We start from the raw sequence: 44315 nt of genomic DNA, 5'->3' as shown, positions 1-44315 counted from the left end.
GTCATGGGTCGGGCTTCTGAATCGGGCACACCAGTGGTACGAAGCGGTCCTGCTGCGGGTCGAACCCCCACAACGCGCCCTCATGGATGTCGAAATACCAGCCATCGAGCAGGAGCGAGCCCTGTTCGACACGCTCGCGCAGCCAAGGGTAGGACAGCAGGTTGTTGATGGAAACCAGAATAGCCGCCTTTTCGCATTGGCGCAGACGCTCTTCCTCGCTCACGTCGTCGTAGCTCGACTCGACGAAACGCCGCGCCGGCTCGGCGATATCCAGCCAGCGCTTCAGGGCGCTGGCCTCATCGGCAGAACGCTGCATCAGCGCCCGGATGCCGCCACAACTGGCGTGTCCGAACACGATGATGCGTTCCACCTTGAGCGACAATACCGCAAATTCGAGTGCCGCCGCCACACTGGCGTGCGTCAGCGTCTCGTCGCAAGGCGGCACCAGGTTGGCAACGTTGCGTACGATGAACAGCTCGCCCGGTTCGGAGCCGGTCAGGGTGGCGGGGTGCACGCGCGAATCGCAGCAACCGATCACCAGCGTGCTGGGACGCTGGCCGTGGCGCAATTCGTCAAAGAGGTCCAATTCGCCAAAGTAGCGGGACTGGAAACGGCGGAATCCTTGCAGCAGGGGTTCAACCGAACGCACGTCACCCCCCGGTCATCGACATGAAGCGCAGGATCTTGGTCGGTTTTTCGCGGAACTCGTGCTTTTCCGGCTTGAGCTCGATGGCGGCACGGATGGCGTCTTCCAGGCCGGCATCGCTGATACCGGCACGCAACAGGGGGCGCAACTCGAAACGCTCTTCCTGCCCCAGGCACATGTAGAGCGTGCCATCCACCGACAGGCGCAGGCGGTTGCAGGTAGCACAGAAGTGCTGCGAAATCGGTGTGATGACGCCGAGCGAGAACGCGTTGTCGCGGGTCTTCCAGTAACGGGCCGGGCCGCCGCCCAGCGTTTCGGCCTGCGGCACCAGGTCGAAGGTGCGGCGCAGATTTTCCAGCACCGGCTGCAAGTCGAGGTAGTGCGCCGACTGCCCGGTTTCCCCCATCGGCATGGCTTCGATCAAGCGCAGCACGAACCCTTGCTCGATACAGAACGCCGCCATGCTTTCGATTTCGGATTCGTTGACGTCCTTCATCGCCACCATGTTGATCTTGATCGGGGCGAAGCCGACGGCCTTGGCGGCCTTCAGACCTTCCATGATCTGCGGCAGACTGTCGCGACCGGTGATCTCGTGCATGCATTCGCGCTTGAGCGAATCGAGGCTGATGTTGAGGCGGTTCACGCCGCCCTGGAACAGCGCTTCGGCATGACGCGAAAGCTGCGTGGCATTGGTGGTGAGCGAGAGGTCGTCGAGACCGTCGAGTGCGGACAGGCGCCCCGCCAGTTGCGGCAGATTGCGGCGCAGCAGCGGCTCACCGCCGGTCAGGCGGACGCGCCGCGTCCCCAAGCGCACGAAGGCGGCGACCACGCGCTCGATCTCGTCGAACGTGAGCCAGTTTTCCGGCTCCTCGAAATCCTTGAAGCCCTTGGGAATACAGTAGGTACAGCGCAAATCACAGCGGTCGGTCACCGAGAGCCGCAGGTACTCGATGGTACGGCCGAAACGGTCGGTCAGCATATCAACTCCAGCGGGGCATGTTCCCCGAACTTAAGCTCTTCATTGTTCAGTATATAGAAGGCAAAAGACGCGCACATTCCCACAAACGACCACCCCGAGCTATGCCGAAGTAACTAGGCCGGGTTCACCCCCCCCTGGCGGAGGGGCGCACACGGCCGGGAGACGACGGCTAGCCGGCGTGCTTGAAGCGGTCGACCATGGCGACCAGGTCGCCGGCGGTCTGGTTGAGCTGGGTGGCCAGCTCCGCCGCCTGGTGCACGATGGTCGAGTTGTCTTCGGCCAACGCAGCGATGCGCGCGATGTTCTGCGCCACTTCGGCGCTGGCGGCGGTCTGCTGCTGCATGGCGGCGGCGGTTTCCTCGCACTTGAGCGCCGAATCGCTGGCCTGACGGTGGATGCCGTCGAGATCGGCCACGGTGAGGCCGACCCGCTCCAGCCCGACGTTCATCTGACTGCGGGCGGAGTCCATCAGCCCGGCTGCGGCAAAGGTCTCCTGGCGGATACCGTCGACCAGTGTGGTGATTTCCAGCGTCTGCTGGCTGGTGCGTTCGGCCAGCTTGCGTACTTCGTCGGCCACCACGGCAAAACCACGGCCGGTCTCGCCGGCACGGGCCGCCTCGATGGCGGCGTTGAGTGCCAGGAGATTGGTCTGATCGGCGATGTCGCGAATTGCCGTGATGATGGCGCTGATGTGCTGCGACTTCTCGCGCAACTGCCCGATCGACTCGCCGGCCCGGCCCAGCGCCGACGAAGTGTCGCGCATCACGCCGGTGGTTTCCCCCATGCGGGCGCGGCCGGCGTCCAGGCTGTCCTGCATGACGAACACGGTCTGCTGCGACTCGTGGGTATTGTCCTTGACCATGGCGATGCCGCTGGCCATTTCCTCGACTGCCGCGGCGATCTCGGTGGAGGACGCGGTCTGGGTCTCGGCGGCACGCGCGGCCCGGGCGGAGACCGCCTGCAACGCATCGGCGGCGCCGACCAGCTGGTGGGCATTGTGCTTGACCTGCGTCAGCGTCGCCGCGAACGCGTCGACCAGATGATCGAACGCCTGGCCCATGCGCGCCATTTCGTCGCTACCGGGAACCTTGGCACGCGCCGACAGATCCAGATCCTGGCTCATCCCGGTCATGACGCGCTCCAGACGCCGCACCGGGTTGCAGATGCCACGGTAGATCGACAACGCCAGCGTCGCCAGCAGCAGCAGCGCCAGCACGGTTCCGCCGATGGTGAGCACCAGGTCGCTACGGGCGCTGGCGCGGGCGGCGGCGAGGCGGGTCGCCATGTCGGCGAGCAGGCTGTCCTGTAGGGTTTTGAGACCGGCCATGCGGCGTGTGGAATCGGCGAACCAGCGTTCCGGCGCCACGCCGGCCGGCCCGCCGAGCGGCTGGCTGCGCAGCGCCTGGCGCAGCGCCAGCACAGCCTGTCCGTCGGCGCTGTGCGCCTGCGCATCGGCCTGCTGCAGGAAGCGCTCCGACCCTAGTTGGCGCGCCTGCGCGGCGCACGCTTCCTGCTTGGCGGCGAGGGCATCGAACTGGCTCATGCTGGTCTGATCGAAGCTCCCCCGGACCAGCACACCGTTGACGAAGCCACGCTCGCGGCCGGCGAACTCCTTCTCGCACAGGACGTTGAGCAGCACCGTGGTCTCACGCAACGCTTCCGGCTCCTGACCGGATTTGGCCAGTTGCGCGATCAGCCCGGTCAGCGCCTCGATGCGCTCGGAAAACGCCGCAAACAGGGCCGGTGCGGCCACGCTGCGCGCGTCGACCGCCGGGCGCTGTTGCAGCAGCGCCTCGATGCTGGCCACCTGCGCCGTGCCCTGCCCGGCTGCGTCGAGCTCGGCGAGGCCGGCCTTGAAGGCGGCGAACGCCGTGCCGGTCTGGCCGCGTGCCTCGTTCAGCGCCGGCGGTACACTTCCCTGGGCGTGCAGGTAGCCGTTGCTCAAGCCGCGCTCCACCTGCAGGGCATGGATCAGCCCGCTGGCCAGCCCCGCCATCTGCACCTGCCGTTGCGACAGCTCCAGTTGCCGCACCCCGTGCCAGCGTTCCATGGAGATCACCGATGCCAGGCCGATCGTCACGAGGGCGAAGGGCACCAGCAACAGCAGCAGCTTGGTGGCAAGAGAAAAGCGGGACAGCATCGACATCGACTCCAGTTAAATACTCGTGAGCAAGCAATAAGCACACCATGCGCAATACGCCTGCAACATGGTCATGAAATGCTCAGCTGCCACACTCGTGATCGTGGGCACGCGGGGTGGAAAACGACAGGAAACGGCGGCCCCGGAACGTGTCGGCGAGGCGGTGCACAGCAGCAGCCGAGGGCGGCAGCCCCCATGCGCATGGTAACGATTACGACGACATGACACACTCATCCGAAAGAACTAATTGCGCCGCGCCATGGTCTTTCATGATTTGCATGGAGTTCTGACAACCCGTTCGCAAATGGCCGGGCACCCGCCTCGCGCCAGGGCAAGATCCTGGCAGCGACCGCCCTGCTGTGGTGCATTGCGGCACCCGATCCGAAATGTGCGCCCGCTTGCCGACGGGTTTCCCCGGGCATCCGCCCCTCTTTCAAGCAGGCCAACTTAGGCCATCCTATCCACTCGCCGGCGCTTGCCGGCCGGAGAACTTGCCTATGGATACCTTGCTGCGTGCGCTGGCCGATGGTCAAGCGCACTCCCCGACTTCGCTGCTGGCCGGTCTGATCGACTTGGTCCGGCCCGCCCACCCTTCCGACAGCGCCCAGGCAATCAAGAACGTGCGGGCGCTGAGCTACCTACTGGAGCAGCACCCGGATTACCGCGCCAACCTGCGCCGCTGCCTGCTGCAACAGCTGAGCAGCACGCGCCAGATCCAGCTCTATACCGACGTCGGCATCCTGTCGAACGCAGGTTTCTTTTCGTCGATGAAGACGCGTATCGGTGAGAGGCTGCTGCCGCCGCCGCAGAACCCGGATTACCTGAAAGACGTGTTCAGCAGCCTGTTCCGTGACAAGCGCGATTACCAGTGGGTGCAGCAATTGCCGCAGGAAGTGTGCGGCGACGTGTGGCGCGCGCTGCACTGGGAGGAAGAAACCGACACCGAGGCGCGCGCGCATACCCGCTGGCAGCTGCTGGAAGCCGTGCAGGTGCTCTCCTCGCGCATTGTGGCGATCGGTCTGGAACCGGAGCTGGTGCGCGTGCATCCGGACATCGAGCGCTTCGAATCGCCGTTCCTGCACTTGAACGCCGAGGTGTTCCGCTTCGTCGAAAGCCAACAACACGCCGCGACCGACGACAGCGAGACCGGCGAGGATGAGAAACACATCCTGGTGCTGCTGGAACAGTGCGAGGGCATCGTCCTGCGCATCCGCAAGAACGCCGCGCGCTACGGTATTTCGGTCAGCCTGACCTACCATCTGCAGCGACTGCAACAACACATCCACCGCCTGCGCCAGGTATTGACACTGCTGACCCCGGGCTACGACCCGGTGACCGACCCGACGCTGTTCCAGTTCCTCGGCGAGCTGGTACGCGCCGACAACCGCCACCACAAGCTGTCCGACCTGTTCACCTCGAACATCGAGCTATTGGCGCTGCAGGTGACCGAACACGCCGGCCAGCGCGGCGAGCACTACATCGCCGAGAGCCGCAGCGAGTGGCTGGGCATGGCCAAGGCGGCGATGGGAGCCGGGCTGCTGGTGGGCTTCATGGCGCTGATCAAGCTGACGCTGGCGCAGGCGCACCTGCCCCTATTGCTGGAAGGGATGGCCTTCGGCCTGAACTATGCCTTCGGCTTCATGCTGATCCAGCTGCTGCATTTCACCGTTGCCACCAAGCAGCCGGCGATGACGGCCGCACGCCTGGCCGCCGCGATCCACACCCCGAACGGCGGCAAGGCACAGTTGAGCGAGCTGACGGAACTGGTGGTCAGCGTGCTGCGCACCCAGTTCATCGCCATCGTCGGCAACGTGGTGATGGCGCTGCCGGTGGCCTGGGCGATCGCCGAGGGCTGGAAACATCTGTTCGGCTCCCAGGCGGTGAGTGTGGCCAAGGCGCAGCACCTGTTGCACGAGATCGACCCGCTGGCCAGCCTGTCGCTGTTTCACGCCGCCATTGCCGGGGTGTACCTGTTCTTGGCGGGCCTGATCGCCGGCTACTATGACAACCTGGCGATCTACCAGCGCATTCCGGAGCGGCTAGCCGCGCTGCCGTGGCTCAACCGCCTGATCGGCGAGCATCGCACACGACGCCTGGCGCAATACGTGGAACACAACCTGGGGGCGCTGGCCGGCAACTTCTATTTCGGCCTTTTCCTGGGGCTGACCGGCACCATCGGCCTGCTGCTGGGGCTGCCGATCGACATCCGTCACATCACCTTCGCTTCGGCCAACCTGGCCTTCGCGGCGGTCGGGCTCGACTACGCCATCAGTTGGCAGACGCTGACGTGGTCGGTGTTGGGTATCGGCCTGATCGGGCTGCTCAACCTGTTGGTGAGCTTCAACCTGGCACTGTGGGTGGCGTTGCGTTCACGCAAGTTGACGCTGCGCGACGCGCTGCCGCTGCTGCCGGCGGTGGGGCGCCACTTCCTGCACCGGCCGCTGGACTTTTTCTGGCCGCCACGCCGTCCGGCGACGGAGGACGAGGCCATGGTCGAGACGCTGGAAGCAGGCCCGCGTTGACCGGCCATCCAGCATAGAAAAAGCGCTGCCCGCGGGCAGCGCTTTTTAGTGTTGCGAAGATGAGCCGGCTCAGGCGCGCGGGCGCACCAGCTGCCAGGCACGGCCGAGGTAGCCCACGGCGGCGAAACCGCTCCACACGTGCACCAGACGGGTGAACGGGAAGATCAGGAACAGGCTCATGCCCATGAACAGGTGCATCTTGAACACGATCGAGGCACCGGCGATGTAGCTGGCCGCGTCGCCCCGCAGGGTGATGATGTGCTGCGCCCAGGTCATCAGCAGGACCATTTCGTGGCCGTCCAGATGGCCGGCGGAGACGAAGATGGTGGACAGGCCCAACAGCAGCGTCAGCAGGATCCACACCATCACCAGCTTGTCGCGCCAGGTGCTGTTGACGGCCAGGCGGTCGTTGCCGAAGCGGCGCTGCAGCAGGATCAGCACGCCGATCAGGCACAGCGTGCCCATGATGCCGCCGGCGGTCATGGCGAACACCTGCTTGAAGGAGTGGGCGACGCCCAGCGCGTCCCACACTGCCACCGGAGTCAGGAGACCGACCATGTGGCCGAAGAACAGGCCGATGATGCCGATGTGGAACAGGATGTTGCCCAGGCGCAGGCTACCGCGATGCAGCAGCTGGCTCGACTCGCTCTTCCAGCTGTACTGCTCGCGGTCGAAGCGCACCAGACTTCCCAGCAGGAAGATCGATAGGGCGATGTACGGGTATACCCCGAACAGGAATTGATGCAAGGTATTCATGACTTTCCTCCATTCCGCTTCGGCCAACCTTGTCGGCCGGCCGAAAGCGGCAGGTGATAATCAGGCACGCGGCCGTTGCGGATAGAAGTTGACCGGAGCGATCTCGGGACGCAGCGTCGGCTTGAGCAGGGGCTCGATGCCGTCCACGCCGGGACCGAAGGTTTCCAGCGCCTCGTCCATATCGCGCACCGGCGGCACCGTGAGCGGCTCCGGCGCTACCGGGGACAGCCACACCACCGCATCGAGCACGCCGGCGTAAACGCTGTTGTGCTCGCGCAGGCGGCCTGCAACGTGGGCCACCACGTGCACGGCGTCGGACAACAGCCTGCCCGCTTCCTCGGCATCGGTCTGAGACAGGAACTCCAGGAACAGCGGCAGGTAATCCGGCAGTTCGCTGGTCATCATCTCGAAACCGTGGCCCTTGTACTCCTCCATCAGGTCGACCATGGCCTGGCCACGCGCCCTGTCCTCGCCGTGAATATGCTCGAACAGATGCAGCGAGTGCGACGGGTTGCGGTCGAACACCAGCACGTAGTTCTCCTGCAGCGCGATCAGCTCGCCCGCTTCCAGCTCGGCCAGGAGCGGAGCCACCTGCGGCTCCAGCCCGGCGTCAGCCAACAGCGTCCGAATATCCGGCAAGGCTTCGAGCAGTTCCGGCTCGGGGTAGCTCAGCAGCGCCGACAGCGCCTTGAAGTGTTTCATCATGCTCTCCTTCACTGGCCGGCGTTAGCCTTGCGGTCGCGACGCAGGTCGTGGAACACGATCGGCGTGGCCTTCTTCTTGCCGAACAGGCTGTGGTCGGTCGCCCCGCTGGAGCAGCCGTTGCCGAAGCTGAAGCCGCAGCTGGCCTTGTCGTCGAAGGTGTTCTCGACCATTTCCTTGTGGGTGGTCGGGATCACGAAACGATCTTCGTAGTTGGCGATGGCCATCACGCGGTACATCTCTTCCACCTGCAGCGGCTTGAGATGCGTGCCCTTCAGGGTGGCGGCGTCGCTGACCTTTTCCACGCTCTTCTTGCGCATGTAGCGGCGCATGGCGACCATGGTTTCCAGCGCCTTGACCACCGGCTCTTCCTTGCCTGCGGTGAGCAGGTTGGCGAGGTAGCGGATCGGGATGCGCAGATCCTTGACGTCCGGGATGATGCCGTTCTCGCCGATCAGGCCGTTTTCCAGCGCGGACTGGATCGGCGACAGCGGCGGGATGTACCACACCATCGGCAGCGTGCGGTATTCCGGGTGCAGCGGGAAGGCAACCTTCCACTCCATCGCCATCTTGTACACCGGCGACTTCTGCGCGGCGGTCAGCCAGGCATCCGGGATGCCCTGCTTCTTGGCTTCGGCGATGATCTCCGGCGCGTTCGGGTCGAGGAACACGCCCAGCTGCGCTTCGTACAGGCTCTTCGGATCTTCCACGCTGGCGGCGGCTTCGATCTTGTCGGCGTCGTACAGCAGCACGCCGAGGTAACGGATACGGCCGACGCAGGTCTCGGAGCACACCGTCGGCTGACCGGCTTCGATACGCGGGTAGCAGAAGATGCACTTCTCGGCCTTGCCGGTGGTCCAGTTGTAGTAAATCTTCTTGTACGGGCAGCCCGACACGCACATGCGCCAGCCGCGGCACTTGTCCTGGTCGATCAGCACGATGCCGTCGTCTTCACGCTTGTAGATGGAGCCGGACGGGCAGGAGGCGACGCAGGCCGGGTTGAGGCAGTGTTCGCACAGGCGCGGCAGGTACATCATGAAGGTGTTCTCGAAAGCCGAGTACATTTCCTTCTGGATGCCTTCGAACAGCGCGTCCTTGGAGCGCTTGCTGAATTCGCCGCCGAGGTCGTCTTCCCAGTTCGGACCCCATTCGATCTTGTCCATCTTCTTGCCGGTCACCACCGATACCGGCCGTGCGGTCGGCGGGGTGATCATTTCCGGCGCGTTCTGCAGGTGCTCGTAGTCGTAGGTGAACGGCTCGTAGTACTCGTCGATGGACGGCAGGTTGGGGTTGGCGAAGATGTTGGACAGGATCTTCAGCCGGCTGCCCTGGCGCGGTTCCAGCTTGCCGTCGGAACGGCGTACCCAGCCGCCCTTCCACTTGTCCTGGTTTTCCCATTCCTTGGGATAACCGACGCCGGGCTTGGTTTCGACGTTGTTGAACCAGGCGTACTCCACCCCGTCGCGGCTGGTCCACACGTTCTTGCAGGTCACCGAACAGGTGTGGCAGCCGATACACTTGTCGAGGTTGAGCACCATGCCGATTTGGGCTCGGATTTTCATGTTGATTCTCCAGTTTGGCGGAAGCCCTTACTTGGCACCGCTGTGTTTGCCTTGCCCGCTCAGGGGCGTTCCGCCGAACTTCAATGGAATTAGGGAGTACAGGGGCGTTTCGCCGTCATCCGACGAAACGCCCTTCGGGCTCGCGCCCTACTCAGCCGACGGCCGATCCATCCAGTCCACGTTCTTCATCTTGCGCACGATCACGAATTCATCGCGGTTGGAACCGACCGTGCCGTAGTAGTTGAAGCCGTAGGAGAGCTGGGCGTAGCCACCGATCATGTGGGTCGGCTTGGTCACCGCACGCGTCACCGAGTTGTGGATACCGCCGCGCTTGCCGGAGGTTTCGGCACCCGGCACGTTCACGATCTTCTCCTGGGCGTGGTACATCAGGCTCATGCCGTTGGGCACGCGCTGCGATACCACGGCACGGGCGGTCAGGGTGCCGTTGACGTTGAACACCTCGATCCAGTCGTTGTCGACGATGCCGGCCGCCTTGGCGTCGTCCTCGGAGATCCACACGTGCGGACCGCCACGCGACAAGGTCAGCATGCGCAGGTTGTCAGAGTAGGTACTGTGGATGCCCCACTTCTGGTGCGGGGTGATCCAGTTCAGCACGATCTCCTTGTTGCCGTTCGGCTTGGCCCCGAGCATGGCGCCGGTGGTCTTCAGGTTGATGTGCGGGCGGTAGCTCGAGAAGCCTTCGCCGAAGGCACGCATCCACTGGTGATCCTGATAGAACTGCTGACGACCGGTGATCGTTCTCCAAGGAATCAGCTCGTGCACGTTGGTGTAGCCGGCGTTGTAGCTGACCTCTTCGCTTTCCAGGCCGGACCAGGTCGGCGAGGAGATGATCTTCCTCGGCTGTGCCTGCACGTCGCGGAAGCGGATCTTGTCGTGCTCGCGCGGGATCGCCAGGTGGGTGTGGTCACGCCCGGTGATCTTGGACAACGCTTCCCAGGCCTTGACCGCAACGTGGCCGTTGGTTTCCGGTGCCAGCGTCAGGATCATCTCGGCGGCGTCAATCGCGGTCTCGAGCTTGGGCTGGCCCTTGGACACGCCCTCCTCGGTGACGACGTGGTTGAGGTGGCGCAGCTCTTCGATTTCGTGGCCGGTCTTCCAGCCGATGCCCTTGCCGCCGTTGCCGGCTTTTTCCAGCAAGGGGCCGATCGAGGTGAACTTCTTGTAGATGTCGCCGTAGTTGCGCTCGACCACGGTCATGGTCGGCATGGTCTTGCCCGGAATCGGCTCGCACTCGCCCTTCTTCCAGTCGCGCGGGTCGAACGGCTGGCCCAGTTCGCTCGGGGTGTCGTGCATCAGCGGGGTGAGCACCAGGTCCTTGCGGGTGCCGAGGTAGTCGCCGGCCAGTTCCGAGAACTTCTTGGCGATGCCCTTGTAGATTTCCCAGTCGGACTTGCTCTGCCACAGCGGCTGCACGGCTTCGGACAGCGGGTGGATGAACGGGTGCATGTCGGACGTGTTGAGGTCGTCCTTCTCGTACCAGGTGGCGGTCGGCAGCACGATGTCGGCGTACAGGCAGGTGGTCGACATGCGGAAGTCCAGCACCACCAGCAGATCGAGCTTGCCTTCGGCGGCCGGGCGTACCTTGACTTCCTTCGGCTTGATACCGGTCTGCTCGTCGTCCATCAGCGCGTTCTGCGTGCCGAGCAGGTACTTCAGGAAGTACTCGTGGCCCTTGCCGGACGAACCCAGGATGTTGGAGCGCCACACGAACATGTTGCGCGGGAAGTTGGCCGGATTGTCCGGGTCGTCGCAGGACATGTCGAGCTGGCCGTTGCGCAGGCTGTCGACGGCGTGCTGCACGGCGTCCTTGCCCAGCGATTCGGCTTCGGCGGTGACGTCGAGCGGGTTCTTGGCGAGCTGCGGTGCGGACGGCAGCCAGCCCAGGCGTTCGGCCTTGGCGTTGAAGTCGATCAGCGACATCTCGGCCATCTTGCCGTCGGCGGTCGGAGCCAGGATTTCGCTGGCGCCGAGTTTTTCATGGCGCCACTGGCTGGTATGGGCGTAGAAGAACGAGGTGCCGTTCATCTGGCGCGACGGGCGCACCCAGTCGCTGGCAAAGGCGAGCGGGGCCCAGCCGGTTTGCGGGCGCAGCTTTTCCTGGCCGACGTAGTGGCACCAGCCACCACCGCTCTGGCCGACACAGCCGCACATCATCAGCATGTTGATGATGCCGCGGTAGGTCATGTCCATGTGGTACCAGTGGTTCAGCGCGGCACCGACGATGACCATGGACTTGCCCTGGGTCTTGTCGGCGTTCTCGGCGAACTCGCGCGCCACCTGGATCACCATTTCCGGCTTCACGCCGGTGTGCTTCTGCTGCCAGGCCGGGGTATACGGCACGTCGTCCATGTAGGAGGTGGCCACGTTGCCGCCGCCCAGGCCGCGATCGACGCCATAGTGCGCCATCATCAGGTCGAACACGGTGGCGACCAGCGCCTCGCTGCCGTCGGCCAGCTGCACCTTCTTGGCCGGCACGTTGCGCATCAGCAGGTCGTCGTGCTCGGCGCCGAAGTACGGGAAGCCGACGCTGACCACTTCGTCGCGGTCGTCCAGCAGCGACAGGCGCTGCTTGATCTCGCGGCCGCTGTGGCCATCTTTCTCTTCCAGGCTCCACTTGCCGGATTCACCCCAGCGGAAGCCGATGGAACCGGTCGGGGCGACGATGTTGCCGGTGTTGTCGTCGTAGACCAGGGTCTTCCATTCCGGGTTGTTGTCTTCGCCCAGGTGGTCGACCAGGTTGGAGGCACGCAGGAAGTAGTCCGGCTCGTAACCCTTGGCGCCGTTCTTGAGCAGCACCAGCATCGGCATGTCGGTGTACTGGCGAACATAGTCGTTGAAGTAGGCCGACTTGCCGGTCTTGTGGTACTCGTTGAGGATGACGTGGCCCATGGCCATCGCCAGCGCGGCGTCGGTGCCCTGCTTCGGTGCCAGCCAGATGTCGCCGAACTTGGCCATTTCGCCGAAGTCGGACGATACCGCCACGGTCTTGGTGCCCTTGTAGCGCACTTCGGTGTAGAAGTGGGCGTCCGGGGTACGCGTCATCGGGATGTTGGAACCCCATACCATCAGGTAGGTGGAGTTGTACCAGTCGGCCGATTCGGCGACGTCGGTCTGCTCACCCCAGATCTGCGGGCTGGACGGCGGCAGGTCGCAATACCAGTCGTAGAACGACAGCGGCACGCCACCGATCAGGCTGAGGTAGCGGCTGCCGGAGGCGTAGCTGATCATCGACATGGCCGGAATCGGCGAGAAGCCTACCACGCGGTCCGGTCCGTAGTTCTTCACGGTGAACGCGTTGGCGGCGGCGATGATCTCGTTGACTTCATCCCAGTTGGAACGCACGAAACCACCCAGGCCACGCTTGGACTTGTATTCCTTGGCGGTTTCGGCGGTCTGGCTGATCTTTGCCCAGGCCTCGATCGGACCCAGGGTCTTGCGTGCCTCGCGCCACAGGCGCATCAGGCGGCCACGCACCATCGGGTACTTCACGCGCTGCGCGGAATAGACGTACCAGCTGTACGAGGCGCCGCGCGGACAGCCGCGCGGTTCGTGGTTGGGTAGGTCCGGGCGGGTGCGCGGATAGTCGGTCTGCTGGGTTTCCCAGGTGATCAGACCGTTCTTGACGTAGACCTTCCAGCTGCACGAGCCGGTACAGTTGACACCATGGGTGGAGCGGACGATCTTGTCGTGCTGCCAGCGCTGGCGATACGCGTCCTCCCACTTGCGATCCTCGTTCACGACGGCGCCGTGGCCGTCGGAGAAGGTGCTGCGGACCTTGCCGAGAAAATTCAGGCGGTCGAGAAAATGGCTCATCATGCCTCCAAACATTGGCCGCGCAAGAGAGGCGCGGCTGACCCGTTGTCACATTGCAAAGCTTAGGGAAACCCGGTCCAGCACGACATTCGCCAAAGGTTGGCCGAAGCCTGCGCATTGGCACTACCCCCTCCCCCTGCCGCCCGGCCATCCCGGCTACTCCCAAAGAACTACCCCGCCCAAATCCATCGCCGCCGGCGCAAAAAAAATCCCCGCACGGGGCGGGGCAAAGAGTCGACATAAAGGGAAGCGGACGGGGGCCGTCGACGGCACCCCTGGCAACGAGACCCAAGCCTCGTCAGTGTGCCGTTCTCAGCACGGTACTTCGGCGTTCTTGCGTGCGTAGTACCAGCCGTTGATCACCAGGCAGCTGAGATAGAAGGCGATGAAGGCGTACAGCGCGGCCTCGACGCCACCGGTCAGCGCAATCGAGGTACCGTAGCTCTTCGGAATGAAGAAGCCGCCGTAGGCACCGACCGCACCGGAGAAGCCCAGCACCGCAGCAGCCTCCTTGGTGGCGTTGGCCACGGCCTGCTTCTGTGCCGCCTCGCTGCTGCCGGCCATGCGCTTGTGCAGGGTCAGGAAGATGGTCGGCACCTGCATGAAGGTGGAACCGTTGCCGATGCCGGTCAGCGCGAACAGGCACAGGAACATCGAGAAGAAGCCCTGGAAGCTGCCGCCCTGGCCGCCGTGCGGCAGGAACTGCAGCACGCCGAACACGGCGGCGATCATCAGCGCGAATACCGCCTGGGTCACCTTGGCGCCACCGATCTTGTCGGCCAGCCAGCCACCCACCGGGCGTGCCAGGGCACCAATCAGCGGGCCGAGGAAGGCGTACTTGGTCGGGTCGATATCCGGAAACTGGCCTTTCACCAGCAGCGGGAAGCCAGCGGCAAAGCCGATGAAGGAACCGAAGGTGCCGATGTAGAGCCAGCACATCAGCCAGTTGTGCTTGCGCTTGAAGATCACCGCCTGGTCGGCGAACGAGGCCTTGGCCGAAGCAATGTCATTCATGCCGAACCATGCTGCCAGCGTCGACAGCACGATGAACGGCACCCAGATGAAGCCGGCGTTCTGCAGCCACATCAGCTTGGTCTGGCTACCCTTGATCCAGGTCTGCGGCTCGCCGCCGAAGGCGCCGAACACGCCGGCGGTGATCACCAGCGGCACCACGAACTGCACCAGCGACACGCCGAGGTTGCCGAGGCCGGCGTTGAGGCCGAGCGCGGTACCCTTCTCCGCTTTCGGGAAGAAGAAGCTGATGTTGGCCATCGACGAGCTGAAGTTGCCGCCACCGAAGCCGCACAGCAGCGCCAGGAAGGCCATGGTGCCGTAGCTGGTGGAGGTATCCTGCACCGCGAAGCCGATGCCTACCGCCGGCAGCAGCAGCGTGGCGGTGGAAAACGCGGTCCACTTGCGGCCACCGAAGATTGGCACCATGAAGGAGTAGAAGATGCGCAGCGTGGCGCCGGACAGGGCCGGCAGCGCGGCGAGCCAGAACAGCTGGTTCTGTGTGTAGTTGAAGCCGATGTTCGGCATGTTCAACACCGCCACGCTCCACACCTGCCAGATCACGAAGGCCAGCGTCAGCGCCGGGATCGAAATCCACAGGTTGCGCCGGGCCACCGCCTTGCCCTCATCCTGCCAGAACGCCGAGTTTTCCGGCTCCCAGCGTGTCAGTACGTAAGACGTCATGGTAAGAGTCCTCCAGGGAGAGGGCTCCAGGGGGAGCCCTCCTTCATTAAAATTCGATATCAGGATTTAACGGTGGCCAGCTCGCCCGCCTCTTCGGCGCGACGGACCGCCTTGAACGACCAGTGCATCCAGATCAGGCTAACGCAGACGGTGCCGTAGAGCAGCATGAAGGAGCTGGAGCGCACGCCGGTCAGATCGACCAGGGCGCCGAACAGGATCGGCAGCAAGAAGCCGCCCAGACCGCCCGCCAGGCCCACCACGCCGGACACCGCGCCGATGTTGTCGGGGAACTCTTCGGAGATGAACTTGAACACCGAGGCCTTGCCCACCGCCATGGCCACGCCGACCACGAACAGCAGTACGGTGAACAGCGTCGGGGTCAGACGGACATCGAACGACACCGGGCCCTTGATAGTATTGACCACCATCTGGGTCGGCGGATACGAGAGCAGGAAGAACACCACCCAGCACACCCACATCACGCCCCAGGTCACCTTGAACGGCCCCCACTTGTCGCTGAGCCAGCCGCCGAAGGCGCGCAGCACTCCGCCCGGCAGCGAGAAACAGGCGGCCAGGAAGGCTGCGTGCTTCATGTCGAAGCCGTATTCGCCGACGTAGTAATGGATCATCCACAGCGCCAGGGCAACGTAGCCACCGAACACCACCGAGTAGTACTGACAGTAGCGCAGCACCGCCGGGTTCTTCATCAGGGCGAGCTGCTGCTTGAGCGATACCTTGGACGACACCACGTGCTTGGGATCGTGATAGCTGAACAGCCAGAAGCTCAGCGCCACCACCAGCATGATCACGGCGTACACCGTCGGCACCATCTTCCAGCCCCAGGCGGCGACAATCGACGGCGCCACCAGCTTGGTCAGGGCCGAACCAGCGTTACCGGCGCCGAACACGCCCATCGCCAGCCCCTGCTGCTCTTTCTTGAACCAGCGCGCCACGTAGGGCGTGCCGACCGAGAACGACCCACCGGCCAGGCCGACGAACAGGCCGATCACCAGGAACTGCCAGTACTGGGTGGCGAACTGCATGGCGTAGATTGGGATAATGGTGGCGATCATCAGTGAAAACAACACGATGCGGCCGCCGAAACGGTCGGTCCAGATACCCAGCGGCACGCGGATCAGCGAGCCGGTCAACACTGGCGTGGCAGCCAGGATGCCAAATTCGGTTTCATTCAGGCCGAGCTGCTGCTTCAGCGGTATCCCCAGTACCGCAAACATCATCCAGATCATGAAACAGACGGTGAACGACACCGTACTGGAAACGAGTACCGCGTATTGTTTGTAACTGTGCGACGCCATGGCTGGCCCCCTCGTTGTGAGCTGATTTCTCGCTATGAAAGGTACGCTTTGCGCCAGCGGATTCCCATTCACCTAACGTGGGCATATGCCGAGGGAAAAGAGCTAGCCGGGTATACCCTTAAGGCCGGCAGGGTCTAGTACTTTAGGAGGAGACGCGGGCGGAAGACAGCGACGGCCAATCCGCGCCGGACGGCGCGGGCATGGCCAGACCGGCGACAAGTCGCGGCGAGGGGATGCCGGGCCGGCCTTCGGCCAACCCAGCAACAGACGGAGCGCTAGCTCGCCACGCTGCCGAAATCGGCCAGGCGGTTCATATCGATCAGCGTGATCTCGCGGCCGTTGACCGCCACCAGGCCGGCGTCGGAGAGCTGGTGCAGCACGCGCGAGAAGGTTTCCGGCGTCAGGTTGAGGCGCGAGGCGATCAGGTTCTTGTTCACTGGCAGCGTCACCACGCGGTTGGGCTGACCGGGGTGGTCCTCGCCCTGCAGCAGGTAGCCGATCACGCGCTGCAGCGCGTTTTCCACCGAGTAGCGCTCGACGTCGCGCACCAGGCCGTGCAGGCGCAGGCTGAGGCCGGCCAGCAGACGATGGGCGAAGGCGGCATCGCGGGCGATGGCGGCAAAGATCGAGCGCGCCTCCACCTGCAGCAGCAGGCCGTCCTCGAGAAACTGCGCCATCACCGGGCACGGCCTGCCAAGGAACATCACCGCCTCGGCGAAACTCTGCCCCGGATGGATGATCTCGATCACCTTCTCGGCGCCCTGCGCCGACGAGATCGACAGCTTGATCCGGCCGTAGACGACCAGGTACATGCCCTCGCACGGGTCGCCCTTCTGGAAGATGATCTGGCCTTTCTGACCGCGCACCTCGTGGGTGCACGGCACCAGCGCCGAGAGCTGGCCGTCCGATAACTCTTGAAACAGCGGCTGGTGCCGCAAGAACGAACGGATATCGATCTGACTCATGGTCTGCTATTCCTGTGCGACGGGGTGGTGGTGTGGGAAGCGCAGGTAAAGCGCCAAGCAGCGCCCACCATACCGGCTCCGCCAGCACGGCACCATGAACCGGAAGTACACCCCTGATCATCCAAACGGCTTAGGAGGCCGAGAGCCCGGAAGCCGTTTGAAGACGCTTCGATAATGGCGGGGACAGGCGGACGAGCGCACTTCCCTTGCCTGATTCCCAGAACCGCAGGAGGAGTGAAGCGCAGCGCCCCCCATCAGCGATGGGTTGCGGCAGAAGCGCCTTCACCCATTCTACGCACTACATATATCCGAGCTTGCGAAAGAAATCGTTGCGAGCGGCCCCAGGCTGGTTCGAGAAGCACAGCCGTACAAAGGGTACGGCGCGCATCGCAGGGCCGGGATGGGGGTGCACAGCAGATTTATTCGCAAGCTTAATGGCTGGTGCCCTCGGAGCGGGTCACCTTGTTGAACACGTTGTACTTGCCGATCGGCTTGGCCATCGGCAACGACTTCACTTCGCGGAAGGTGGCGGCGTCGAGCACCAGCAGCTCGCCCGGGTTCTCCATCACGCTCACCAGCGCGTAACGGCCATCGCGGGTGAATTCGACGTGGGCGGTGGTTTTGCCCGGGCGCGGCGTCATGGTCTTCACCACTTCCAGGGTGCGTTTGTCGATGATCGCCAGCGTGTCCTTCTTCGCCCCCATCATGGCGTCGACCCAGGCGTACGGGGTGTTTTCGTGACTGCGCAGGAAGAAGCCCGGCCCCAGCGTCGGGATGTCCTTGACGCGTTGCCAGCTGTCGAGATCGATCACCGTCACCCGGCCGCTGCTGAGATTGGGGGTGGCCATGTAGCGGTGGCCGCCCTCTTCGAAGGCGATGCCGGAGCCCAGATGCGGCATGCCGTCGAGCGGCAGCTCGGCCACCTTGCGCCGGATGTCGAGGTTGATCACCTGCGCCCGGCCTTCGCGCGAGGCGCCGATGACGTGGCGGTAGGCCGGGTCGAAGAAGAAATCGTCCAGCACCAGGTCGAGCGGCGTCACGCGCGGGTTGAGAAAGCCGTCGACGCTCAGCGCCTCGCCCATCTTGTAATCGTGCACGTGGCCGGGGTAGACCCTGGCCGCCTTCGGATCGTAGGAAATTTCCCACAGCTCCGGCACGTCCTTCAGCGCCACGATGAAGCTATGGCGCGGGGCGGCGTCGTACACCGCCGAGACGCGCGAGGTCTTGCCGGCGGCGTCCTGCACGGCAATGGTCTTGACTGGCTTGAGACCGTTGGCGTCGAGCAACACCAGCGTTTCCGGCAGGGTGTTGCCGGCCAGCACCCAGCGCCCGTCGCTGGACACCGCGACGTTGCGGGTATTGAGCCCGACGCGGATCTCGGCGACGTTTTGCAGCGTGTAGAGGTCATACTGCGTCACCCAGCCGTCGCGGCTGGCGAAATAGACGAAGCGGCCGTCCGGCGAGAACTTGGGGCCGCCGTGCAGCGCGAAACGGCTCTGGAAACGGGCGATCGGGCTGAGCGTGTCGCCATCCAGCACCGAGACGTGATGGTCGCCCGCTTCCACCACCACGAACAGGTTCTGCGGGTCGGCCCGGTGCACCGGCTTCGCCGGCAGGCGTGCCGGATCGGCATAGACCACGCGCGAGGCGGCCGTGTCGGCCTCGCTCCAGCGCGCCGGCTGTTCCGGCGCCGTCTTCAGGTAGCCCGCCAGCGCCTGGATGTCGGCGTCGGCCAGGCGCTCGGCGAAGGCCGGCATCTGGGTGGCGCTGCGGCCGTGGCGGATGGTGTCGAGAATATCGGCCGGCTTGAGGCGCTCCAGGCTCTGCGGCAGCAGCGCCGGCGCCATGGCCCCCATGCGGTTGTCGCCATGGCAACTCTGGCAGTGCTGCTGGTAGAGCGCGGCAGGGTTGGCCGAAGCCGGCTGGAGCGAGCCCAGTGCCGCCAGCAGGGCCAGGGGAAGCAGCGCCTTCATGCCTGCACCTCCCGGCGGCGGCGCGGGTACGGCGTCAGCTCGGCCAGCGGATGCTCGCCCTCGGCCACGCCGATCTCGGCGTCGGTGAGGTAGCAGGCGGGATCGGCGGCCCAGAAGTCGCCGGTCAGTTCCCAGGCGCGCACCCGGGTGTTGCCGTTGCAGATGGCCAGGTGCCGGCAGGCGCCGCAGCGCCCGGTAACCGGGCGCGGACGCTGCTTGAGGCCGGCCATCAGCGGGTGCGTGGTATCCGGCCAGATCGCGGAGAACGGCCGCTCCTTGACGTTGCCGAGGCCGATCTTCCACCACATGGTGTCGGGGTGGACGTTGCCGAGGTTGTCGATATTGGCCACGTTGACGCCGGAGGCGTTGCCGCCCCACTGCTCCAGGCGCCGGCGCAGGTCTTCGGCCAACGTCGGGTGATGGCGTTCGACCCACTGCAGCAGGTAGACGCCGTCGGCGTCGTTGTTGCCGGTGACGAAATCCTTGGGCCGGCCGGCCTGGATGTGCTGCCAGCAGCTCTCGATCAGCAAGTCCATGGCCCAACGCGTGCGGGCATGGCGCGCGTCGTCGGCGCGGTGCTTGTTGCCGCGCCCGGCGTAGTTAAGGTGCGAGAAATAGAACTTGTCGATGCCCTCGTCGTCCACCAGCTGCAGCAGCGCCGGCAGGTCGTGGGCGTTGTCCTCGGTCATGGTGTAGCGCACGCCCACCTTCATGCCGGCGTCGCGACACAATCTGAGCGCCGCGAGCGAACTGTCGAAGGCGCCGTCGAGGCGGCGGAAGCGGTCGTGGGTGGCGCGCAGGCCGTCGAGGCTGATGCCGACGTAGTCGAAGCCCACGGCGGCAATGCGCCCGACGTTGCCCCGGTCGATCAGGGTGCCGTTGCTCGACAGCCCGACGTAGAAACCGAGCTGCTTGGCGCGCTGGCCGATGTCGTAGATATCCGGCCGCATCAGCGGCTCGCCACCGGAGAGGATCAGCACCGGCACCCCGAAGGCCCGCAAATCCTCCATCACGGTGAACACCTCGGCGGTGGACAGTTCGCCCGGGAAGACGGTATCGGCCGACACCGAATAACAGTGCTTGCAGGTCAGGTTGCAGCGCCGGATCAGGTTCCAGATCACCACCGGCCCGGTGGGCTGGCGCGGCGGTACCAGCGGCACGGGATGGGCGACGGACTGCAGGTAGGGGGTGAGGCGCAGCATCGGGGTGGCTCCGTCAATGACATTGGCGTCATTTCACGGCATCGCCCCCTATTCTGCATTGACCATGGTCAACCACCGGAGGCCGGGCCTTCCCCGCGCGCGGATGCTTGATGCAGATCGTGCTTTTCCATCCTCGCAGGGAAATCCGTCATGCACGGGAGGCACGCTGCCGGACGGGCATGGACGGCGTCCCCACGCCCCCCGCCGCGCCATCCAACCGTGACGACGGAAGCTAACGCCATGAAGCGGCAATCAACGCCAAAACCCACCCCGCCGATGGCGCATTCCCCGCCGGCGGCCTATCATCGCTACCCCGTCACTGCCTGATCCTCCGGACCGATGCGCTACCTGCTTGCCGTCACCCTGCTATGGGCCTTTTCCTTCAGCCTGATCGGCCAATACCTGGCCGGACAGGTGGACAGCGATTTCGCCGTGCTGCTGCGCGTACTGATCGCCGCCGCCGTATTCATCCCCTTCACGCAATGGCGCGGCCTGCCCGGCCGGCTCGTCGGCGGTTTCTGGCTCGCCGGGGCGCTGCAGTTTGGCGTCACCTACCTATGCCTGTACCGCAGTTTCAGCGTGCTGACCGTGCCGGAGGTGTTGCTGTTCACCGTGATGACGCCGATCTACGTCACCCTGCTCGACGACGCGCTGGCGCACCGCTTCAACCGCTGGGCGCTGCTGGCCGCCGTGGTCGCCGTGGGCGGCGGCGTCATCATCCGCTTCCAGCCGCTGGCGGGCGAGTACCTGGTCGGCTTCCTGCTGCTGCAGCTCGCCAACCTCACCTTTGCCGCCGGCCAGGTGCTGTGCCGCCGCCTGCAGCAACAGCACCCCGTACCGCAGCCGCTGTACCGCTACTTCGGCCACTTCTTCCTCGGTGCGCTGCTGCTGGCGCTGCCGTCCTTCCTGCTGTTCGGCGACGCCAGCCGCCTGCCACACACGACGCTACAATGGGGCGTGCTGGCGTGGATGGGCCTGTTCGCCACCGCGCTCGGCATGTACTGGTGGGTGAAGGGCAGCGTGGAAGTCAGCGCCGGCACCCTAGCGATCCTGAACGAACTGCACGTCCCGACGGGGCTGCTGGTCAACGTGCTGATCTGGAACCGCGACGCCGACCTGCCGCGCCTGGCGTTGGGCGGCGGCGTGATCCTCGCCTCGCTGTGGCTCAACCGGCGTGGGCGGCAAGAGTGGGTAACGGCGGCAGGGTGAGCACGCGCTGACCGGGTCGGGAGGCCTCCTCATGGGGGCCAGCCGCCATGCGGCTACGGCGTGCCGTTGCGCCCATGCAGCCGGTAACCGGGCCGCTCGCTCAGGCGTTCGTAGTATGCCGCTACCGCCGGCAACGCCGGGCGCGGCATCGGTGTCATGTACCAGCGATGGGTAGACAAGCCGATGACGATGTCAGCGAGCGTGAACGACGCGCCGGCGATGTACGCCCCGGTGCGAGACAACTGCGCCTCGACCATCGCCATGTGACGGTTCCAGCCCGCTACGCCGGCCTCAATCGCCTCCGGGTCCGCATGCGCAGGGCTTCGCCGGACCAGCGCCATGAAGGCGTAGCGCCACGAGTTGTTGAGTTCGGTGGCCTGCCAATCCATCCACTTCTCGACCAGCGCACGCTCCCTGGGGGCACCGGGCAGCAGGTCGAACCGCAGCTCCCGCCCCGCGAGGTAGCGGCAGATGGTATTCGACTCCCAAAGCACGAAGTCATCATCGATCAACACGGGAACCATGGCGTTGGGGTTGAGCGCCATGAATTCCGGGGTGTCGGTTGCCTGGAACCCCGAACCATACTGCTCCTGCTGGTAAGGAAGCCCAAGCTCCTCGCAGAGCCATAGCACCTTGCGCACGTTGATGGAGGAAGACTTGCCGAGGATTTTCAGCATGGGTTTGGTGACCTTTCGACTACTCAGATGACTGATGGCAATTAACGTTCGATATTAAGAAGACCGCAAGCCGTTAGGGGTGCCAAGCGTGACTAGATCTTCCTTCGAAGGTTTATAAAGTCGATGCATTGCAGCATGTTCGCGCAGGTCCACCCGAATGATGGGTTGGGCCTCTAGTCATTTGTGCCAGAGCACCAAAGCCGAAAAGAGAAAGTAGCCGGATCGTCAGCGGGCGTGACTTCAAGATCGGCACGGATAGCAAGCATGAGTTGATTAAGCGCGCGGTCATGCACTTCCACCGAATGATTCGGGTTGGATTTCGCAATTGCATCCTGGAACCGTCGAAGCGCCAAGAGCACCTGCTGCGAGGCAACGAGTCCGATAGTGTTTGTAGCTCTGGCCCATCTACGTTGGCCTTCGGGCGTTGAATCTGAACCAACCACCCCGCTCAGAGCGTCCAGAAATTCGCGATAGTGTTCTAACTTCTGTTTCCGCCATTCAGCCTCACGTTCCTTCCGCTTGGTGAGAGAAAACGTAACGGCCGCAACCGCAAGACTTGCGGCTGCTGAAATAACAGCGACTAGGATTGGTGTGTCCATTGTTAAGAGGCCCAACTATAAACCGGCGGCCCAAATGACATAATTATTTACGTCGCTACCGCAGTTGTCTGCGAGCGCCCCCTAGCCTGGCGGGCGTCACCGCATGGGTTATTCCTTAATCATAAAACAAAGACGTTGCCCAATGACAGTCCCGCAAGGCAGTTGCGCGCACACTTCAGGATGCTCTTTGGCCGCAATCAGGCGCGCTTTGCAACCCGAAGCCAACGTTTAGGACTAGAGACAGAAACCGGGACCGATGCAGAGGCCGCCAAGCCACAGCCTAGCAGGCACCAAGTACTCGCACGACATCGCGCCGGCGCATGGAGAGCCGCTTCTTGCTCAGATACGCAGCCCAGTCTTCTTCAATATCCGGCTGGAGAACAGGATGTCATGGGCGCGGCAAGCGGGGCCGAGTTGGCTGACCAGCCGCGCCACCTCGGCGCGGACCTGGTCGTGGCTGGCGCCGTGGACCATGGCGAACAGGTTGTAGGGCCAGTGCGGGAGGGCGCGGGGGCGGCGGTAACAGTGGGAGACGGCGGGGTCGGCGCCGAGTTGTTCGCCAAGGAGGTCGATGGCGTCGTCCGCCACGTCGAACACCGCCATGCCGTTGGCGGTGTAGCCGATGGCGTAGTGGTTGGGCACGGCGCCGATGCGGCGGATGACACCGTTGTGCAGCATGGCCTCGAGTCGCGTCAGCACGTCGTGCTCGTCGCAGCCCAACGCCTCGGCGAGGGTGTGATAGGGCCGGGGCAGGCGCGGCAGGCCGGCTTGGGTGGCACGGACCAGGGCGCGGTCGAGGTCGTCGAGCGTCACCGGGCCGGCGTCCGCCGGGCGGGACGCGCCCTGCCCCACCGGTGCCGTGCCGCCGACGGCGAAGCGCATGCCGACGAAGTATTCGCGCTCCTTGGGGAAAGCGTGCACGGTGAGGCCGGTGGCGGCTTCGATGCGGGCGGTGACGGCGGCGATGCCCTGCGGGGTTTCGGTGGCGAGCACGAACCACATGTTGAGGCGGTGCTCGCGGCGGTAGTTGTGCGCCACTTCGGGCAGGGCGTTGACCTGCTCCGCCACCTCGTCGAAGCGTTGTTCCGGTACCGCCAGCGCGGCCAGCACGAAGGCGCCACCCATACGTTCGATCTGGAACAGCGGACCGAAGCGGGTCAGGGTGCGGTGCTGCAACAGGCGGTTGAGACGAGCGATCAACTCGGTTTCGGTGATCCCGAGCGGCGCGGCAGCCTCGGCGAACGGCCGTGGGCTGAGTGGAAAACCGCCCTGCAGCTGGTCGATGAGACGCCGGTCGATCCCGTCCAGTTCAGTCATGACGGTAGCCGTAGCGCGCACCGCGCTGGGTATAGCGGCGGGTCGAGATCAGCACCGAATGCGGCAGGTGCATCACGTCGTGGCGGGCGCGCAGTTCGTCCACGGTCTGGCGCACGGTCAGGGCGTCCGGGGCGTGGATCATGCAGAACAGGTTGTACGGCCACAACGGCGGGCGCGCCGGGCGGGCGTAGCACAGCGTCACCGCCTGCTCGGCGGCGAGCTTGACGCCAAGGTCGTCGCGCTCTTCTTCGTCCTCGACGCGCCACACACACATGGCGTTGGCATGGTAGCCCAGCTCGCGGTGGCGCACCACCAGGCCGAAGCGGCGGATCACCCCGCTGTCGCACCAGTCGGTGAGGATGTGCAGCACTTCTTCGCGACTCAGGCCGGCGCGTTCCGCCAGCAGGCGATACGGCTCCGGCTCGAGCGCCAGGCCGTCTTCCAGCGCCCCGACCAGGCGGCGTTCAGACTGGCTCAGGCTGAGCGAGCCCATTCCCTGCAGGCATTCGCGCGGGCGCGGCTGGTCGCCGGGCAGGAAAGAGAAGCCCAGGTCGATGTGGTATTCCTTGAGCAGCGGCAGGTGGAGCGGCTTGATGCCGGTGGCGAGGTAGATGCGCGCCAGCACTTCGGCGACACGACTGCGGTCGGACGCGGTGACCACGAACCACAAGTTGACATGATGCGCGCGGGCGTAGTTGTGGTTCACCTCGGGCAGGCTGCTGACGTAGTGCGCCACGGCGTCGAGCCGCTCCGGCGGCACCGCCATCGCCGCCAGGGTACTGGCACCGACGGTATTGGGGGCGAAGATGGCGCCAACCCGGCCCAGCACACCCTGCTGGTGCGCCGTGGCCAGGGCGTCGATGATGCCGTCCTCGCTCCACCCCTCTCCCGCCTCTTCGGCCAACCTGGCGTAAGGACGCAGGGCCAGCGGGAAGCGGTGCTGGAAACGGTTGAGCAGGGCCAGCGTCGGGGCGCTGAGCAGTGGGGTGGCCGGCGGGAATGCCGGCGAGCGAAAGATTCTTGTCATGACTCACATTCCGATACGGCTGGCACGCCAGCTGAAGAAGATGCCCGAGGGGCTGGCCGCCGGCAGTTCGCGCCGCACGGCGAGTGTGGCGGTGTCGACGATGACCAGCTTGTCGTCGTCGCGGCTCGACAACCAAACCTCGTCGCCGCGCGGCGTAAATTCCATGTGCAGGATGCCACGGCCGGGTTTGAGCGTTTTGACCACGGTCAACGTCGGCACGTCGATCACCTGCACCGTGTCGTTGTGCGGGAAGGCAAAGTTGACCCAGACGCGACGCCCGGACGGCTCGGCCATGACGAACACCGGCTGGCCATGCACCGGAATCTTGGCGCGCAGCTCCCAGTCGCGGGTATCGGCCACCAGCACCTCGTTGTGACCGATGGCGGGCAGGAAGGCCTGGCCGCCGGACAATGCCCAGCCGCGCAGGTGAGGCATTTTGTAGACCGGCAGTTTTTCCGTGCCGCGGCCGTAGCCGTCGAGCACGCGGCGCACCCCGGCTTCGGGGTGCCAGGTGTCGAGCAGCGCCAGGCCGTCTTCGCCGAACAGCCCGGCCAGGTAGTAGCGGCCGTCCTGGCTGGCGAGCCCGTCGTAGGGCTGGCGGCCGACATTGGGGTAACGCGTGGTGACCGGGTGACGCGGGTCGGCGACGTCGATCACCCAGATCTCGCCGGCTTCGAACAGGGAAAAGGCAAAGCGCTGGCCGGGCAGATCGGCCAGGCCGACCACCTTGGAGCTGTGCCCGCTGGCCGCGTCGCGCGTACTGACCTCGGCCAGCAGTTCCAGGGTGTCGGCGTCGAACAGCTTGACCCCGCCCGGTTCGTAATTCTGCGCGGCGACGACGCGACCGTCGCTGGAGATGGCGCCGCCGATGCTGTTGCCGGCCTGCATCACCCGCTTCACCAGGCGGCCGGTCAGGATATCGACCTTGGACAGCCCGCCGTCGCGCCCGAACACGTAGGCGTAGCGCGCGTCGCGCGAGAACACCACCGAGGCGTGCGACAGGTCGCCCAGCCCCGTGACTGTGGCGAACCGTTCGCTGCGGGTGTTGTCGACCAGCTGCACACTGCCGCTGGCGCGTTCGATGACGACGCCGAGGTCGCCACTGCCGCGCACAGCCGTAGTCGTAGAGCAGCCTGCCAAGAGCAGGCTGGCACAGAGCACCCCCGTGCCGCTTATCGCCCATTTCAGTAGGCGAGCGAGCCCAGGCAGCTTGTGGGCCGCCGGAGCGCAGGAACCCGAATGGACACGGAGTCCATGAGGATTATGGCTGAGCGAATCTCCATGAGAGATTCGCACGCTCAGAGCACCTCCGGTACCCAAGAGGCGAAGGCACAGCCGCCGAATGGAAGGGACTACTCGGGAGCGCCGTCTTTCAGCCACTGTATGACCCATTTGGCTTCTTCTTCCGTCAAAAACGGCCGCCATGGCGGCATCGCGGTACCGGGGCGACCGTTCAATATCGTGGCCAGCAGCGCCTCGTCCGGGCGGCCGGCCAGGGCCTCGGCGGTGAGCGGGCTGCCCAGCCCGCCCTTGAGCGTGAGGCCGTGGCAGGAGCCGCAGTCCTGGCGCACCAGATGACGGATCACCGCCGCGCGCTCCGGCGGCGGCGCCGAGACCGGCGGCGCCGCCAGCGCCAGGTTGGCCGAAACCAGCAGCGTCAGCCCGGCCAGGACGTTGCGTAGTGCCCGTCTCAGCGGGCGGGCGAGCCAAGACAGCTTGGGCGCCGCCGGCGCACAGGACCCGGAATGTACTCGTCGTACATGAGGAGTCCTGAGCGCTGAGCACATCAACGATGCGCACGCAGCCCGCCCGGAGCTCAAGCCGTGAAGGCGCCGCCGCCCGATGAGGCGGGTAGTTACTGCGACAGTACCCACTTCACCAGGACCTTCAGGTCGGCATCGGGCACGCTGGGGTTGGGCGACATCGGGACCGGTCCGAAACTGCCGGAACCGCCCTTCTTCACCTTGTCCATCAGCTTGGCTTCGACGCTCTGCCCCTTGTACTTGGCGGCGACGTCCTTGAAGGCCGGGCCGACCACTTTCTTGTCGACGCTGTGGCAGGCCAGGCAGTTGTACTGCTTGGCCATGTCCTGCGGGGTGGCGGCCAGCACGTTGGCCGAAGCCAGACCGGCCAGCACGGCGGCCATGATCCATTGATTGGTTTTCATGTTGTGACTCCTTCTGCCGCGGCCGGCGGTGAACGCCGACCACTGATCGATAATTGCTGCGCTTAGTAAATATCGTGCTGGGTGTTAAACACGTTGAACTTGCCGGTCGGCGTCACCAGGCGCGGGTCCTTGATCACGGCCTTGAGCTTGCGCGTCTTGTCGTCCACCACCACGATGGCCGACTGCTTGTCCTTGGCGCTCCATACCGAGAACCACACCTCGTCGCCCGCCTTGTTGTACTCCGGCTGCACCACGCGCTTGGCACCGTCGCCAAGGCCGGCCCACTCGCCCACCGGCAGCCGTACGAAGCCCTTGTCGAGGTGGTCGATGTCGTATACCGCTACCGACTGGCTCACCGCCGAATCCGGGTTCAGCGTGGTGTCAACCCACAGGTTCTTCGACTTGGGATGGGTCTTGATGAACAAGGAGCCGCCGCCCTGGCCCTGGATGCTGGCGACCATCTTCCAGGCGTACTGCTTGTGCTTGACCGGGTCGGAGCCGATCAGCGCGATGCTGTCGTCGCCGAGGTGGCCGGTGGCCCAGACCGGACCGAATTTCGGGTGCACAAAGTTGGCGCCGCGGCCCGGGTGCGGGGTCTTGCCGACGTCGACCAGGCCCGCCAGTTTGTCTTCCTTGGTGTCGACCACGGCGATCTTGTTGGAGGCGTTGGCGGCGACGAAGAAGTAGCGGCCGGTGCGATCGAAACCGCCGTCGTGCAGGAACTTGGCGGCGTTGATGGTGGTGGTCTTGAGGTTGTTGAGGTCGGAGTAGTTGACCATCATGATCTTGCCGGTTTCCTTGGCGTTGATCACGAACTCCGGCTTGTAGTGGCTGGACACGATGGAGGCCACGCGCGGCTCGGGATGGTACTCGTTGTCCACCGTCATGCCGCGCGTCGACACCACTTTCTGCGGCTTGAGGGTGTCGCCGTCCATGATCACGTACTGCGGCGGCCAGTAGGTGCCGGCCACGGCGATCTTGTCTTCCCAGCCCTTGAACTTGGAGGTCTCGACCGAGCGCGCTTCCAGCCCGACCTTGATCTCGGCCACGGTTTCGGGATGCTCCATCCACAGGTCGATCAGGTTGATCTTGGCGTCGCGGCCGATCACGTAGAGATAGCGGCCGGAGGCCGACACGCGCGAGATGTGCACCGCGTAGCCGGTTTTGATGATGCTGATGATCTGCTTGCTGTCACCGTCGATCAGCGCGATCTCGCCGCTGTCGCGCAGCGTCACCGAGAACAGGTTGTCGAGGTTGTACTTGTTCATCTTCTTGGTCGGACGCTTGTCGACCGGGATCAGCACCTTGCGCGTCTTCTCGATGTCGGCCAGCGAGTATTCCGGCGGGGTCGGCGGTTCCTGCTGCACGTAGCGCGCCATCAGGTCGACCTGGGCGTCGGACAGCTCGCCCGAGGTGCCCCAGTTCGGCATGCCGGCGGGCGAGCCGTACTTGATGAAGGTCTTCAGGTACTCGGTGCCGCGCTCCAGCGTGATGTCGGTGGTCAGCGGCTTGCCGGTCGCCCCCTTGCGCAGCACACCATGACAGCCGGCGCAGCGCTCGAAGTAGATCTGGCGTGCCTGCGCGAATTCCGCCTTGGTCATCGGCGGGGCCTTGGGATTGATGTTCTGGTGCATCTCCTGGCCGGCCAGGGGCGAGCCGCCAGCCTGGTAGGCCAGTTCCGGCGCGCTGGCGCCGGGAGGGGCGGCGAACGCCGCTGTCACTGCCAGCGGCAACGCCGCCATGACGGCTCTCTTGACCAGTACGGACATCCTCGGTGTGCTCATGGTGCATACTCCTTTGAAGGGTAAGGAATTGACACCGGCATCATCGGCCTGCCGCCCCTCCCCCTCCTTGATGCGCGTCAACGCTTGCTCAGGCAAATATGCAAAAGGGGTGAACCTTTTCGCTCTCAGCGCGTCAGCTGCGCATACAGCGTGGTCAGCACCTGCGGCAGGGTCTCGGCGCGCTGCACCACCACGTAGCCGCGGCTGCCGAACAGGTGCGGCAGGTAGTCGCCGGCCTCGCGGTCGATGGTGACGCAGAACGGCGTCACGCCGTCGCGGCGCGCCTCGAGGATGGCCTGGCGCGTATCCTCGATGCCGTAGCGTCCCTCGTAGTGGTCCATGTCGTTGGGCTTGCCGTCGGAGACGATCAACAGCAGGCGCCGCTGCGCCGGCTGCTGCACGAGGATGCGCGCCGACTGGCGGATCGCCGCACCCATGCGCGTGTAGTAGCCGGGACGCAGCGCCAGGATGCGGCCGCGCGCGGCGTCGTCGAAGGCGTCGGCGAAGTCCTTCAACAGCAGGTAGCGCACTTCGTGGCGCTTGAGCGAGGAGAAGCCGTAGAGGCCGAAGGCGTCGCCGCTGGCGGAGAGCGCCTCGGCGAACAGCAGCAGGCTGTCCTTGATGACGTCGATCACGCGGCCCGCCTCACCCACCCAGCTCTCGGTGGAGAGCGACAGGTCGGCCAACAGCAGGCAGGCCAGGTTGCGCTCGCCCGGCGGCCAGGCCTGGTACAGCCCCGGCTCGCCCTGCGCCACACCGCTCTGGCGTTCGGCCATGAAACGGATGACGCGGTCGAGGTCGATGTCGGGCCCGTTGGTTTCGCCGCTCTTGCGCGTGCGTTCCGGCGCCAGCGCCTGGAACTGGCGGCGCAGCCGCCGTGCCAGCGGCAGCAGCCGATCCGGCAGCGGCGCCGGGCTGGCGTCGCGCGGGTGCATCGGCAGCAGGCGGCAGTGGTCGTCGATCAGCCGTTGCCGTTTCCAGTCCCATTCCGGCAACAGCAGGCCGGGGCCGAGCGGGGTGTCGTCGTACTCGGCGGAGGGCAGGTCGAGGTCGAACTTGAGGCGGCTGCCGCGCGTCTTGCTGTCGGCGGCGATGCTGAGCTTGTTCATGTCCTCGGCGGCGGCGGCGTTGTCCTCGTCTTCATCCTCGTCGTTGTGGCGGTTGACCTTGACGTACTCGTCCCAGGTGAACAGGCTTTCGGCGCGGAACACCATCAGCATGCCGTCCTTCTTGTCCTCCGGCACGATGCGCTGGGCGCGGTAGCGGCGGCGCTTCTGCGCGCTCTCGCGCGCCTTGTGCTCGCTGTCGTCGTCGGCCGGGGACTCCCCCGCGGCGCCGCCATTTTCGGCGCCGGTCGGCGGCGCCGGGTGCAGCCACAGCGGCACCGGCTGCGGCGGACGCTTGACCTCGGGCAACGCCACCTCGCGTTCTGGGTGCTGCAGCGCCTGGCGGATGGCCTGCTCCACCGCGGCCTCGGGCGCCGACAGCCGCGCCGGGTCGGGGCGCAAGGCGAGCAAGGCGCCCACCAGCTGGTGGTAGCTGGCGGCGAGCCCGGGCATGCGTGCCAGGCAACGCTGCGTCGCCAAGCGGTTGCGCGTCAGCCAGTCGCCGCGCGGCGCCGGCTCGGCGGCCAGCGCCATGAGCCAGAAGTACAGCGCGCGGTTGAGCATGGCGGACGGGAACAGATCGAGTTTCTCCGGCAGATACAGCGCCTGGCGGTCGCTCCAGGCCAGTTCCACCTTCTCGCCGATGCCGGCCACGCGCTCGAGCAGCGAGCGGCGCGCGCCGTGCTCGGTGCCGACGGTGGAGCGCAGCACCAGCGCCGGGTCGCCGCCCATGGCACGGAAAAACGGCGGCGCCAACCGGGTCACGCCGGCCAGCGTCACTGCCGCCTGCGGGTGGCCGCGGTAGGCGGCGCGGGTGATCAGCCGGTCCCACCAGCCTCCGACAATATCTTCCATCGTCAATGCTCCTGACGGTGCCGCCACAAACCGGGCAGCGGGTAGCAGAAAGGCTGGTCGGCCAGCACCCGGGCCAGCGCCGCGATCCCCATCAGCGCCAGCACGGCGTGCAGCGCGAGGAAGGAGAGGATCAGCGGCAGCCAGCCGGCGGCGCGGGAGGGGTCCAGCAGCAGGCCGCTCAACGCCAGCGGGACCAGCAGCATGCCGGCGCGCCAGGAGGCCCCCCAGGACTGGTGCAGGGCTTCGGCCAACCTGGGCGTGGCCTGGCCGCGCCAGCGCCGGCGGCACCAGCACAGCAACAGGAAGGCGATGCCGGGGGCCAAGAGCAGGTTGGCGAGATACAGCGCGTGGGCCAGCACCACCTTGTGCTGTTCGTCCTGCCGTTCGTCGTCGCCCATGTCAGGCGGCGAACTGGGTGTCGATGACGGCCAAGAGCGCCGCCAGGGTGTCGGCGTCGTCGGTCAGCGGCTCGGCCAACGCGGTGCGGCAGGCGGTGAGCGGTGCCATGCCGGCGGCCATCAGCTTAGCGGCGTAGACCAGGAGGCGGGTGCTGACCGATTCGTCCAGGTCGTAGCCGGAAAGGCGGCGCAGCTGGCCCGCCAGCGTCACCAGTTGCTTGGCGCGCCCGGCGTCGATGCCGCTCTCGCGCACCACCACGGCGTGCTCCACCTCGGGCTGCGGGAAGTCGAAGGACATCGCCACGAAGCGCTGCCGCGTCGACGGCTTGAGGGTCTTCAGCACGTGCTGGTAGCCGGGGTTGTACGACACCACCAGCATGAAGTCGGGCGAGGCCTCCAGCACCTCGCCGGTGCGCTCGATCGGCAGGATGCGGCGGTCGTCGGTGAGCGGGTGCAGCACCACGGTGGTGTCCTTGCGCGCCTCGACCACTTCGTCGAGATAGCAGATGCCGCCCTCGCGCACGGCGCGGGTGAGCGGGCCATCGCTCCAGTAGGTGGCGCCGTCGCCGATCAGGTGGCGGCCGACCAGATCGGCGGCGGTCAGGTCGTCGTGGCAGGACACGGTGATCAGCGGCAGGCCGAGGCGCGCCGCCATGTGGGCGACGAAGCGGGTCTTGCCGCAGCCGGTGGGGCCCTTGATCAGCACCGGCAGCTGCTGACGCCAGGCGGCCTCGAACAGCTCGCATTCGGAGCCGACCGGCTGGTAGAAAGGAACATCAAGCTGGGCCGAAACGGTGGGTGCGTTCATGGCGTTCTCTCACAGGAAACTAAAAATCAACACGGCGCTCACCAGCGCCAGCCAGCCGTGCACGGTCAGCCGCAGCCAGGCTGGGGCGTGGCGCAGGGCCATGTAGTGCTCGACGATGGCCAGACCCTTGAGCCAGGCCACCGACAACGCCGCCAGCGCAAGGTGGCCGGGGGTGAGGTGAGCGTCAGCAAGAAAAGCCGCCAGCAGGGTCAGCGCGGTCAACCACAGCCACACCCGCCAGACGGTAGGGAAATCTCTCAAAGCGTTCATAGTCATCAACTTACGCGTCGGGCCCCGGCCTCACCTTGACCAAGGGCAAGCAATAAAAATCACTCAGAACCGGTTCAGGATGTGTCGCGGGTGGCCCTCGGCTGGGCTACGCCATGGCGTCCCGATCAGGGACGTGCAACACGATCGTGGACAGGCTCTAACGTGCCACGTACACCAGCGCGAACAGCACCACCCACACCAGGTCCACCATGTGCCAGTAGGCGGCGGCGGTCTCCACACCGGCGAGCTGGCCCGGCCGGTAGCGCCCGTCGCGGGCGTACACGGCCACGGCACCGATGATCACCATGCCGAGGATGACGTGCAGGAAGTGGAAGAAGGTGAGCGACAGGTAGAACATCCAGAAGGTGTCGCTCGACAGCGTGATGCCGGCGGCGAACTTGCCGGCGAACTCGCCGCACTTGAGCACCACGAAGCCCATTCCCAGCGCCACGGTCAGCCACAGCAGACGCCGGGCGGTGCGCTGGCGATCGAGCACGAAGGCCCGCACCGCCGCCGACACGCTGGCGCTGCCGGCAATCAGCAGCAGGGTATTGACGGTGGGCACGCCCAGCGCCAGCTGGCGCTGGCCGGCGACGAAGGTGGCAGGGTCGTGCGCCCGGGCATAGCCGTAGGCGAGAAAGAACACCCCGAACACCAGCAGCTCGGCGAGGATGAAGAACCACATCGCCAGATCGCCCGGCACCTCGCGCGGGTTGGCCGAAGCCGACAGGGTTACGCTCTGGTTCATATTTGCCTCCCAGGGTCCGGCCCGGCCCCGCATCGCACACGCAGCGGGCCAAACCGGCTTCCGATAAAAAAAGGCGACCCGAATCCCCCCGGGCCGCCTTTAGCTACACACACTCAGTGGGCGGCTTCGTCGGTCTTGCCCTTGACGAAGAAGCTGATGATGTAGAGCGCGAGACCGATGAAGAACACCACACCGCTGGCTTCACGCAGCCAGTAGTAGGTCGCGGCATGGTCCTGAGCGGCCATGAACGGCATCGGCGTGGTACCCATGCGCTGCAGCGACACCTGCACGTAGCCGGCGGCGGTCAGGAACAGCGTGATGGCCACCATGGCGAGGGTCATCAGCCAGAACGACACCATCTCCAGTTTCTGGGCGCCGCGGCTGTTGGCCTCGCGACCACGCAGCTTGGGCATGGTGTAGGAGATCATCGTGATCACCACCATGGCGTAGGCACCGTAGAAGGCCATGTGACCGTGCGCGGCGGTGAGCTGGGTGCCGTGCGTCAGGTAGTTCACCGGAGCCAGCGTATGCAGGAAGCCCCACACCCCGGCGCCGAGGAAGGCCATCACACCGGTCCCCAGGGCCCACAGCACGGCGGCCTTGTTCGGATGTTCGCGACGGCGACGGTTGACCATGTTGAAGGCGAACAGCGTCATCATGAAGAACGGAATCGGTTCGATCGCCGAGAAGATCGAGCCCCACCACTGCCAGTACCCCGGGGTACCGATCCAGTAGTAGTGGTGACCGGTGCCGATGATGCCGGAGATCAGCGTCATGGCGATGATCACGTACAGCCACTTCTCCACCACCTCGCGGTCGACGCCGGTCACCTTGATCAGCACGAAGGCCAGCATGGCGCCCATGATCAGTTCCCACACGCCTTCCACCCACAGGTGCACCACGTACCACCAGAAGTACTTGTCCAGCACCAGGTTGGTCGGGTTGTAGAACGAGAACAGGAAGAAGATCGCCAGGCCCCACAGCCCCAGCATCATCACCAGGCTGACGCTGGTCTTGCGGCCGGACAGCACGGTCATCGACAGGTTGTAGAGGAAGGACAGCGCCACCAGCACGATCCCCACCTTGGTGATGGTGGGCTGCTCCAGGAACTCGCGTCCCATGGTCGGCAGGATCTCGTTATGGGTCAGCTGGGCCAGCGTGGCGTACGGTACCGACAGGTAGCCGACGATGGTCAGGGCGCCCGCCACCAGGAACACCCAGAAGGTGATGATGGCGAGTTTAGGACTGTGCAGCTCCCGTTCCGACTCCTCCGGAATCATGTAGTAACCGGCGCCCATGAAGCCGAACAGCAGCCACACGATCAACAGGTTGGTGTGCACCATGCGCGCCACGTTGAACGGAATTTCCGGGAACAGGAAATCACCGATCACGTACTGCAGGCCCATGATCAGGCCGAACACGATCTGGCCGAAGAACAGCCCGATGGCGGCAATGAAGTAAGGCTTGGCTACCGCCTGCGAGCGGTATTTCAGCCGGGTGGCGGCGTGTTCCTCCACACCCCGAGGGGTGTCGAGAACCGCCGTGGTCGAGGTACTCATGCGAATCTCCCTAAATCTGACAAGAATTCATCCCGCTCGGCAGCCTTAGCCTTCGATGTTGGGCGGCCAGTTGTTGGTATTGATCTCGGAGCTGTACTTGAGGAAGGCGACCAGGTCGTCCAGTTCGCCGTCGGTCAGATGGAACTGCGGCATCTGGCGACGACCCGGGGCGCCGGTCGGCTGACCCTTGATCCAGGCCTTGATGAACTCCGGTCCGCGGCGCTGGTAGACGTTGCCCAGTTCCGGCGCAAAGTAGGCGCCCTCACCCAACAGGGTGTGGCAGCCGATACAGTTGCGCGTCTCCCAGATGTTCTTGCCGCGCGCGACCTGCTCGGTCAGGTTGACGCGGTTGTCGCGCTTGGGCAGCGCCTGGGTGGTATCGAACGTCAATGCAAGAAACAACAGAAAGAAAAACACCGCCCCACCATAGAAAATATTGCGGGCGGTCGACTTGGTGAAGCTGGCGCTCATACGGCCTCCTATCACATATCACCGGAAACACCCGGTGCCTGGGGTAAACTGTATGGGCGATACATGTTTACGACATTGATGCGAATCAACGATTTCCCGGCCGCGCCATTCCTACACTTGCGCCATTGTCATCGCCTTGCTGCAGGAGTCCGCATGAACCACCCCGCCTCTCCCCCCCTCTCGGCAGCGGCCGCCAGCGCCGCTCAGACCGCCTCCGCCAACGACGACTTTCCCCCCGGCACGGTCTGTCTGATCGGCGCCGGACCGGGTGATCCGGAGCTCATCACGGTCAAGGGACTGGCCCGGTTGCAACGAGCCGAGGTGGTGCTGTACGACCACCTGGTCGACCCCGCCGTGCTGGCACTGGCGTCGCCCTCGGCCTGGCGCATTGACGTCGGCAAGGAAGCCAGCCGCCACACCTTGCCGCAGGGCGAGATCAACGCCCTGCTGATCCGCCAGGCACGCCAGGGCCGGCGCGTGGCGCGCCTCAAGGGCGGCGACCCGTTCCTGTTCGGCCGCGGCGGCGAAGAGGTCCAGGCGCTGGCCGAGGCCGGCATTCCGTGCGAAGTGATCCCCGGCATCACCGCCGCCTGCGGTGCCGCGGCGCGCGGGCTGATCCCGCTCACCCACCGCGACCACGCCCAAGGCGTGAGCTTCGTCACCGGCCACCGCCGCGACGGCGAAGACGAACTCGAGTGGACGCGCCACACCGGCGCCGAGGAAACCCTGGTGATCTACATGGGCCTGGCCGAAGCGGCGCGCATCTGTGCCGAGCTGATGCGCCACGGCCGCCCCGGCACCACCCCCGCCGCCGTGATCGAGCGCGCCACCACGCCGCAGCAGCGCATCGTCAGCGCCGACCTGGCCACCCTGCCGGCACGCATCGCGGCGGCCGGCGTGCGTCCGCCAGCCTTGCTGATCATCGGCGAGGTGGTGCGGCTCTACCCGACGCTGAGCGCCGCCTCAGCCCCCGTGGCAGCCGCGCCGGCATGAGCCTGCCGGCACGCACCGGAAGTGTTGCATCGACCCGACACCGGCCCCGAGCAGGGCCGGCGCGCATCGGCCCGGCGGTAGCGGCTCGGCAGCTCAACAGCCGACCAGTTTCGTCACCAAAGCGACTATTCTCCCCGCCGGCTCCCCGCGTCGGCGGGCACCGCCGACACCCTGCCCGCTGCGCCGCGTCCGTGCCGCCGCCGGCGCGTGACGAATCACGTTGACAGGCTGCGGCGGCATCTCTAGATTCGGCACCAGCCGCGTCAAACATTGCGGGAGAGACCACCTTGAGCGGTGGCGCCGAAGGGGTATCGCCCCAGAAACTCTCAGGCAAAAGAACCGCAATGTCGTTCGGCTCTCTGGAGAGTAGGCCCGTGAGGCCTCGCCGAAGGAAGCATGGCCGGGTGCCCGTCACCCCGCCGTAATCTCTCAGGCAAAAGGACAGAGGGGGCGTCATCTGACCTGTGTCGGATGGGGACCCGCGTCCGTGCCGTTGCACCCGCCCTTTACCCCTTCCCTCGCCCGTGCGGGCCACAGGTCGACACCAACGACCGGGCACGCGGCGGCCGCCATTGGCCGCCGGCCCTGCAACAACAAGGACAGCACATGTTTACCCAGGATATGCAGATTGCCGGCTTCGACGACGCCCTGTGGAACGCGCTGGAGGCCGAGCGCCAGCGCCAGGAAGATCACATCGAGCTGATCGCCTCCGAAAACTACACCAGCCCGCGCGTGATGCAGGCGCAGGGCTCGCAACTCACCAACAAATATGCCGAAGGCTACCCCGGCAAGCGCTACTACGGCGGCTGCGAGCACGTCGACGTGGTCGAGCAGCTCGCCATCGACCGCGCCAAGCAGCTGTTCGGCGCCGACTACGCCAACGTGCAGCCGCACTCCGGCTCGCAGGCCAACGCCGCCGTCTACATGGCGCTCTTGGAACCGCACGACACCGTGCTGGGCATGAGCCTGGCGCACGGCGGCCATCTCACCCACGGCGCCAAGGTCAACTTCTCCGGCAAGATCTACAACGCGGTACAGTACGGCCTCAACCCGGACACCGGCGAGATCGACTACGACGAAGTGCAAAGGTTGGCCGAAGAACACAAGCCGAAGATGATCGTGGCCGGCTTCTCCGCCTACTCCCTGGTGCTCGACTTCGCCCGCTTCCGCGAAATCGCCGACAGCGTCGGTGCCTACCTGTTCGTCGACATGGCGCACGTCGCCGGCCTGGTCGCCGCCGGGCTCTACCCGAACCCGGTGCCGTTCGCCGACGTCGTCACCACCACCACCCACAAGACCCTGCGCGGCCCGCGCGGCGGCCTGATCCTGTGCAAGAGCAACCCGGAGCTGGAGAAGAAGTTCAACTCGCTGGTGTTCCCCGGCATCCAGGGCGGCCCGCTGATGCACGTCATCGCCGCCAAGGCGGTGGCCTTCCTCGAGGCGCAGCAGCCGGAATTCAAGGCCTACCAGCAACAGGTCATCGCCAACGCCCGCGCCATGGTCACGGTGTTCCAGAACCGCGGTTACAGCGTGGTGTCCAACAAGACGGACGACCACCTGTTCCTGCTGTCGCTGATCAGCCAGGGGCTGACCGGCAAGGCGGCTGACGCGGCACTGGGCGCGGCGCACATCACGGTGAACAAGAACGCCGTGCCGAACGACCCGCAAAGCCCGTTCGTCACCAGCGGCATCCGCATCGGCACCCCGGCCGTCACCACGCGCGGCTTCAAGGAAGCCGAAGTGGAGCGCGTGGCCGGCTGGATCTGCGACATCCTCGACGACATCGAGAACCCGGCGGTGATCGAGCGCGTCAAGCACCAGGTGGCCGAGCTGTGCGCAGCTTTCCCGGTGTACCGCGGCTAAGAACCCGCCTCACGATCGGTCGCGCACGCCGCAGGATGGGGGCAATTCAGAGGAACCCATCATCGATGGATTTCCCATCCTGCGATGAGGACAATGCCAACAGCCCTCTCGGAAACGTGGCAGGATCGTGACCCTTGATCAAGTTTTACCCCGGCCGGAAACGGCCGGGGGTTGTCTCCCGAATTCATCAGGCCCCCGCCTAGCGGGGTGCCGTAGCAAGAGAAGCAACCATGGCAATCAGCGTCTTTGACCTGTTCAAGATCGGTATCGGCCCGTCCAGTTCGCACACCGTGGGGCCGATGCGTGCCGCGCGCCAGTTCGTCGCCCGGCTGGAGAAGGACGGCCTGCTGGAAAGAGTGGCCAGCGTGCGCAGCGAGCTGTTCGGCTCACTCGGCGCCACCGGCAAGGGCCACGGCTCGGACGTGGCGGTACTGCTCGGCCTGCAGGGCGAACTACCGGACGAAGTCGACACCGACGCGGTGCCGGCCATGGTGGCAGCAATCCGCAGCAACAAACGGCTGTCGCTGCTCGGCCAGCACGAAGTGGTGTTCACCGAGCCGGAGCACCTGGTGCTGCACAAGCGCAAGTCGCTGCCCTTCCACCCCAACGGCATGACCTTCGAGGCCCGCGACGACGCCGGCAACGTGCTCGACAAGCGCGCCTACTACTCGGTAGGTGGTGGCTTCGTGGTGGACGAGGCGGCGGTGGAGGCCGGCTTCGTGCCGCCCGGCGCCACCGAGCTGCGCCATCCCTTCAACAACGCCGCCGAGCTGCTGGCGCTGTGCAAGGAGCACAACAAGCCGATCAGCCAGATCATGCTGGAGAACGAACTGGCCTGGCGTAGCGAGGAAGAAGTGCGCGCCGGCCTGCTCAACATCTGGCACGTGATGCAGGCGTGCGTGAAACGCGGCTGCGCCCACGAAGGCATCCTGCCCGGCGGCATGAAAGTCAAGCGCCGCGCCGCCGATATGCACCGCAAGCTGCTGGCGGCGCCCGAGGCCAGCCTGCGCGACCCGCTCACGGTGATCGACTGGGTCAACCTCTACGCGCTGGCGGTAAACGAAGAGAACGCCGGCGGCGGCCGCGTGGTGACCGCGCCGACCAACGGCGCGGCCGGCATCGTGCCGGCGGTGCTGCACTACTATTCCCGCTTCGTGCCCGGCGCCAATGAAGACGGCGTGGTGCGCTTCCTGTTGACGGCCGGCGCCATCGGCATCCTGTTCAAGCTCAACGCCTCGATCTCGGGGGCGGAAGTCGGCTGCCAGGGCGAAGTCGGCTCGGCCTGTTCGATGGCAGCGGGCGGGTTGGCCGAAGTGATGGGTGGCACCCCGGAGCAGGTGGAAAACGCCGCCGAGATCGGCATGGAACACAATCTCGGCCTCACCTGCGACCCGGTGGGCGGCCTGGTGCAGGTGCCCTGCATCGAACGCAACGCCATGGCCTCGGTCAAGGCCATCAACGCGGTGCGCATGGCGCTGCGCGGCGACGGCCAGCACTTCGTCTCGCTCGACCGCGTCATCAAGACCATGCGCGACACCGGTCGCGACATGAGCACCAAGTACAAGGAAACCGCCCGCGGCGGCCTGGCCGTGAACATTGTCGAGGTGCCGGTCAACATCGTGGAATGCTGACCGCGTGCCCTCGGCACCCTTCCTCTGACGTCCCTTCCCCCGCTCGCCGGGGGGTCTTTTTTTGTCTGGCCCGCCTCAGCGATACAGCGCCGGAAACGCGCGGCGCAGGGCGTCGAGCTTGGGCAGATCGTTGATCACGATGTAAGGGTTGTCCGGGTGCAGCGCCAGGAAGTTCTGGTGGTAACCCTCGGCCGGATAGAACGCCTTGAGCGGCACCACCTGGGTGACGATGGGTTGGCCGAACACGCGCGCCTTGTCCAGCTGCGCGATATAGGCCTGCGCCACCTGTTTCTGGCCGGCGTCGGCATAGAAGATCGCCGAGCGGTACTGCGTGCCGTGGTCCGGCCCCTGTCGGTTCAGCTCGGTCGGATCGTGCGCCACCGCGAAGAACACCTGCAACAGCTGGCCGTACGATACCTTGGCGGAGTCGTAGGTGATCTTCACCGATTCGGCGTGGCCGGTGGTCCCGCTGCTGACGGTCTCGTACTGGGCGCTGGCGGCGCTGCCGCCCGAGTAGCCCGAGACCACGCTGGTGACGCCCTTGACGTGCTTGAACACCGCGTCGACACCCCAGAAGCAGCCACCGGCGAGCACGGCGACCTGGCTGCCGTGCACGGGGAGAGGCACGCCGGCAAAGGCTGGCACGGTCTGGGCACGAGCCGGCGCCAGCAGGCCGCTGCCGACCGACAGCACCAACAACAGGGTACGGATGCGAATCATGGTCTTCCTCCTCAGCAAGTGGGATGGGAACGTGACGCCGGGCGCCGCCGGCAAAACCCTGCTGGCGTCGTTGCCCGCGTGCGAATCCTTAGGTTCACCCAGCAAGCTTTTGCCGCACGACGTGTACCGTAGCGTCGCAAAAACGTCGGCCAAGTCGCGTTTTCTGCCAGCGCCCGCCCGGCCAGGAACGTGGCACCGGTTTTGTCAGCGCCGTTTAGCCGAAGGTAAACGCGAACGCCTGCACCCCGGCGTCGAGAAACTCGATCTGGAAGGTGCGTTCCCGTGCACCTGCCTGCTGACGCACCAGCTGGTACAGCCGGTTGCCGTCGACTGTACCGCTGCCGTCAGCACCGACGTCGGCACCGTGGTCGGCTCCCGGTGCCGCACCATCGAGCGTGACGCGGAAGCGCACCGGCGAGCCAGGCGGATTACCCAGCACCAGATGCAGGTCGCGGCCGCGGAAGCGATAGACGATGGCCCCCTGCGGGCGCGCCAACGTGGCCGATTCGCCCCCCACCTTCCAGCGGCCAGCGAGCCCCCATTGGTTGAGCACTGGAGCAGGCGGCACCGAATACAGGGCGACACGATCCGGCCGGAAGCGCTCGGGCGAAGCGAAATGCTCGGCGCGTTCACTGCCGATATAGGTTTCCGGCGAGACATTGACGTCGCCACCACCGGCCGCCATCACGCCCTGGGCGGGCAACGGCAGCACCCGGGCCATCGGGCCGGACACCTTGGAGTGGGCCTCCGCCAGCAACTGGCGGATCGCCGCTGCGGTGTGGGCGTAGTCGCCCTCGCCGAAGGTGTGGTCGCGTACCCGGCCCTGGGCATCGATCAGGTAGTGCGCCGGCCAGTACTGGTTGTGGTAGGCGTTCCAGATGGAGAAATCGTTGTCCATCGCCACCGGGTAAGGGATGCCGAGGTCGCGGATGGCTTTGCGCACATTGCCCTCGTCGCGTTCGAAGGCGAACTCCGGGGCGTGCACGCCGATGATCACCAGCCCCTGGCCCTGATATCGGTCCCACCACGACTTCAGATAGGGCAAGGTGCGCAGGCAGTTGATGCAGGAGTAGGTCCAGAAATCCACCAGCACCACCTTGCCACGCAACGAGGCCAGGCTCAGCGGCGGCGAATTGAGCCAGCGCGTGGCCCCGGTGAGCGCCGGCGCCGGCCCTTCGTCCGCCAGTTTGAGGGTGCCCGCCACCGGCATCACGCCCGCGTTCGGCGCAGGCGCGACGGGCGGCGTGGCGCGAGCCGACAGCGTGTTGATCAGCGCCTGCTCGGTGCGGGCGGTGCTGGCGTAGGAGATTTTTGCGAGATATTGGGTGTCCAGCCCGAGCGCGATCGCCGTCACCCCGGCCAGTACCGCGACGCCGAGCCCGCGCCGGATCCACTCCTCGGCTCCCAGGCCGCGCTTCATCAGCCGGAAGAGACGGCTGCCGGCGAACAGCGCCCCGGCCAGCGAGGTGCCGGCACCGGCGGCAAAGGCCAACAGCAGCAGCGCCGTGTGCGCGTTGGCACCGTTCAGCGCGGCGCCGGCCAGCACCAGCCCCAGGATCGGCCCGGCGCACGGCGCCCACAGAAAGCCGATTGCGACGCCCAGCAACAGCGCACCCTTGACGCTGCCCTGGTGCTCGGCCTGCTGCTGCAATTGTCCGCCCAGCCGTACCAGCGGCCGCATCACGCGCTCGGCCAGCGCCGGCAGCAGCAGGGTCAGCCCCAGTAGCGCCATCAGCACCAGTGCCGCGATACGACCGTATTGATTGGCCGCCACCACCCAGCTGCCGCCGACCGCGGCGAGCGTGGCCACGCCGGCGAAGGTGAGCGCCATGCCGAGCAGGATCGGCAGGCCGGCGCGCCGGAACGGCTGGTCGGCACGGGCGAACACGAACGGGATCACCGGCAGCACACACGGGCTGAAGATGGTCAGCACACCGCCAAGGTAGGAAAGCATCAGCAATAACATCGCACCACCTCCGCTTTCAGGATGCCTTGGCCAGCGGAACGAAACGCAGCGCCACGGTATTCATGCAGTAGCGCAGCCCGGTCGGCGGCGGGCCATCGTCGAACACGTGACCCAGGTGCGCCTCGCACAGGGCACAGAGCACCTCGGTGCGTACCATGCCGAGCGTCACGTCGCTGTGCGTGGCGATGTTCTGCGCGGCAATCGGCTGCCAGAAACTCGGCCAGCCGGTGTGCGAGTCATACTTGGTCCGGGAACTGAACAGGGCGTTGCCGCAGCAGACACAACGGTAGAGTCCGGCATCGTGCCGGTCGTAGCCGGGAATGGAAAACGGGGGCTCGGTGCCTTGCCGGCGCGTCACGGCATACGCCAGGGGCGACAGCACGCGCCGCCATTCGGCGTCCTTCTGCACCAGCGGCAGGGTAACTGGGCCGAGCGGCGTTCCCGCATCCGAGAACTTGATCACCGTCACCATCCGGGGAGCGAGCGCGGAGGTGGCGGCGCGGGCTGCGCGATGCATCGCGAGCAGCGCAACGCTCCCCCCGCTCAGGCAGCGCAGAAATTGTCGACGTTTCATGATCAGGACCTCCCTTCCCCTTTTAGTCGCGCCGGGAGGCTATTCCTTACACTCCGACCGGCGGACCAAACGATAAAAGGTGTTCCGAGAGGACACGCACATGTCGAAAGGACATTCCGTCCTTCCGGAAAGTTTCCCGCTGCCCCGAACCACGCTTTGCCGACAACTCCTGCTGATGCTAGTGCGAAAACCCCGAGGCCGTTTCGCTGAGGCTCTTGCCCTTGGTTTCGGGGGCCAGCCATTGCGACACGCCGGCACCGACAGCGGCGATGCCGGCAGCGATCAGAATGGTCACCGAGGGGCCGAGATTGCTCATGGCCCAGGGCATCAGGAACGTACCGAGGCCGGCCCCGATCCGGCTGAAGGCGGCGGCAAAGCCCGTCCCGACCCCGCGTATCTCGGTCGGGAATACTTCGCCCGGGTAGATACAGGTCAGCGTACCGCAGCCTGCGTTAAAGAACGAAAACGCGAGGAACAGGCCCAGCACGGCCATCCCCGGCGCATCTGTCCACAAGCCGAGAATCACGAGAAGCACGGTGATGATCCACTGCGGCGGCACCGTGAGCACGCGACGGCCCGCCTTGTCGATCAACAGGACCGTGGCCACACTGCCGGCCAACGCCACCGCAGACAGCCCGACGCCACCGGCCAGACCGCCGCCGAGACCGAATTTCTGCAACACGCTGTCGGCGAACGTGGCGATCGCGAAGTACGGCGTGACGACACAGAAAAAGAACAGCGACACGAACAGCGTGGACCGCCAATACTGACGGGAGAACAGCTTCCGGAAGCCTCCGCCCGAGTGGGCCACCTCCTTCTCAATGTCGGCCAAGTCGGAGGCACTTCCCATATACCGACGCGCCACGGAGCGCGCCTGCTCCGTACGGCCCTTGCTCCACAGCCAGCGCGGCGATTCGGGCATGCCAAGTCGGCCGAGGAACAACGCCACCGCGATGAACGTGCTCGTGCCGAGAATGTTTCGCCAGCCGAGGTCCGTATGCTGGTTCAGCAGATAGCCCACGACGAAGGCGAACATAAAACCGGCGTACCAAGCAATGAGGGTCAGACCCATGAGCCGTCCACGGTGCCGGGCTGGGGAGAATTCCGACAGCATCGGCCAACCGACGGAGTATTCTGCGCCGATTGCGACGCCCATCAGCAACCGCACCACGAACAGTTCCAGAGGCGAGTTTGTGAAAAACTGCATGACCGACGCGATCACGAACAATCCGATGTCGAGCATGAACAGCGGTTTGCGGCCGAACTTGTCGCCCGCCCACC

General features: G+C 65.6%; 36 protein-coding genes and 1 riboswitch. Of the genes, 5 read left to right on the top strand and 31 right to left on the bottom strand.

Annotated elements, in window-relative coordinates; all coding sequences use genetic code 11:
* Position 1 precedes the first annotated feature (1 nt).
* The 3 genes from AC3WG5_RS15900 to AC3WG5_RS15890 form a co-directional block, all read right to left on the bottom strand.
* On the bottom strand, positions 2-649 hold the full coding sequence (locus AC3WG5_RS15900; protein WP_008953001.1) for a carbonic anhydrase: 648 nt from the start codon (positions 647-649) through the stop codon (positions 2-4).
* 1 nt (position 650) lies between these two features.
* The gene (gene moaA / locus AC3WG5_RS15895; RefSeq protein WP_008953002.1) at positions 651-1625 is read right to left on the bottom strand and encodes a GTP 3',8-cyclase MoaA; all 975 of its coding nucleotides are present in this window, start codon (positions 1623-1625) and stop codon (positions 651-653) included.
* A gap of 169 nt (positions 1626-1794) precedes the next feature.
* Positions 1795-3765 (bottom strand): methyl-accepting chemotaxis protein, encoded by a 1971-nt coding sequence (locus tag AC3WG5_RS15890; RefSeq protein WP_492569507.1) that lies wholly within the window; start codon positions 3763-3765, stop codon positions 1795-1797.
* A 497-nt stretch (positions 3766-4262) separates the two neighbouring features.
* Between AC3WG5_RS15890 and AC3WG5_RS15885 the strand changes: the two genes are divergently transcribed.
* Positions 4263-6287, top strand: coding sequence for a site-specific recombinase (locus AC3WG5_RS15885; protein ID WP_492569505.1), 2025 nt, complete (start codon positions 4263-4265; stop codon positions 6285-6287).
* A gap of 69 nt (positions 6288-6356) precedes the next feature.
* Here the strand turns inward: AC3WG5_RS15885 and narI are convergent, their stop codons facing one another.
* From narI to nirJ, 9 genes are all read right to left on the bottom strand, one after another.
* Positions 6357-7043, bottom strand: coding sequence for a respiratory nitrate reductase subunit gamma (gene narI / locus AC3WG5_RS15880; protein WP_008953005.1), 687 nt, complete (start codon positions 7041-7043; stop codon positions 6357-6359).
* Positions 7044-7103: 60 nt separating this feature from the next.
* Positions 7104-7745, bottom strand: coding sequence for a nitrate reductase molybdenum cofactor assembly chaperone (gene narJ / locus AC3WG5_RS15875; RefSeq protein ID WP_014086645.1), 642 nt, complete (start codon positions 7743-7745; stop codon positions 7104-7106).
* 11 nt (positions 7746-7756) lie between these two features.
* Positions 7757-9307, bottom strand: coding sequence for a nitrate reductase subunit beta (narH, locus tag AC3WG5_RS15870; protein WP_008953007.1), 1551 nt, complete (start codon positions 9305-9307; stop codon positions 7757-7759).
* A gap of 147 nt (positions 9308-9454) precedes the next feature.
* Positions 9455-13141: a nitrate reductase subunit alpha gene (locus AC3WG5_RS15865; RefSeq protein WP_492569509.1), complete on the bottom strand. Its 3687-nt coding sequence runs from the start codon at positions 13139-13141 to the stop codon at positions 9455-9457.
* Between the two features lie 312 nt (positions 13142-13453).
* Positions 13454-14836, bottom strand: a complete 1383-nt coding sequence (locus AC3WG5_RS15860) for a NarK family nitrate/nitrite MFS transporter (RefSeq protein ID WP_294864815.1) — start codon at positions 14834-14836, stop codon at positions 13454-13456.
* Between the two features lie 59 nt (positions 14837-14895).
* The gene (locus AC3WG5_RS15855) at positions 14896-16152 is read right to left on the bottom strand and encodes an MFS transporter (protein ID WP_014086642.1); all 1257 of its coding nucleotides are present in this window, start codon (positions 16150-16152) and stop codon (positions 14896-14898) included.
* 275 nt (positions 16153-16427) lie between these two features.
* Entirely contained in the window at positions 16428-17117 is a 690-nt protein-coding gene (locus AC3WG5_RS15850) for a Crp/Fnr family transcriptional regulator (RefSeq protein ID WP_482582687.1), read from the bottom strand.
* Positions 17118-17548: 431 nt separating this feature from the next.
* Entirely contained in the window at positions 17549-19090 is a 1542-nt protein-coding gene (locus AC3WG5_RS15845; protein ID WP_492569501.1) for a cytochrome D1 domain-containing protein, read from the bottom strand.
* Positions 19087-20292, bottom strand: coding sequence for a heme d1 biosynthesis radical SAM protein NirJ (gene nirJ, locus AC3WG5_RS15840; RefSeq protein ID WP_482582691.1), 1206 nt, complete (start codon positions 20290-20292; stop codon positions 19087-19089). The genes AC3WG5_RS15845 and nirJ overlap by 4 nt, the downstream gene beginning before the upstream one ends.
* Before the next feature lie 339 nt (positions 20293-20631).
* Between nirJ and AC3WG5_RS15835 the strand changes: the two genes are divergently transcribed.
* Positions 20632-21501: a DMT family transporter gene (locus AC3WG5_RS15835; protein WP_492569499.1), complete on the top strand. Its 870-nt coding sequence runs from the start codon at positions 20632-20634 to the stop codon at positions 21499-21501.
* A gap of 53 nt (positions 21502-21554) precedes the next feature.
* On the opposite strand, the gene AC3WG5_RS15830 is transcribed toward AC3WG5_RS15835, so the two are convergent.
* The 15 genes from AC3WG5_RS15830 to AC3WG5_RS15760 form a co-directional block, all read right to left on the bottom strand.
* Positions 21555-22178: a glutathione S-transferase family protein gene (locus AC3WG5_RS15830; protein ID WP_492569497.1), complete on the bottom strand. Its 624-nt coding sequence runs from the start codon at positions 22176-22178 to the stop codon at positions 21555-21557.
* Positions 22179-22351: 173 nt separating this feature from the next.
* A complete protein-coding gene (locus AC3WG5_RS15825; RefSeq protein WP_492569496.1) occupies positions 22352-22777 on the bottom strand; it encodes a hypothetical protein in 426 nt (141 codons plus the stop codon).
* Between the two features lie 339 nt (positions 22778-23116).
* Complete coding sequence (gene ahbB, locus AC3WG5_RS15820) at positions 23117-24094, bottom strand: siroheme decarboxylase subunit beta (protein ID WP_492569494.1); 978 nt, start codon at positions 24092-24094, stop codon at positions 23117-23119.
* Positions 24087-25121: a siroheme decarboxylase subunit beta gene (ahbB, locus tag AC3WG5_RS15815; RefSeq protein WP_294864828.1), complete on the bottom strand. Its 1035-nt coding sequence runs from the start codon at positions 25119-25121 to the stop codon at positions 24087-24089. Before ahbB (AC3WG5_RS15815) ends, ahbB (AC3WG5_RS15820) begins: the two co-directional genes overlap by 8 nt.
* Positions 25122-25124: 3 nt before the next feature.
* The gene (locus tag AC3WG5_RS15810) at positions 25125-26234 is read right to left on the bottom strand and encodes a cytochrome D1 domain-containing protein (protein ID WP_492569493.1); all 1110 of its coding nucleotides are present in this window, start codon (positions 26232-26234) and stop codon (positions 25125-25127) included.
* Positions 26235-26473: 239 nt separating this feature from the next.
* Positions 26474-26908 (bottom strand): c-type cytochrome, encoded by a 435-nt coding sequence (locus AC3WG5_RS15805; protein ID WP_150105009.1) that lies wholly within the window; start codon positions 26906-26908, stop codon positions 26474-26476.
* Between the two features lie 68 nt (positions 26909-26976).
* Positions 26977-27288: a c-type cytochrome gene (locus tag AC3WG5_RS15800; protein WP_008953022.1), complete on the bottom strand. Its 312-nt coding sequence runs from the start codon at positions 27286-27288 to the stop codon at positions 26977-26979.
* 62 nt (positions 27289-27350) lie between these two features.
* Entirely contained in the window at positions 27351-29072 is a 1722-nt protein-coding gene (locus AC3WG5_RS15795; protein WP_492569491.1) for a cytochrome D1 domain-containing protein, read from the bottom strand.
* 125 nt (positions 29073-29197) lie between these two features.
* Positions 29198-31033 (bottom strand): nitric oxide reductase activation protein NorD, encoded by a 1836-nt coding sequence (locus tag AC3WG5_RS15790; RefSeq protein WP_014086631.1) that lies wholly within the window; start codon positions 31031-31033, stop codon positions 29198-29200.
* Between the two features lie 2 nt (positions 31034-31035).
* Complete coding sequence (locus AC3WG5_RS15785) at positions 31036-31431, bottom strand: hypothetical protein (RefSeq protein ID WP_482582708.1); 396 nt, start codon at positions 31429-31431, stop codon at positions 31036-31038.
* Between the two features lies 1 nt (position 31432).
* The gene (locus tag AC3WG5_RS15780) at positions 31433-32239 is read right to left on the bottom strand and encodes a CbbQ/NirQ/NorQ/GpvN family protein (RefSeq protein WP_492569489.1); all 807 of its coding nucleotides are present in this window, start codon (positions 32237-32239) and stop codon (positions 31433-31435) included.
* Positions 32240-32248: 9 nt separating this feature from the next.
* The gene (locus AC3WG5_RS15775) at positions 32249-32509 is read right to left on the bottom strand and encodes a cytochrome C oxidase subunit IV family protein (protein WP_014086629.1); all 261 of its coding nucleotides are present in this window, start codon (positions 32507-32509) and stop codon (positions 32249-32251) included.
* 157 nt (positions 32510-32666) lie between these two features.
* Complete coding sequence (locus AC3WG5_RS15770) at positions 32667-33257, bottom strand: cytochrome c oxidase subunit 3 family protein (RefSeq protein WP_008953028.1); 591 nt, start codon at positions 33255-33257, stop codon at positions 32667-32669.
* Between the two features lie 113 nt (positions 33258-33370).
* Positions 33371-34816 (bottom strand): cbb3-type cytochrome c oxidase subunit I, encoded by a 1446-nt coding sequence (locus tag AC3WG5_RS15765; RefSeq protein WP_482582713.1) that lies wholly within the window; start codon positions 34814-34816, stop codon positions 33371-33373.
* A gap of 45 nt (positions 34817-34861) precedes the next feature.
* On the bottom strand, positions 34862-35287 hold the full coding sequence (locus AC3WG5_RS15760; protein ID WP_008953030.1) for a c-type cytochrome: 426 nt from the start codon (positions 35285-35287) through the stop codon (positions 34862-34864).
* A 153-nt stretch (positions 35288-35440) separates the two neighbouring features.
* Between AC3WG5_RS15760 and cobA the strand changes: the two genes are divergently transcribed.
* The 3 genes from cobA to AC3WG5_RS15745 all read left to right on the top strand — a co-directional run bounded on the left by cobA (position 35441) and on the right by AC3WG5_RS15745 (position 39774).
* Positions 35441-36280 carry a uroporphyrinogen-III C-methyltransferase gene (gene cobA, locus AC3WG5_RS15755; RefSeq protein WP_492569485.1) on the top strand — a complete coding sequence of 280 codons (840 nt, stop codon included), beginning with the start codon at positions 35441-35443 and terminating at the stop codon, positions 36278-36280.
* A 263-nt stretch (positions 36281-36543) separates the two neighbouring features.
* Positions 36544-36632, top strand: a riboswitch (glycine riboswitch).
* Positions 36633-36886: 254 nt separating this feature from the next.
* Complete coding sequence (glyA, locus tag AC3WG5_RS15750) at positions 36887-38143, top strand: serine hydroxymethyltransferase (protein ID WP_492569483.1); 1257 nt, start codon at positions 36887-36889, stop codon at positions 38141-38143.
* 230 nt (positions 38144-38373) lie between these two features.
* A complete protein-coding gene (locus AC3WG5_RS15745; protein WP_008953033.1) occupies positions 38374-39774 on the top strand; it encodes an L-serine ammonia-lyase in 1401 nt (466 codons plus the stop codon).
* A gap of 75 nt (positions 39775-39849) precedes the next feature.
* Here AC3WG5_RS15745 and msrA read toward each other — a convergent pair whose 3' ends face one another.
* The 4 genes from msrA to AC3WG5_RS15725 all read right to left on the bottom strand — a co-directional run.
* Positions 39850-40494, bottom strand: coding sequence for a peptide-methionine (S)-S-oxide reductase MsrA (gene msrA / locus AC3WG5_RS15740; RefSeq protein WP_492569480.1), 645 nt, complete (start codon positions 40492-40494; stop codon positions 39850-39852).
* Between the two features lie 214 nt (positions 40495-40708).
* Positions 40709-42460, bottom strand: coding sequence for a cytochrome c biogenesis protein DipZ (locus AC3WG5_RS15735; protein ID WP_492569479.1), 1752 nt, complete (start codon positions 42458-42460; stop codon positions 40709-40711).
* A gap of 16 nt (positions 42461-42476) precedes the next feature.
* Complete coding sequence (msrB, locus tag AC3WG5_RS15730) at positions 42477-43034, bottom strand: peptide-methionine (R)-S-oxide reductase MsrB (protein ID WP_492569478.1); 558 nt, start codon at positions 43032-43034, stop codon at positions 42477-42479.
* A gap of 178 nt (positions 43035-43212) precedes the next feature.
* Positions 43213-44315, bottom strand: a 1103-nt coding sequence (locus tag AC3WG5_RS15725) for an MFS transporter (RefSeq protein ID WP_492569477.1), incomplete at its 5' end; no start/stop codon positions are given.

The sequence above is a fragment of the Pseudogulbenkiania sp. FW507-F1 genome (assembly GCF_058781125.1).
This window is presented reverse-complemented; position numbering and strand designations above follow the sequence as displayed.

What these genes read in the sequence shown, in the direction of transcription:
- AC3WG5_RS15745 (WP_008953033.1), top strand. Translation starts at nt 38,374, where the DNA reads ATGGCAATCAGCGTCTTTGACCTGTTCAAGATCGGTATCGGCCCGTCC.
- ahbB (WP_294864828.1), bottom strand. Translation starts at nt 25,121, where the DNA reads ATGACAAGAATCTTTCGCTCGCCGGCATTCCCGCCGGCCACCCCACTG.
- msrB (WP_492569478.1), bottom strand. Translation starts at nt 43,034, where the DNA reads ATGAAACGTCGACAATTTCTGCGCTGCCTGAGCGGGGGGAGCGTTGCG.
- AC3WG5_RS15760 (WP_008953030.1), bottom strand. Translation starts at nt 35,287, where the DNA reads ATGAGCGCCAGCTTCACCAAGTCGACCGCCCGCAATATTTTCTATGGT.
- cobA (WP_492569485.1), top strand. Translation starts at nt 35,441, where the DNA reads ATGAACCACCCCGCCTCTCCCCCCCTCTCGGCAGCGGCCGCCAGCGCC.
- AC3WG5_RS15835 (WP_492569499.1), top strand. Translation starts at nt 20,632, where the DNA reads ATGCGCTACCTGCTTGCCGTCACCCTGCTATGGGCCTTTTCCTTCAGC.
- ahbB (WP_492569494.1), bottom strand. Translation starts at nt 24,094, where the DNA reads ATGACTGAACTGGACGGGATCGACCGGCGTCTCATCGACCAGCTGCAG.
- AC3WG5_RS15800 (WP_008953022.1), bottom strand. Translation starts at nt 27,288, where the DNA reads ATGAAAACCAATCAATGGATCATGGCCGCCGTGCTGGCCGGTCTGGCT.
- AC3WG5_RS15735 (WP_492569479.1), bottom strand. Translation starts at nt 42,460, where the DNA reads ATGTTATTGCTGATGCTTTCCTACCTTGGCGGTGTGCTGACCATCTTC.
- msrA (WP_492569480.1), bottom strand. Translation starts at nt 40,494, where the DNA reads ATGATTCGCATCCGTACCCTGTTGTTGGTGCTGTCGGTCGGCAGCGGC.
- nirJ (WP_482582691.1), bottom strand. Translation starts at nt 20,292, where the DNA reads ATGCTGCGCCTCACCCCCTACCTGCAGTCCGTCGCCCATCCCGTGCCG.
- AC3WG5_RS15775 (WP_014086629.1), bottom strand. Translation starts at nt 32,509, where the DNA reads ATGAACGCTTTGAGAGATTTCCCTACCGTCTGGCGGGTGTGGCTGTGG.
- AC3WG5_RS15795 (WP_492569491.1), bottom strand. Translation starts at nt 29,072, where the DNA reads ATGAGCACACCGAGGATGTCCGTACTGGTCAAGAGAGCCGTCATGGCG.
- AC3WG5_RS15860 (WP_294864815.1), bottom strand. Translation starts at nt 14,836, where the DNA reads ATGACGTCTTACGTACTGACACGCTGGGAGCCGGAAAACTCGGCGTTC.
- AC3WG5_RS15790 (WP_014086631.1), bottom strand. Translation starts at nt 31,033, where the DNA reads ATGGAAGATATTGTCGGAGGCTGGTGGGACCGGCTGATCACCCGCGCC.
- narJ (WP_014086645.1), bottom strand. Translation starts at nt 7,745, where the DNA reads ATGAAACACTTCAAGGCGCTGTCGGCGCTGCTGAGCTACCCCGAGCCG.
- AC3WG5_RS15855 (WP_014086642.1), bottom strand. Translation starts at nt 16,152, where the DNA reads ATGGCGTCGCACAGTTACAAACAATACGCGGTACTCGTTTCCAGTACG.
- glyA (WP_492569483.1), top strand. Translation starts at nt 36,887, where the DNA reads ATGTTTACCCAGGATATGCAGATTGCCGGCTTCGACGACGCCCTGTGG.
- AC3WG5_RS15885 (WP_492569505.1), top strand. Translation starts at nt 4,263, where the DNA reads ATGGATACCTTGCTGCGTGCGCTGGCCGATGGTCAAGCGCACTCCCCG.
- narI (WP_008953005.1), bottom strand. Translation starts at nt 7,043, where the DNA reads ATGAATACCTTGCATCAATTCCTGTTCGGGGTATACCCGTACATCGCC.
- AC3WG5_RS15770 (WP_008953028.1), bottom strand. Translation starts at nt 33,257, where the DNA reads ATGAACCAGAGCGTAACCCTGTCGGCTTCGGCCAACCCGCGCGAGGTG.
- AC3WG5_RS15865 (WP_492569509.1), bottom strand. Translation starts at nt 13,141, where the DNA reads ATGAGCCATTTTCTCGACCGCCTGAATTTTCTCGGCAAGGTCCGCAGC.
- AC3WG5_RS15830 (WP_492569497.1), bottom strand. Translation starts at nt 22,178, where the DNA reads ATGCTGAAAATCCTCGGCAAGTCTTCCTCCATCAACGTGCGCAAGGTG.
- narH (WP_008953007.1), bottom strand. Translation starts at nt 9,307, where the DNA reads ATGAAAATCCGAGCCCAAATCGGCATGGTGCTCAACCTCGACAAGTGT.
- AC3WG5_RS15780 (WP_492569489.1), bottom strand. Translation starts at nt 32,239, where the DNA reads ATGAACGCACCCACCGTTTCGGCCCAGCTTGATGTTCCTTTCTACCAG.
- moaA (WP_008953002.1), bottom strand. Translation starts at nt 1,625, where the DNA reads ATGCTGACCGACCGTTTCGGCCGTACCATCGAGTACCTGCGGCTCTCG.
- AC3WG5_RS15805 (WP_150105009.1), bottom strand. Translation starts at nt 26,908, where the DNA reads ATGTGCTCAGCGCTCAGGACTCCTCATGTACGACGAGTACATTCCGGG.
- AC3WG5_RS15850 (WP_482582687.1), bottom strand. Translation starts at nt 17,117, where the DNA reads ATGAGTCAGATCGATATCCGTTCGTTCTTGCGGCACCAGCCGCTGTTT.
- AC3WG5_RS15765 (WP_482582713.1), bottom strand. Translation starts at nt 34,816, where the DNA reads ATGAGTACCTCGACCACGGCGGTTCTCGACACCCCTCGGGGTGTGGAG.
- AC3WG5_RS15785 (WP_482582708.1), bottom strand. Translation starts at nt 31,431, where the DNA reads ATGGGCGACGACGAACGGCAGGACGAACAGCACAAGGTGGTGCTGGCC.
- AC3WG5_RS15890 (WP_492569507.1), bottom strand. Translation starts at nt 3,765, where the DNA reads ATGCTGTCCCGCTTTTCTCTTGCCACCAAGCTGCTGCTGTTGCTGGTG.
- AC3WG5_RS15845 (WP_492569501.1), bottom strand. Translation starts at nt 19,090, where the DNA reads ATGAAGGCGCTGCTTCCCCTGGCCCTGCTGGCGGCACTGGGCTCGCTC.
- AC3WG5_RS15825 (WP_492569496.1), bottom strand. Translation starts at nt 22,777, where the DNA reads ATGGACACACCAATCCTAGTCGCTGTTATTTCAGCAGCCGCAAGTCTT.